The sequence below is a fragment of the Catellatospora bangladeshensis genome (assembly GCF_016862575.1).
Classification (GTDB): Bacteria; Actinomycetota; Actinomycetes; order Mycobacteriales; family Micromonosporaceae; genus Catellatospora; species Catellatospora bangladeshensis.
This window is the reverse complement of record NZ_BONF01000002.1, coordinates 57,672-114,466: the sequence shown is the minus strand read 5'-3', so window position 1 is coordinate 114,466 and position 56,795 is coordinate 57,672. Positions and strand designations below refer to the sequence as shown.

Annotated in this window: 52 protein-coding genes and 1 tRNA gene (1 of these 53 only partly in view); 27 read left to right on the top strand and 26 right to left on the bottom strand. The window is 72.6% G+C overall.

All coding sequences use genetic code 11. From position 1 onward, the window contains the following. From Cba03nite_RS01175 to Cba03nite_RS01150, 6 genes are all read right to left on the bottom strand, one after another. Positions 1-827, bottom strand: the 5' portion of a protein-coding gene (locus tag Cba03nite_RS01175) for a bifunctional [glutamine synthetase] adenylyltransferase/[glutamine synthetase]-adenylyl-L-tyrosine phosphorylase (protein WP_203740646.1). Its footprint begins 2,149 nt before the window's first position; only the first 827 of its 2,976 coding nucleotides appear in the window; its start codon is at positions 825-827; its stop codon lies off the left edge, out of view. Positions 828-950: 123 nt separating this feature from the next. Continuing rightward, on the bottom strand, positions 951-1,631 hold the full coding sequence (locus Cba03nite_RS01170) for a DUF4166 domain-containing protein (protein WP_203740644.1): 681 nt from the start codon (positions 1,629-1,631) through the stop codon (positions 951-953). Then, complete coding sequence (locus tag Cba03nite_RS01165; protein ID WP_203740642.1) at positions 1,628-2,356, bottom strand: hypothetical protein; 729 nt, start codon at positions 2,354-2,356, stop codon at positions 1,628-1,630. The genes Cba03nite_RS01170 and Cba03nite_RS01165 overlap by 4 nt, the downstream gene beginning before the upstream one ends. Positions 2,357-2,500: 144 nt before the next feature. Then, positions 2,501-3,262: a type 1 glutamine amidotransferase gene (locus Cba03nite_RS01160; RefSeq protein WP_203740640.1), complete on the bottom strand. Its 762-nt coding sequence runs from the start codon at positions 3,260-3,262 to the stop codon at positions 2,501-2,503. A 48-nt stretch (positions 3,263-3,310) separates the two neighbouring features. Next, positions 3,311-3,946: a TetR/AcrR family transcriptional regulator gene (locus Cba03nite_RS01155; protein ID WP_203740638.1), complete on the bottom strand. Its 636-nt coding sequence runs from the start codon at positions 3,944-3,946 to the stop codon at positions 3,311-3,313. Positions 3,947-4,232: 286 nt separating this feature from the next. Continuing rightward, complete coding sequence (locus tag Cba03nite_RS01150) at positions 4,233-5,189, bottom strand: endonuclease/exonuclease/phosphatase family protein (RefSeq protein ID WP_203740636.1); 957 nt, start codon at positions 5,187-5,189, stop codon at positions 4,233-4,235. 86 nt (positions 5,190-5,275) lie between these two features. Between Cba03nite_RS01150 and Cba03nite_RS01145 the strand changes: the two genes are divergently transcribed. Beyond that, positions 5,276-6,202, top strand: a complete 927-nt coding sequence (locus Cba03nite_RS01145; RefSeq protein WP_203740634.1) for a S66 peptidase family protein — start codon at positions 5,276-5,278, stop codon at positions 6,200-6,202. A gap of 98 nt (positions 6,203-6,300) precedes the next feature. On the opposite strand, the gene Cba03nite_RS01140 is transcribed toward Cba03nite_RS01145, so the two are convergent. The 3 genes from Cba03nite_RS01140 to cimA form a co-directional block, all read right to left on the bottom strand. Further along, a complete protein-coding gene (locus Cba03nite_RS01140; protein WP_203740632.1) occupies positions 6,301-6,861 on the bottom strand; it encodes a hypothetical protein in 561 nt (186 codons plus the stop codon). Between the two features lie 155 nt (positions 6,862-7,016). Then, positions 7,017-7,769 (bottom strand): D-Ala-D-Ala carboxypeptidase family metallohydrolase, encoded by a 753-nt coding sequence (locus Cba03nite_RS01135; protein WP_203740630.1) that lies wholly within the window; start codon positions 7,767-7,769, stop codon positions 7,017-7,019. Between the two features lie 154 nt (positions 7,770-7,923). Further along, a complete protein-coding gene (gene cimA / locus Cba03nite_RS01130; RefSeq protein ID WP_203740628.1) occupies positions 7,924-9,519 on the bottom strand; it encodes a citramalate synthase in 1,596 nt (531 codons plus the stop codon). Between the two features lie 366 nt (positions 9,520-9,885). On the opposite strand from cimA, the gene Cba03nite_RS01125 reads away from it, so the two are divergent. From Cba03nite_RS01125 to Cba03nite_RS01095, 7 genes are all read left to right on the top strand, one after another. Continuing rightward, positions 9,886-10,440: a peroxiredoxin gene (locus tag Cba03nite_RS01125; protein ID WP_203740626.1), complete on the top strand. Its 555-nt coding sequence runs from the start codon at positions 9,886-9,888 to the stop codon at positions 10,438-10,440. Continuing rightward, positions 10,440-10,973, top strand: a complete 534-nt coding sequence (gene ahpD, locus Cba03nite_RS01120) for an alkylhydroperoxidase, AhpD family (RefSeq protein WP_203740624.1) — start codon at positions 10,440-10,442, stop codon at positions 10,971-10,973. The genes Cba03nite_RS01125 and ahpD overlap by 1 nt, the downstream gene beginning before the upstream one ends. 249 nt (positions 10,974-11,222) lie before the next feature. Continuing rightward, on the top strand, positions 11,223-12,008 hold the full coding sequence (locus Cba03nite_RS01115) for a dioxygenase family protein (protein WP_239125367.1): 786 nt from the start codon (positions 11,223-11,225) through the stop codon (positions 12,006-12,008). A gap of 64 nt (positions 12,009-12,072) precedes the next feature. Further along, a complete protein-coding gene (locus Cba03nite_RS01110) occupies positions 12,073-12,825 on the top strand; it encodes a tyrosine-protein phosphatase (protein ID WP_239125366.1) in 753 nt (250 codons plus the stop codon). Between the two features lie 17 nt (positions 12,826-12,842). Continuing rightward, positions 12,843-13,598 (top strand): tyrosine-protein phosphatase, encoded by a 756-nt coding sequence (locus Cba03nite_RS01105; protein WP_203740622.1) that lies wholly within the window; start codon positions 12,843-12,845, stop codon positions 13,596-13,598. A 61-nt stretch (positions 13,599-13,659) separates the two neighbouring features. Beyond that, positions 13,660-14,382, top strand: coding sequence for a hypothetical protein (locus Cba03nite_RS01100; RefSeq protein ID WP_203740620.1), 723 nt, complete (start codon positions 13,660-13,662; stop codon positions 14,380-14,382). A 99-nt stretch (positions 14,383-14,481) separates the two neighbouring features. Beyond that, positions 14,482-15,822, top strand: coding sequence for a C39 family peptidase (locus tag Cba03nite_RS01095; RefSeq protein ID WP_203740618.1), 1,341 nt, complete (start codon positions 14,482-14,484; stop codon positions 15,820-15,822). A gap of 49 nt (positions 15,823-15,871) precedes the next feature. On the opposite strand, the gene Cba03nite_RS01090 is transcribed toward Cba03nite_RS01095, so the two are convergent. Continuing rightward, entirely contained in the window at positions 15,872-16,630 is a 759-nt protein-coding gene (locus tag Cba03nite_RS01090) for a VOC family protein (RefSeq protein ID WP_203740616.1), read from the bottom strand. A gap of 139 nt (positions 16,631-16,769) precedes the next feature. Here Cba03nite_RS01090 and Cba03nite_RS01085 point away from each other — a divergent pair, with 139 nt between their 5' ends. After that, on the top strand, positions 16,770-17,408 hold the full coding sequence (locus Cba03nite_RS01085) for a hypothetical protein (protein ID WP_203740614.1): 639 nt from the start codon (positions 16,770-16,772) through the stop codon (positions 17,406-17,408). Positions 17,409-17,454: 46 nt separating this feature from the next. On the opposite strand, the gene Cba03nite_RS01080 is transcribed toward Cba03nite_RS01085, so the two are convergent. From Cba03nite_RS01080 to Cba03nite_RS01070, 3 genes are all read right to left on the bottom strand, one after another. Next, positions 17,455-18,333, bottom strand: a complete 879-nt coding sequence (locus Cba03nite_RS01080; protein ID WP_203740612.1) for an oxygenase MpaB family protein — start codon at positions 18,331-18,333, stop codon at positions 17,455-17,457. A gap of 152 nt (positions 18,334-18,485) precedes the next feature. Next, complete coding sequence (locus Cba03nite_RS01075) at positions 18,486-19,928, bottom strand: alpha-amylase (RefSeq protein ID WP_203740610.1); 1,443 nt, start codon at positions 19,926-19,928, stop codon at positions 18,486-18,488. Between the two features lie 166 nt (positions 19,929-20,094). Next, positions 20,095-21,030 carry an aminoglycoside phosphotransferase family protein gene (locus Cba03nite_RS01070; protein WP_203740608.1) on the bottom strand — a complete coding sequence of 312 codons (936 nt, stop codon included), beginning with the start codon at positions 21,028-21,030 and terminating at the stop codon, positions 20,095-20,097. 182 nt (positions 21,031-21,212) lie between these two features. On the opposite strand from Cba03nite_RS01070, the gene Cba03nite_RS01065 reads away from it, so the two are divergent. After that, complete coding sequence (locus Cba03nite_RS01065; RefSeq protein ID WP_203740606.1) at positions 21,213-21,968, top strand: FkbM family methyltransferase; 756 nt, start codon at positions 21,213-21,215, stop codon at positions 21,966-21,968. Here the strand turns inward: Cba03nite_RS01065 and Cba03nite_RS01060 are convergent. After that, on the bottom strand, positions 21,944-22,714 hold the full coding sequence (locus tag Cba03nite_RS01060; RefSeq protein ID WP_203740604.1) for a CDP-alcohol phosphatidyltransferase family protein: 771 nt from the start codon (positions 22,712-22,714) through the stop codon (positions 21,944-21,946). The genes Cba03nite_RS01065 and Cba03nite_RS01060 overlap by 25 nt on opposite strands. A 44-nt stretch (positions 22,715-22,758) precedes the next feature. On the opposite strand from Cba03nite_RS01060, the gene Cba03nite_RS01055 reads away from it, so the two are divergent. The 11 genes from Cba03nite_RS01055 to Cba03nite_RS01005 all read left to right on the top strand — a co-directional run bounded on the left by Cba03nite_RS01055 (position 22,759) and on the right by Cba03nite_RS01005 (position 31,584). Further along, positions 22,759-23,739: a zinc-dependent alcohol dehydrogenase gene (locus Cba03nite_RS01055; RefSeq protein ID WP_203740602.1), complete on the top strand. Its 981-nt coding sequence runs from the start codon at positions 22,759-22,761 to the stop codon at positions 23,737-23,739. 3 nt (positions 23,740-23,742) lie between these two features. Then, positions 23,743-24,141, top strand: coding sequence for a 6-pyruvoyl trahydropterin synthase family protein (locus tag Cba03nite_RS01050; RefSeq protein ID WP_203740600.1), 399 nt, complete (start codon positions 23,743-23,745; stop codon positions 24,139-24,141). Beyond that, positions 24,138-25,235 (top strand): glycosyltransferase family 4 protein, encoded by a 1,098-nt coding sequence (locus Cba03nite_RS01045; protein WP_203740598.1) that lies wholly within the window; start codon positions 24,138-24,140, stop codon positions 25,233-25,235. Before Cba03nite_RS01050 ends, Cba03nite_RS01045 begins: the two co-directional genes overlap by 4 nt. A gap of 82 nt (positions 25,236-25,317) precedes the next feature. Beyond that, positions 25,318-26,313 carry a lysylphosphatidylglycerol synthase transmembrane domain-containing protein gene (locus tag Cba03nite_RS01040; protein ID WP_373315711.1) on the top strand — a complete coding sequence of 332 codons (996 nt, stop codon included), beginning with the start codon at positions 25,318-25,320 and terminating at the stop codon, positions 26,311-26,313. Beyond that, positions 26,306-27,013, top strand: a complete 708-nt coding sequence (locus Cba03nite_RS01035) for a RibD family protein (protein ID WP_203740595.1) — start codon at positions 26,306-26,308, stop codon at positions 27,011-27,013. Before Cba03nite_RS01040 ends, Cba03nite_RS01035 begins: the two co-directional genes overlap by 8 nt. A gap of 5 nt (positions 27,014-27,018) precedes the next feature. Beyond that, the gene (locus Cba03nite_RS01030; protein ID WP_203740745.1) at positions 27,019-27,630 is read left to right on the top strand and encodes a GTP cyclohydrolase II; all 612 of its coding nucleotides are present in this window, start codon (positions 27,019-27,021) and stop codon (positions 27,628-27,630) included. Further along, positions 27,631-29,232, top strand: coding sequence for a sulfatase-like hydrolase/transferase (locus tag Cba03nite_RS01025; RefSeq protein ID WP_203740593.1), 1,602 nt, complete (start codon positions 27,631-27,633; stop codon positions 29,230-29,232). A gap of 77 nt (positions 29,233-29,309) precedes the next feature. Continuing rightward, entirely contained in the window at positions 29,310-29,909 is a 600-nt protein-coding gene (locus Cba03nite_RS01020; protein ID WP_203740591.1) for a hypothetical protein, read from the top strand. Between the two features lie 111 nt (positions 29,910-30,020). Beyond that, positions 30,021-30,902 carry a hypothetical protein gene (locus tag Cba03nite_RS01015; protein WP_203740589.1) on the top strand — a complete coding sequence of 294 codons (882 nt, stop codon included), beginning with the start codon at positions 30,021-30,023 and terminating at the stop codon, positions 30,900-30,902. Positions 30,903-30,964: 62 nt separating this feature from the next. After that, positions 30,965-31,183, top strand: a complete 219-nt coding sequence (locus Cba03nite_RS01010; protein WP_203740587.1) for a type II toxin-antitoxin system VapB family antitoxin — start codon at positions 30,965-30,967, stop codon at positions 31,181-31,183. Further along, positions 31,180-31,584, top strand: coding sequence for a PIN domain-containing protein (locus Cba03nite_RS01005; RefSeq protein WP_203740585.1), 405 nt, complete (start codon positions 31,180-31,182; stop codon positions 31,582-31,584). The genes Cba03nite_RS01010 and Cba03nite_RS01005 overlap by 4 nt, the downstream gene beginning before the upstream one ends. Before the next feature lie 106 nt (positions 31,585-31,690). Here Cba03nite_RS01005 and Cba03nite_RS01000 read toward each other — a convergent pair. The 4 genes from Cba03nite_RS01000 to Cba03nite_RS00985 form a co-directional block, all read right to left on the bottom strand. After that, positions 31,691-31,762, bottom strand: a tRNA-Val gene (locus Cba03nite_RS01000). Positions 31,763-31,957: 195 nt separating this feature from the next. Continuing rightward, positions 31,958-32,416 (bottom strand): peroxiredoxin, encoded by a 459-nt coding sequence (locus Cba03nite_RS00995; protein WP_203740583.1) that lies wholly within the window; start codon positions 32,414-32,416, stop codon positions 31,958-31,960. Between the two features lie 104 nt (positions 32,417-32,520). Continuing rightward, complete coding sequence (locus Cba03nite_RS00990) at positions 32,521-32,961, bottom strand: DUF3052 domain-containing protein (protein WP_203740581.1); 441 nt, start codon at positions 32,959-32,961, stop codon at positions 32,521-32,523. A gap of 154 nt (positions 32,962-33,115) precedes the next feature. Further along, positions 33,116-35,428, bottom strand: coding sequence for a thiamine pyrophosphate-dependent enzyme (locus tag Cba03nite_RS00985; protein WP_203740743.1), 2,313 nt, complete (start codon positions 35,426-35,428; stop codon positions 33,116-33,118). A gap of 101 nt (positions 35,429-35,529) precedes the next feature. On the opposite strand from Cba03nite_RS00985, the gene Cba03nite_RS00980 reads away from it, so the two are divergent. After that, complete coding sequence (locus Cba03nite_RS00980; protein WP_203740579.1) at positions 35,530-36,453, top strand: metallophosphoesterase family protein; 924 nt, start codon at positions 35,530-35,532, stop codon at positions 36,451-36,453. Here the strand turns inward: Cba03nite_RS00980 and Cba03nite_RS00975 are convergent. The 5 genes from Cba03nite_RS00975 to Cba03nite_RS00955 all read right to left on the bottom strand — a co-directional run bounded on the left by Cba03nite_RS00975 (position 36,437) and on the right by Cba03nite_RS00955 (position 43,935). After that, positions 36,437-38,332, bottom strand: a complete 1,896-nt coding sequence (locus Cba03nite_RS00975; protein ID WP_203740577.1) for a hypothetical protein — start codon at positions 38,330-38,332, stop codon at positions 36,437-36,439. The genes Cba03nite_RS00980 and Cba03nite_RS00975 overlap by 17 nt on opposite strands. A 114-nt stretch (positions 38,333-38,446) precedes the next feature. Next, entirely contained in the window at positions 38,447-39,997 is a 1,551-nt protein-coding gene (locus tag Cba03nite_RS00970) for a DUF4139 domain-containing protein (RefSeq protein ID WP_203740575.1), read from the bottom strand. 112 nt (positions 39,998-40,109) lie between these two features. Beyond that, the gene (locus Cba03nite_RS00965; protein ID WP_239125375.1) at positions 40,110-42,659 is read right to left on the bottom strand and encodes a glycoside hydrolase family 9 protein; all 2,550 of its coding nucleotides are present in this window, start codon (positions 42,657-42,659) and stop codon (positions 40,110-40,112) included. A gap of 287 nt (positions 42,660-42,946) precedes the next feature. Next, positions 42,947-43,351, bottom strand: a complete 405-nt coding sequence (locus Cba03nite_RS00960) for a secondary thiamine-phosphate synthase enzyme YjbQ (RefSeq protein WP_203740571.1) — start codon at positions 43,349-43,351, stop codon at positions 42,947-42,949. Positions 43,352-43,392: 41 nt separating this feature from the next. Then, positions 43,393-43,935, bottom strand: a complete 543-nt coding sequence (locus Cba03nite_RS00955) for a hypothetical protein (RefSeq protein WP_203740569.1) — start codon at positions 43,933-43,935, stop codon at positions 43,393-43,395. Between the two features lie 204 nt (positions 43,936-44,139). Between Cba03nite_RS00955 and aceE the strand changes: the two genes are divergently transcribed. Then, entirely contained in the window at positions 44,140-46,875 is a 2,736-nt protein-coding gene (gene aceE, locus Cba03nite_RS00950) for a pyruvate dehydrogenase (acetyl-transferring), homodimeric type (RefSeq protein ID WP_203740567.1), read from the top strand. Between the two features lie 175 nt (positions 46,876-47,050). Continuing rightward, complete coding sequence (locus Cba03nite_RS00945; protein WP_203740565.1) at positions 47,051-48,340, top strand: M48 family metallopeptidase; 1,290 nt, start codon at positions 47,051-47,053, stop codon at positions 48,338-48,340. A gap of 22 nt (positions 48,341-48,362) precedes the next feature. On the opposite strand, the gene Cba03nite_RS00940 is transcribed toward Cba03nite_RS00945, so the two are convergent. Further along, positions 48,363-49,019, bottom strand: coding sequence for a ThuA domain-containing protein (locus Cba03nite_RS00940; RefSeq protein ID WP_203740563.1), 657 nt, complete (start codon positions 49,017-49,019; stop codon positions 48,363-48,365). A 234-nt stretch (positions 49,020-49,253) separates the two neighbouring features. Between Cba03nite_RS00940 and Cba03nite_RS00935 the strand changes: the two genes are divergently transcribed. After that, on the top strand, positions 49,254-51,095 hold the full coding sequence (locus Cba03nite_RS00935; RefSeq protein WP_203740561.1) for an ABC transporter ATP-binding protein: 1,842 nt from the start codon (positions 49,254-49,256) through the stop codon (positions 51,093-51,095). 185 nt (positions 51,096-51,280) lie between these two features. Here Cba03nite_RS00935 and Cba03nite_RS00930 read toward each other — a convergent pair whose 3' ends face one another. Continuing rightward, complete coding sequence (locus Cba03nite_RS00930; protein ID WP_203740559.1) at positions 51,281-52,945, bottom strand: stealth family protein; 1,665 nt, start codon at positions 52,943-52,945, stop codon at positions 51,281-51,283. 98 nt (positions 52,946-53,043) lie between these two features. Here Cba03nite_RS00930 and Cba03nite_RS00925 point away from each other — a divergent pair, with 98 nt between their 5' ends. Both Cba03nite_RS00925 and gltX read left to right on the top strand, forming a co-directional pair. Further along, positions 53,044-54,594: a glycosyltransferase family 39 protein gene (locus Cba03nite_RS00925; protein ID WP_203740558.1), complete on the top strand. Its 1,551-nt coding sequence runs from the start codon at positions 53,044-53,046 to the stop codon at positions 54,592-54,594. Between the two features lie 108 nt (positions 54,595-54,702). Then, the gene (gene gltX, locus Cba03nite_RS00920; RefSeq protein ID WP_275411522.1) at positions 54,703-56,139 is read left to right on the top strand and encodes a glutamate--tRNA ligase; all 1,437 of its coding nucleotides are present in this window, start codon (positions 54,703-54,705) and stop codon (positions 56,137-56,139) included. Here gltX and Cba03nite_RS00915 read toward each other — a convergent pair. Next, positions 56,114-56,716, bottom strand: coding sequence for a copper resistance CopC family protein (locus Cba03nite_RS00915; protein ID WP_203740556.1), 603 nt, complete (start codon positions 56,714-56,716; stop codon positions 56,114-56,116). The genes gltX and Cba03nite_RS00915 overlap by 26 nt on opposite strands. Positions 56,717-56,795: the final 79 nt, after the last annotated feature.

Genomic DNA, 56,795 nt, shown 5'->3' with positions numbered 1-56,795 from the left:
TCCCAGGTCCGGGCCCAGCGCTTGTAGTAGACGAGGTGGCTGGCCAGCGTACGCACCAGGGGGCCGCGCCCGCCCTCGGGCCGCAGCGCGGCGTCCACCGGCCAGGCCACCTGCCCGCAGATCTCCATCAGCGCGGCGGCGACGGTGGTGCCCGCGGCCAGGTCCTCGTCCTCGGCAGCGACGAAGATGACGTCCACGTCGGACACGTAGTTCAGCTCGTCCCCGCCGCACTTGCCCATCGCGATCACGGCCAGCTTCGGCCGCTCCGGCCCGACCCGGCCCAGCGCGATCCGGTACGCCGCCCGCAGCGTCGCGTCGGCGAGTGCGGTGACCTCGGCCATCGTCGCCTCGACGTCGGCCCCGTCGGCCAGGTCCGCCGCCGCGATCCGCAGCAGCCCGCGCTGGTAGCCGGCCCGCAGCGACGGCACGTCGGCCAGCCCGCTGTGCACCTCGTAGCGCGGCGGCACGGTCCGGGTCAGCACCTGCCACTGCCCCGCCTGCGCGGCGAGCTGGTCGCCCAGCGCCGACGAGGCGCCGAGCACCGTGAGCAGCCGGATCCGCAGGTCCTCGTCGGCGCCCAGCCGCTCGACGACCCCCTTGCCGCCGCCCGCCTCCCGCTCGGCGATGCGGTGCAGCTGGCGCAGCGCGAGGTCGGGGTCGGCGGCCCGGCCGAGCTGCTCCAGGATGAGCGCGCTCTCCTCGTCGACCGGCCGCTGCGCGACCGCGTCCCACAGGTGCAGCCCGCTCGCGCCCAGCAGCACCGCCGGGTCGGGGCCCGTCGACGACAACGTGAAGCCGTACCGTGCCAGCCGCCCGATTCCCGCCACCCGCTCAGGTTATCGGCGCGCCACCCCCAAGACACCACGCACCACCCGACGAAAGGAAGGGCACCTTCTAATCGCTTTCCGTAGATGAAGGTGCCCTTCTTAACGTCTGGGCCGCCACGCAGGTCAATCGCGGCTCGTCTCGCGGACCGGGCGGACGGAGGCCGGGGCCTGGGCCTCCTCGGCGGTCAGGTACGCGGCCGTGAAGCTGCCCCGGTAGCCGAAGAGCGGGCCGAAGCGGCCGTTGGCCACGGTCACCTGGATCCGGAAGCACTGCGCCTGATCGTCGTACCACTCGTGCACGTCCGCGGTGCCGGACAGCGCCAGCGGCAGCCGGGCGCCGATCAGCCCCTCGTAGAAGCGCTGGCTGCCGGTGCGGATGTGCAGGCCGCCGGAGCCGTCCACGCTCAGGTCCAGGTCGACGGCGACGTGCTGGTGGGTGCCGAGGTAGTCGATGACCCGGCCGCGCAGCGGGCTGTAGATCATCGTCGCGTCGAAGCGGCGGCGCACCCCGGGCAGCTCGAACGTACGCACGAAGGTGACCGTCTCCCGGCCGTACCCGTCCTGGTAGGCGTAGTTCTCGATGGTGAACGGCACGTCCCGCCCGCGCTCCGGGAACAGGATGTTCCGGGTCGCGCCCAGGTGCAGGAACGGCACCGTGAACGCGCGCCCGCGCCAGATCTCGTCCATCACCCCGGTGCCGATGCAGGCGGTCCGGTCGGCGCTGGCGAAGCCGAAGCGGCGCCGCAGCTCGGGGTGCAGCCGGTCGAACTCGGCACCGAGCGCTTGCTGGAAGATCGAGGTCATGGCGTCTCCAGGAGGGTGAGGGTGGCGGGCGCGGTGGCGGCCACACGGTCAGGGGGCCGGCGCAGGCAGCGGCGCGCGGCGGGGGTGCCGGGAAGCGGCGGGACGAGCGCGAGCAGGCACGCGGTGAGCACCGCCGCGAACGCCGCGGTTCCCGCGGGCGCGCCGATCGCAGCGGCGACGGCTGCCGCGGTCAGGCTCCCGGCCACTCGTGCGGCGGTCTCGCCGAGCGCGTGCCACAGTGCCCGGCGGGGCGTGATGCCGCGCTCCAGCCAGAGCCGCAGCCGGTCGAAGGACCAGGCGGTGAGCCAGCCGAAGAGCGGGCGGAAGGCCAGGTCGGCGAGCGGGCCGAGCCGTCCCCAGCCCGGGGTGTAGTCGTATCCGGTCAGGAAGCGCACGCCGGACGGGGAGGGCACGTAACGCCACCAGCCCGCGCCGTCTCGGATCAGGGTCAGCGGGTGGCCGGAGGCGAAGCGCAGCGCGCTGGTGCGGGTGCCGTCGGGGCGGCGGCGCTCCCCCGCGAACACGCCGGTCCCGCTGATCACCAGACCGGGCAGCACCCGGGTGGCGTACCGGAAGCGCCGGGGCGTGCCCGGGATCTCCGGCAGGTAGCGGATCTCGCTGAAGCGGGCGTCCCAGCGCTCGTGCCGCGCCGGGTCCTGCGACGCCGTCCACACCGTGTCGAGGTCGGCGCGGATCGTCGTCTCGATGTACAGCAAGCGGCCCACCACGGCCTCCTCCACCTTTTGAGCGTTCGCTCAAGACAGAGGCTAGCAGATTTGAGCGATTGCTCAAGTGCTTGTGTCCGGGCAGCAAGAAGCCCCCCCACCCGGCAAACCGGTCTGGACGGGGCCTGCGCCCGCGTTACCGGGTCAGCTCAGCAGCGGCAGCTCGCGGCGGCCGGCCTCGGGCAGGGTGCCCAGGGCCAGCTCGGCGAAGCGGCGGGCGAACGGCTCCCAGACCTCGGCGACGTCGTCCAGGGTGGCCTCGACCCCGGCGATCAGCCCGTCCGCGTCCCAGCCCTGCTCCTCCATCCAGGACCGGTTCCCCTCCACCCAGTCCGCGAACATGTCGAGATCGCACTCGATGTGGAACTGGGTGCCCCAGGCCCGGTCGCCGACCCGGAACGCCTGGTGCGGGTAGCGCGGCGAGGCGGCCAGCAGGGTCGCCCCGAGCGGCAGCTCGGTGATCTCGTCGAAGTGGTACTGCACCACGTCCGGCGCGAACGGCACCGCCCACCACAGCGGGTCGGACTCGGCGACGTCCCGCCGGGCGACCAGGCGGGCGCCGATCTCCGGGCCGCTGGTGGAGCGCTCGACCGTGCCGCCGTGGGCCTGCGCGAGCAGCTGGCCGCCCAGGCAGACGCCCAGCGTCGGCACCCGGTGCTTCACCGCCTTGCGCAGCAGCGACTCCAGCTTCGGGAACCAGGGCGCGCCGGGCGCGCCACCGGTGGGGAACGCGTCCTGCTCGCCGCCGAGCACCACGAACGCCGCGTACCCGGTCAGGTCGTCGGGCAGCGGGTCGCCCGCGTGCGGGCGGAGCACGGCCAGCTCCAGCCCGGCCCCGGTCAGCCAGCCGCCGAGCCGGCGCAGGTCGTCGGTCGGGTCGTTCTCGATCACCAGTGCGGTCGCCACGCTGCGAGACTAGCCCGGGGCCTGCTCAGGTCCCACAGGCGGCCCGGCTCAGGGGCGGCGCGCGGCCGCCTTGTTGATCTTGCTCCGCAGCGCGCGGCGGGCCACCGGGCCCAGCTCCTCCACGATCTCCAGCAGCAGGCCGAGCTGCTCCAGCGCGTCCATGGCCCGCCGGGCGCCGTCGCGGTCGACCCCCTCGTACAGCTCCAGCCCGACGAACGAGACGGAGACCGCACGGGCCAGCCCCGGCACGTCGGCCATCTCGGCGAACGGGGAGCCGGCCAGCACCCGGCGCAGCACCGTCTCGATCTCGCCGGTCCACTGGGCGAGCGCGTCCGCGGTGACCCGGGCCAGCTTCTCGTCGTGCTGCGCACCGGCCAGCATCTGCGCGAGCACCGCGACGTTGCCCAGCTCGCGCTCCTCCTCGTGCAGGGCCCGGCCCACGTCGAGCAGCTCGCGCAGCGAACCCACCGCGGCGAAGCGCTGCCGGTACGCGTCCACGCGGTCCGCGGTGGCCGCCATGCACGCCCTCACCAGCAGGTCGTCGACGCTGCCGTAGTGATAGAAGATCAGCGCCTGGTTGACCCCGGCGGCGGCCGCGATGTTGCGCGCGGACACCCCGGCGATGCCCTGCCTGCGCAGGGTGTCCATGGCACCGTCGAGCAGGCGCTGCTTGGTGTCGGACATGGCACTCCCTCGAAGACGCGGCCCGGCGCGCGGCATGGCGCGCGAAGCGGGCGGTGCCGGTCACCCCCCGTTACTTGTGACCGGCACCGCCCGATGTCTGTCGCGTCCCCGACTGCGGGACGCGCAGACTGTCTCGCACCGGTCTGACAAAACAGGCCGAGGCGGCGGCGGTGTCGGGTCAGGACGGTCCCACCAGGAAACACGTCCCGCGCCACACATTTGAGCGGTCGATCAAGACTGAGCCTAGCAAGTATTGAGCGTCCGCTCAAACAGCGCGCTCCACCGCTCAGGGCAGGACGAGTTCCGCGTACACCGGCCGGTGGTCGCTGCCCGGCAGCACCAGCACCTGGAAGTCGCGTACGCCGACGCGCCGGTCGGCCAGCACCCGGTCCAGCGTCACCGGCGGGATCATGTCCCCGTCGTACGGCCCCCACGTCCCGTGCAGCCCCCGGCCCAGCACCTCCGCCGCGTCCCGGTAACCGGAGCTGATCAGCTCGCGCAGCAGGTGGTGGTCGAGGGTGGCGTTGAAGTCCCCGAGCAGCACCCGCACCGGCCCGTGCGGGGTGGCCCGCGGCTGGTCGTCGTACCCCCGCGCCCACAGCGGCGTCGCGAAGTCCGCCCACGGGGCCAGCGGGTGCGCCGACTCGACCAGCACCGTGCCGCCGCCCGGCACCGCGACCTCGGCATGCGCCTGGCGGAACCCGCCCGGGTTCACCCGCACCCCGCCCTCGCGCAGCGGCAGCCGCGACAGCAGCGCCGACCCCTCCACCCCCGGGACCGAGTAGTCCACCCGGTACGGCAGCTCGTCGCGCATGCCCGCGGCGTCGGCGGCGGCCAGATACTCCGGCGACACCTCCTGCAGGGCGAGCACGTCGACCCGGTGCGTGCGCACGAGCGTCACCAGGTCGGCCGGGCCCGCCGAGCCGACCAGCACGTTCGCGCTCATCACCCGCAGCGCCTGCCCACGCGCCCCGGCCAGGGCGTCACCGTCGGCGAAGTAGCGCGGCAGCACCACCGCGACCAGCGCCAGCGCGGTCACCCCGGCCAGCGCGGCGGCCGCCCAGCGCCGCCACAGCAGCAGGATCGCCAGCGGGAGCAGCGAACCCGCGGCGACGTACGGCGTGAACGCCATCAGCTGCGCCGCCGGATACCAGGAGTCCCAGCCCGCCAGCCGGAAGACCGCCCACACCGCCGCGGGCAGCGCCAGCACCCACGGCAGCGTGCGACCGAGAAACCGTCTCATGCGCCGGATGCTATACATCGCGCGACCGGCGGGGGTGCGGTTCCTGTGAAGGTTCTGTGCCGGGCCCTGGGCTAGGCTCTGCGCCCATGACCGCGACCCTGCACCCCGCGCGACTCCGGCCCGGCGACACCGTGGCCCTCGTGTCCCCCTCCGGCCCGGTGCCCCCGGAACGGGTCGAGGCGGCGGTCGCCGTGCTCACCGGCTGGGGCCTCGCCCCGCGCGTCTACCCGCACGTGCTGGCCCGGCACGGCTACTTCGGCGGCACCGACGAGCAGCGCCTCGACGACCTCAACGGAGCGCTCGGCGACCCCGGGGTGCGGGCCGTGCTGTGCACCCGCGGCGGCTACGGCGCGCAGCGCATCACCGACCGGATCGACCTCGACGCGGTGCGCCGCGATCCGAAGCTGGTCATGGGCTTCTCCGACATCACCGCGCTGCACCTGGCGCTGTGGCAGGGCGCCCGGCTGGCCACCGTGCACGGCCCGGTCGCGGCGCAGTTCGACAAGGGCGCCGACTCCCCCACCGCGCTGGGCGCGCGGCACGCCCTGATGAGCGGCGAGCCGGTGACGGTCTCCGCCGACCCGGCCGAGGAGACCCATGGGGTACGCACCACCGGCCGCGCCGAGGGCGTGCTGCTCGGCGGCAACCTGTCCCTGCTCGCGAGCACCCTGGGCACCCCGCACCAGCCCGACCTGACCGGCGTGATCCTGCTCGTCGAGGACGTCGGCGAGCAGCCGTACCGCGTCGACCGGATGCTCACCCACCTGCGCCGCAGCGGCGCGCTCGACGGAGTCGCCGGGATCGCCGTGGGCCAGTTCACCGACTGCGCCGACGCCTGGCCGGTGAGCATCGCCGACGTGCTCGCCGACCGCCTGCTCGACCTGGGCCTGCCGGTGCTCGGCGGACTGCCCGTCGGCCACGGCACCCAGCACACCGCCGTCCCGCTGGGCACGCACGCCGTGCTCGACGCCGACGCGGGCACCCTCACCATCGCGCCCGCCACCGATCGCTGACGCCGGGCCGTACCTTCCACCGGATGGCGACTTCAGGGTGCCCTCGCATCACCTGGGTCGCCATCCGGCGAGACGACACCACCGGGATCGCCCGGCGGTCAGTACGAGTTGCCCGCCTCGGCCAGCATGACGCAGATGACGATGCCGGCGACCAGGCTGGCGGGCACGCCCAGGGCCCAGCCGATCATGATGCCCGCGCCGACGCCGCCGTCCCGGCGGACGATGCGCCGGATGCCGGTGACCAGGACGGCCACCAAGAGCACGAACTGTGCGGCGACCCCGCCCAGCACGAAGAACGAGATCGAGTCGCTGTTCACCGACGGCCCGCTGCCGGAGCGCATGCCGAAGGCCAGCGTCGCGAGCAGCGGCAGCAGCATCGTCAGCGCGTGCCCGGCCAGCGCGATGCCGACCCCGCGCCAGACCAGCCGGGCGGCCACGATGCGCCCCGGCGACGGCGCCGCCACCCCGGCGGCACCGGCCGTGGCTGTGGCGGTGGGCTCGGTCCCCACCGTGGCGCTGGGCTCACCCGTGAGCGGTGCGGCCGCACCGGAGCCGTGCCCGACCACGCCGGTCGCGGCGGGCTCGGCCGGGGCCGTGGTGACGGCGGCCGGGGTGTCGCGCGGGGGCGGGGTGGGCGCCGCGTAGGGGTTGCGGGTCACGGGATGCCTCCAGGTCGGGCGCGGCACGAACGGCCGCAACGAGGTGCGTGCCGCGCAGCCTATCGCTGCGCGGCACGCGTTCCGCTCGTCCGATCCGGTATCGGCACCGGCGGGGGCGCCGGGGGGAGGACGCCGTCACCGGGCCGGGCGGCCGATCAGAAGCAGGACGACGCCGACCAGAACTTGCTCGGGCGGAAGTCGGTGTGCGTGTGGTCGCTGTGCCCGGGGTAGCCGGGGCCGAGGATCCCGTTGAAGCCGTGGTAGCGGGCCTGCTTGGCCAGCGTGCACAGCGAGTGCGGGCCCGAGCCGAGATCGGCCGCGTCCCCGTAGAGGTGCCTGCTGTCGGAGGCGCCGCCGACAGCGTTGTTGCAGGCCACACTGCGGAAGCCGGAGGTGACCCGGATGGCCTGGTCACCGAGGGCATGCCGCAGCGCCTCCAGGCGCCACATCGCCCGCAGCGCGTTGGCCTTGGCCGTGGCCGCCGAGACGGCGCCGCCGGACCAGGTGCTGTTGCAGGTGTTCAGCTCGGCGTAGCTGAAGTGGATGGGGGTGCAGTCGTCGTCCTGCAGGGCGTAGATCTTGTTGTACGTCTGCGGGCCGGCGATGCCGTCGGCGCCCAGGCCGTACGCCTGCTGGAACCGGATGACCGCGTCGCGGGTCTCCGCGCCGAAGACGCCGTCGATGACGATGGTGTTGTTGTAGCCCGGCCAGCCGGCGACGCGGATCTGCAGCTGGCGGACGTCCTCGCCGGACGTGCCGGAGGACAGGTTGCGGCCCCAGGTGTAGCACCCGTCGGCGTGCGCGGGGGACGCGCCGACGAGGATGGCGACCACCGATCCGATGGCCGCCATCACCAGGGCGGTGAACGCCCGGATGAGGGCGTTCTTGCGGGGGGTGCGAAGCGACATGGATGGCACCATGCCAACCACGCACATCGATGTCAAGAGTTTACATTTCTTGCGATTACTGCGTAGTATCCTTTCGCAAGCGGGCGGTCATGGCACCTGTTCAGGGGTTCGGGACCAGCTAAAACAGGGCCATGCCGCCCGATGCAAGCGCCCGTCAGCCGCGTGAGCGCACCCGCCGGTCGCCGCCCGCCGCCGTCACGCCGTAGGCGAGCGCGTCGACCAGCGCCCGCCAGCTGGCCTCGACCACGTTCTCGTGCACGCCGACCGTGGTCCAGTCCCGGCCGTCGGTGTCCACCGTCTCGACGAGCACCCGCGTCACCGCGTCGGTGCCGTGCGAGCCGGCCAGGATGCGGACCTTGTAGTCGGCCAGCTCCAGACCGGCAAGCTGCGGGAAGTGCCGCTCCAGTGCCTGGCGCAGGGCCTGGTCCAGGGCGTTCACCGGGCCGTTGCCCTCCGCGGTGGCGATCACCCGCTCACCACGTACCCGCAGCTTGACGGTCGCCTCGCTGACCACCGCGCCGTCCTCGCGGTGCTCGACGATCACCCGGTACGACTCCAGTGAGAACGGGGTCGTCTGCTCGCCCAGGGACTGGCGCACCAGCAGCTCGAAGGACGCGTCGGCGGCCTCGAAGGACCAGCCGGCCGCCTCCAGCTCCTTCACCCGGTGCGTCACCTTGGACAGCGTGTCGGGATGACCGGCCAGGTCCAGGCCGAGCTCGCGGCTCTTGAGCTCGATACTGGCCCGGCCGGCCATCTCGGTGACGAGGATCGTCATGTCGTTGCCGACGACGGCCGGGTCCACATGGTTGTAGAGGGCCGGGTCGACTTTGATCGCGCTCGCGTGCAGCCCCGCCTTGTGAGCGAAGGCGGCCGACCCGACGTAGGCCTGGTGGGTGTCGGGTGCGATGTTCGCGATCTCGGCGATGGCGTGCGAGACGTGCGCCATCTGTTCCAGGCAGCCCTCCGGTAGGACGGTCATGCCCAGCTTGAGTTGCAGGTTCGCCACCACCGCGAAGATGTCGGCGTTGCCGGGGCGCTCCCCGTAGCCGTTCGCGGTGCCCTGCACGTGGCGTACGCCCGCCTCCACCGCGGCGATGGTGTTGGCGACGGCGCACGCGGTGTCGTTCTGCGCGTGCATGCCGAGCACGGCCGGGTCGACGCCCAGCCGCTCGGCCAGCTCCCCGATCGCCGCGCTGACCTGCGACGGCAGCATGCCGCCGTTGGTGTCGCAGAGGACCACCCGCTCGGCGCCGGCGTCCAGCGCGACGCGCACCACGGACGCGGTGTACTCGGGGTCGAAACGGAAGCCGTCGAAGAAGTGCTCGCAGTCGACGAAGACGCGGCGGCCGTGCGCGCGCAGGTGGGTCACACTGTCGGCGACCATCGCGAGGTTCTCCTCGGGCGTGGTGCGCAGCGCGCGCTCGACGTGGCGCAGGTCGGACTTGGCGACGAGGCAGACCACCGGCGTCTGCGCAGCGAGCAGGCCCGCGATCTGCGCGTCGTCCGCGACGGGCGTGCCCGCCTTGCGGGTGGAGCCGAAGGCCACCAGCACCGCGTTCTTCAGGTCGAGTTCGGTTCTGGCCCGTTCGAAGAACTCGGTGTCCTTGGGCACCGCCCCGGGCCAGCCGCCCTCGATGAAACCGACGCCGAACTGATCGAGCAGCCGCGCCACCGCGAGTTTGTCGGCCACGGAGTAGGTGATGCCCTCGCGCTGGGCGCCGTCGCGCAGCGTGGTGTCGAAGATCTGCATGTCGTCTGACCTCCAGTGATGAAGCTTGCTGCAAAACAAAAGACCCCCCGCGGTCGCGGGAGGTCTGCGCGTCGGCAAGGGGCCTGGTTTCCCAGGGGCGGCCGGCGCGCTAGGTGCGAATAATCAGAGCGAGGTGGATCACGTTGGGTAGCGTCCCATTTTTGCGGGCCGTGGGCCAGCAACCTCCCGGAATTCGGGACACCGTGTCGCATGCCGTGGACACGCGCACAGGCTGACCTGCGTCGCGAGCGCGGGCAGCCGCCCTGTGCCCGCCGCCACAATGTCATGATCTGGTAACCCGTGTGCCCCAGCCAGGTGCCTAATCTTGAACCGCTCAAGTAAAGCCCCGCACATGGAGGTACCAGCGTGCTCACCGTCGGCGACCACTTCCCCGCCTACGAACTGACCGCCTGCGTTTCGCTCGACGCCGACAAGGCCTTCGAGACGGTCGACCACAAGTCCCACGAGGGCAAGTGGCGTGTCCTGTTCTCCTGGCCCAAGGACTTCACCTTCGTCTGTCCTACCGAGATCGCGGAGTTCGGACGGCTCAACGGTGACTTCGCGGACCGGGACGCGCAGGTGCTGGGCTGGTCGGTCGACAACGAGTTCGTGCACCACGCGTGGCGCAAGAACCACCCCGACCTGCGGGAGCTGCCGTTCCCGATGCTGGCCGACGTCAAGCGCGAGCTGACCGAGGCGGCCGGCGTGCTGGGCGAGGACGGCGTGCCGCAGCGCGCGACCTTCATCGTGGACCCGAACAACGTCATCCAGTTCGTGATGGTCACCGCCGGCTCGGTGGGCCGCAACGTCGCCGAGGTGCTGCGGGTGCTGGACGCACTGCAGACCGACGAGCTGTGCCCGTGCAACTGGAACAAGGGCGGCGAGACCCTCGACGCCGGCAAGCTGCTGGCCGCCGTCTGATGGGCCTCGACGCGATCAAGGCGGCGCTGCCGGCGTACGCCCGCGACACCAAGCTCAACCTCGGCGCGGTGCTGGGCACCTCCCCGCTGACCGGGCAGCAGCTCTGGGGCACCGCCCTGGCCTGCGCCTTCGCCGCGCGCAACGCGTTCGTGCTGCGCGAGATCGCGGCCGAGGCGGCCGACCACCTCAAGCCGGAGGCGATCGAGGCGGCCAAGGGCGCCGCCTCGATCATGGCGATGAACAACGTCTACTACCGGTCCAAGCACCTGATCGGCGACGACGCCTACCAGACGCTCCCGGCCCGGCTGCGGATGCAGATCATCGGCAACCCCGGCGTCGACAAGGCCGACTTCGAGCTGTGGAGCCTCGCCGTGTCGGCGATCACCGGCTGCGGCGTCTGCCTGGAGTCGCACGAGAAGACCCTGATCGGCACCGGCGTCGGCCGCGAGGCCGTACACGAGGCACTGCGCATCGCAGCCGTCGTGCACGCCGCGGCCGTCACCCTCGACGCCGAGGCGGCCCTGGCCGCCTGACGGCGCACCGGCCCGCCGCCGTGCCAGGCGGCGGACCGAAGCCCGGCGGGAGACGTCCCGCCGGGCTTTCCCCACCCCACCCCCACCGCCCTCCCACCGCGCCGATCTTGCGTGAACTGCGGGTACGACACGCACTCATCGGGCAAATCCCTAACACTTCGCGCAAGATCGACGTGATCTTGACGGGGCCCGGGGTGGGTGAGCGGGGACACTCGACGGGTAGTTGAACAGTCAAGTAATCTGGTGGGCATGAGCAGGATGCCGACTATCTACCTCAGCCATGGGGCGCCGCCGCTGGCCGACGACGCGCTGTGGACGCGGCAGCTCGCGGACTGGTCGCGTGAGCTGCCCCGGCCGACCGCGATCCTGGTGGTCTCCGCGCACTGGGAGAACGCGCCGCTGGCGATCGGCGCGACCAGCACGGTCCCGCTCTACTACGACTTCGGCGGGTTCGCGCAGCGCTACTACGAGGTGCAGTACCCGGCTCCGGGCGCGCCGGAGCTGGCCGCCAAGGTGCGCGATCTGCTGCGCGGCCCGGGGCGGCCGCTGGCCGACGTGCCCGACCGGGGACTGGACCACGGGGCGTACGTGCCGCTGGTGGAGATGTACCCCGAGGCGGACATCCCGGTGCTGCAGATCTCCATGCCCACGCTGGACCCGCGGGAGCTGATGGCGATCGGCCGCCGGCTCGCGCCGCTGCGTGACGAGGGAGTGCTGATCATCGGCTCCGGGTTCTTCACCCACAACCTGCGCGCCGCTATGCCGTACATGCAGCTCGGCGCGGACGCTCCGGTGCAGGGCTGGTCGGCGGAGTTCGACGACTGGGGCCGGGCCGCGCTGGACTCCGGCGACGTGGACAGCCTGCTGGACTTCCTGGCCAAGGCGCCGTCCGGGCGGATGGCGCACCCGCGCACCGAGCACTTCGCCCCGCTGTTCGTGACCCTGGGCGCGGGCGAGTCCGACCTGGCCGAACAGCGTACGGTGATCGACGGCTTCTGGCTGGGCCTGGCCAAACGTTCGGTTCAGCTGGGGTGACCTGGTAGCCGATGTGACGCGGTCCCGGCTACTGCCGGGCGGTGACGCTGATTACGGTAACGGGGTGACCATCACGCCCGCCGCCGAGCGCAGCATCGCCTTCGCCGCGCTGTTCAACTTCCGCGACCTGGGTGGACTCACCACCAAGGACGGCCGCCCGGTGCGCCGGCGCACGGTGTTCCGGTCCGACACGCTCAGCCGGCTGGGCGCCGAGGACCGCGTCGCGTTCACCGCGCTCGGCATCCGCACCGTGATCGACCTGCGCCGGCCCGCCGAGGTCGCGTCGATGGGCCGCGTGCCGGAGTGGACCCAGGTGGTGTGGCGGCACAACCACCTGGACCACCCGCTGTGGGACCACTCGACGTACACCGCCGAGATCGGGGTGGCGCGCTGGCTGTCCGAGCGCTACCTGGAGCTGGCCCACCACGGCCGGACCGACATCGCCCGGGTGATCGGCATGCTGGCCGACGACCGCAACGGCCCCACGGTGGTGCACTGCGTGGCGGGCAAGGACCGCACCGGCCTGATCGCCGCGCTGGCCCTGGACCTGCTCGGCGTGCCGGAGGACCAGATCGCCGCGGACTACGCGCTGACCGAGCGCAGCGCCCCGGCGTTCAGCAACTGGGTGCGCACGGCGTTCCCGAACGAGGACCACACCAACCCGCCGCCGTTCTACACGCACACCCCCGCCGAGGCCATGATGATCACGCTGCACGGCCTGCGCGCGCGGCACGGCTCCGTCGCGGAGTACCTGGTGGCGGCGGGCCTGCACCGCGAGCGGCTGGACCGGCTGCGGACGCGGCTGCTCGACGCGTGAGCCGGAGAGAAGGACACGTGACGCCAGGGGACGCGACGCGGCTGGTGGACTTCACCAGCCCGCTGTTCAACTTCCGCGACGTCGGCGGGCTGGCCGCCGCGGACGGGGCTACGGTGCGCCACGGCGTGCTGTTCCGCTCGGACACGCTGACCGCGCTGCGCGAGGACGACCGGGAGCGCTTCGCCGCGCTCGGCGTGCACACCGTCATCGACCTGCGGCACGCGCGGGAGCTGGCGAGCTTCGGCCGCGCCCCGGAGTGGTGCTGCACGGCCTGGCACAGCGTGCCGCTGACGAACCCCGCCTGGCGGGGCGAGGACTACTCGCCGGAGGCGGGCGTGGCCGCCTTCCTGACCGCGCGTTACCTGGAGACCGCCGAGCTGGCCGCCGCCGACATCGTGCGCGCGCTGGAGCTGATCGCCACCGGCTCCGGCCCGACGGTGGTGCACTGCCTCGGCGGGCGCGACCGTACCGGGATAGTGGTCGCGCTGACCCTGGAGCTTGCCGGGGTGTCCGATGAGGACATCGCCGCCGACTACGCGCTGACCGAGCACGGCACCGCCCGATACCTGGCCTGGCAGCGGGTCAACCGCCCGGAACGCCCCCCGCTGGAGCCGTACCTGGCGAGCACTCCGGCCGAGGCGATGCGGGCGTTCCTGGACGCGCTGCGGGAGCGGCACGGCTCGGTCGAGGGCTATCTGACCGGCGCCGGAATGGCCGCGGAAAGCGTCGCCGCGCTGCGTGTTCGGCTGCGTGAGGAGCGTCCGTTGAGGTGACCCCGGCGTGATGTCCGGGTGGCATGATGTGACGGGATTTCAGCGGGGAGGAGCCGTCACCATGCACATCGGAACACGCGTGCTGCTGGGCGTGGTCACCGCGGCCGCCGCCGTGGCCGTGCTCGCGGGCTGCGGGCAGCAGCCCGACAGCGCGGCCGTCCCGGGGACCGTCCCGGGCAGCAGCACCGGGCAGTTCGCGCAGATCGACGCGGCCACCCGCGAGCTGGTGAAGCAGCGCGTCGACTGGCAGGCGCCCGCGTCGCTGGACGTCGAGCAGACCGCGCGCATCGGCCTGTCCGTCGGCTCCGGCGCGGAGCTGAAGAGCAAGGTCGAGGCGCTGGTGCCGAACGCGGTGACCACCCCCGCCGGTGAGATGAAGGTCGGCCCGACGGTGCGGGCCAGCCTGCGTGGCAACCCCGAGGACGTCGAGATCACCCCGGCCGAGGCGGTGAACGCCTCGACCGGCAGCGACGTGCAGATGCTGTGGACCTGGCTGATCAAGCCGAAGCATCCGACCGACGCCCTGGACCTGACCGCGCACCTGGAGGTGCCGCTGAGCAACGGGCACGTCATCACGCACGAGGTGCCGCTGCGCATCGAGGTGCACCGCACCATGCCGTACACGGTGTGGCAGGTGCTGACCAACTGGGGCACCTGGTCCGCGGTGGTCACCAGCCTCATCGGCGTGGTGGGCTGGCTGATCCGCCGCCGTCGTAAGCAGGGTGCCGCGGGCGAGGAGAAGCCCGAGTCGTCGGTGGCCGCGCCCGCGGAGGCGACCGCCTGAGGCACTGAAGAAATCTTCCACCCGAGTGGGTATGGCGAAACTAAGCTTCAACCGCGATAGTGGCGGGTGAATGTCCCATCCCATCCCCGCGGAGACTCCATGGCCAGATCACGTTTGCGGGCGGCCGCCGTCGCCGGCCTCACCGCGCTCAGCCTCGCCGCACTGACCGCCGCCACCGGGGCGCCCGCCGCGGCCGCGCCGGTCACGCACGACGAGCAGATCACCTTCCAGGAGTGGTCCAGCTACCCTGCCTGGCGCCAGGGCACCCACCAGGGCACCTTCGCCATCCCCGGGGTGCGCACCGGGATCACGATGCTCCGCCCGGCGGGCACCACCGACTACACCGACCCCTACACCGGCACCACGAAGACCTGGGCGTACTCGACCTGGACCTCGCCGGTGACCGAGGTCGGGTTCGACGCCACGGAGCTGGTCGCCTCGTGGAACGCCGAGACGCCCGCGGGCACCTGGATCCAGGTCGAGCTGCAGGGCACCTACAACATCGGCGGCCAGACGCCGTGGTACGTCATGGGCCGCTGGGCCTCCGGTGACGGCGACATCAAGCGCACCACGGTCAACCGCCAGGGCGACCCGTGGTCGACGATCTGGACCGACACGTTCTCCATCGACGACGCCGACAACGGGGTGCTGCTGCACGCGTACCAGCTGCGGCTGACCCTCTACCGGGCGCCGGACCAGTGGCAGGCGCCGCGGGTCTGGATGCTGGGCGCGATGAGCTCGTTCGTGCCGGACCGGTTCGAGGTCGCGCCGAGCGCGGGCGGCATCGCCTGGGGCACCGAGCTGAACGTGCCCCGCCGCTCCCAGAACATCCACATCGGGGAGTACCCGGAGTACGACGGCGGCGGCCAGGCCTGGTGCTCGCCGACGTCCACCACGATGGTGCTGGAGTACTACCACCGCGGGCCGTCCGCGCAGGACCTGGCCTGGGTGGACCCGGCCTTCGAGGACCCGCAGGTCGACCACGCGGCCCGGATGGTCTACGACTACGCGTACGAGGGCGCGGGCAACTGGCCCTTCAACACCGCGTACGCCGCGTCCTACCCCGGCATCGACGCCAAGGTGACCCGCCTGCACTCGCTGGACGAGATCGAGCGGTTCATCAAGGCCGGCATGCCGGTGATCACCAGCCAGTCGTTCCTGTCCGAGGAGCTGGACGGGGCCAACTACGGCACGTCGGGGCACATCTTCGTCATCGTCGGCTTCACCGCCGAGGGCGACGTGATCGTCAACGACCCGGCGTCGTCGAGCAACGACGCGGTGCGCAACGTGTACAAGCGCGCGCAGTTCGAGAAGATCTGGCAGCGCACCAAGCGCTACCGGGCGAACGGCACCGTGGCCTCGGGTCCCGGCGGCATCGTGTACCTGATCAAGCCGTGGTGGAAGCCGTGGCCGGTCGTCCCGGGCTCGACCAACTGGTGAGCCGCTCGGGAGGGTGTGCCCCCGCCGTGGGGCGCACCCTCCGCCGTCTCTACAGCCGCGTCGCCAGGATCGCGTCGGACAGCGCGATCACCCCGAAGCTGCCGCCCTGCGGATCGGTCAGCAGCGCGTAGTCGCCCACCGGCAGCTCCAGCGGGCCGATCTGCACCATGCCGCCCAGCTCCGTGCAGCGGGCCACGGTCGCCGCGCAGTCCGCCACCTCGAACGTGATGCGCCAGTGCGCGGGCGTGCCGGCCGGGTAGCGTTCGTCCATCACGGACATCCCGCCGACCACGCGGCTGTCGATGAACCACTCGATGTGGTCCACGCCCTCGGCGATCTCGCTCTTGCGCTCCGACCAGCGGAACGCCTTGCCGTAGAAGTCCACGGCCGTGTCCTCGCGCCAGGTCACCACCTCGGTCCAGCACATGGTCGCGGGCTCGTTGGCCGCCTCGGCGCCGCCCAGGCTGCCCCGCTGCCACAACCCGAACACGGCGCCCTCGGCGTCGGTCACCAGCGCGGCCCGGCCCATGCCGCCCCGGTCGTGCGGCGGCGCCAGCACCGAGCCGCCCGCCTCCACGACCGTGGCCACCATGTCGTCGGCGCTCGGCGCCGAGACGTACCCGAGCCAGGCCCCGGGACGGCCGGGCTGGCCCGGCACCATGCCCGCGACGGCACGGCCGTCGAGCGTGAACACCTCGCCCGGCGCCCATCCGAACAACCCGCTGTAGAACGCCGCCGCGACGCCGGTGTCGGCGGCGGCGTACTCGGCCCAGCACGGCGTGGCGGGCGCGTATCCCCTCACTCGCATGCCCGACACCTTAGAGGCATCCCATGTTTACGTGAAGATCCGCACGTGCCGTCCGATTCGCTCCGTTCGGCTGACCGGTCGGCCGATCCGTGGCGTACGGGTCATGCGCGCGGACCGCCTCACGCGCGATGATGGCGCCATGGCCCAGGATCGATCCCCGCTCGATCGGTGCAACACGGCGCTCAACGAGTCCGATGTGGTCGGCCTGCGCGTCAACTGGCCGGGCCGCACCGTGCGGCTGCTGCTGCACGTGCTGGCGCTGCCCGCGTACGGGCCGGTGGACCCGGACACCCGCCGCGCCCTCGTGTTCACCGGGGTGTCCCTGGTGCGGGTGCTGCTGCGCGCGGACCGGACGTTCAGCCGGGACTACGGCAACGCCATCGACCTGGCCGACGCCGACGCCGCCGACGTGTTCCTGGCCTCGGTGGGCTGGTCGAACCCGATGTACGGCTGGAGCTTCCTGAACGACCCCCAGCTCACCGAGGACTGGCCGGAGCGGCTGAGCCTGGTCCTGGACTCCGGCGGCCCGCCCGCCGCGCACACCCTCTACTGGTTCTGCGAGTGCGGCCGTGAGGAGCCCGGCGGCGACGGCGCGTACTGCATCGAGGGCGACATCCGCTTCGACCGCCTCGAAGTCGAACGCGCCGACGGCACCGTCATCCCGCTGACCTCCTTCGCCGCCGACGGCGAGCGCTGGTGGGAGGCCTTCCGCACCGGCGACCCCCGCGTCTCCGGCGAGGCCCAGCAGTCCCAGCCCCCCTCCCCCGCCTGGACCTGAAGGAAGGGCACCTTCTTATCGTTTTACGTAGAGGAAGGGCACCTTCTTAACTCTCAGCGGAACGGGCGGCCACCCGGGCCATCGCGTCGCGGTAGATGGGGCCGTGCTGGAAGCGCTCCGGCAGCAGCCGCGTGGCCAGGCGCAGGCCGCGCACCGACACCGAGGCGGACAGGTCCGTGGTGGGCAGGCCGAGCGTGCCGTACACCCGCCGCGCCCAGCCCGGTTGCAGCGCGAACGCGGTCGCGGCCAGCCCGGTGTACACCAGCCGGGCCGGGGTCAGCCCCAGGTGCCACGGCAGCGGCGGCGCCATCAGGAAGAACAGCGTGTCCAGCGCCTCCCGGGTGAGCGCGAGCTGCGGCCGTAGCCGCCGGTAGTACGCGGCGACCTCCGCGCGGGTCCCGGGCACCGTCGACGGGTCCAGCCCGACCAGCTCGGCCGCGCGCCGCTGCTCGGTGTAGTAGCCGTCCACGTCCGCGTCGGTCAGCTCCAGCCCGGCCCGCCGGGCGGTGCTCACGAACGACTCGACCTCGGTGACGTGCACCCAGCGCAGCAGCTCCGGCTCGTCGATGCGGAACGTCTCCCCGCTGCGCGGGTCCACCCCGCGCATCCGGGCGTGGATGCCGCGGATCCGGCGGCCCGCCGCGGCGGCCTGCTGGGTGGTGCCGAAGATGACGGTCCCGACGTAGTCCGCGGTGCGCAGCAGCCGCGACCACGGCTCGACCTTGTAGCTGGAGTTCTGCACCACGCCCGCGATCGCCCTCGGGTGCAGCGCCTGCAGGAACAGCGACCGGACGCCCGCCACCCACAGCACCGGCTCGGAGTGCACGCGCCAGGTGACCGAGCCGGGCCCGAACAGCCCGAGATCCCCGGTCCCGGTCAGTTCAGGCGCCGCTGGCGGGACGGCGGCCGTGGTCCGCTCGCTCATGGGTTCCAGGGTGCCACGCGGACGCGCCCATCGGACCCTTCTCGCGGGTCGGGGCGGCCTCGGCTGCCGCTCCGGGCGGCGGCCCCGGCCGTGGCCGAAGCTCCCTCCGTGCCGCCGAACAGCACGAAGGGAGCTTCGTCTCCGAAACCGGGCTAACTGATCTTCGCGTTGACGTGGATGGCGATCGCGTCGTGCGCGGCCACGTTCGCCGCGAACCAGCCGCTCGCGTCGACCGTGATCACCGGGCCGGTGCAGGTGGTGCCGCTCTTCTCGCCGTGGATGACGTCGCAGTAGCGGCCCGCGGGCAGGTTCGTCTGGTACGAGCGCCCGTTGACCGCGCCGTCCTCGTCGTTGATCGTGAGGTAGCCCTTGCCGTTGCGGCCGAACGCGATGTGGTTGTTGCCGTTGTCGTACCAGTTCACCATCGTGGTGCCCTTGACCGCGTTGTGGAAGCCGACCATGTTCGCGATGACCTGCCAGCGGTGCTCGCAGCGCCAGCCGCCGCTGAAGCAGGTCGCGTTGTTGGTCTTGCCGTTGGCGTCCGACGGCGGCCCCTGGTCCTTGTTGGTGAACTCGTAGCTGCTCATCACGGTCGGCGAGCCGTACGGCCAGGCCAGCATGAACGCGTTGGCCAGGGCATAGATGCCGTTGTCCTTGTACGTCAGGATGTCGCCGCCCTCACGCTGGGTGTCGTGGTTGTCGACGAACACGGCCGCCTTGCCCGTGGCGATGTGTCCCCACGGCTCGCCGAAGTTCTTCAGGTACGCCAGCCGCTCGTGGCGGAACACCCGGCCCAGGTCCTTGCCGTAGCGGAACTCGTGCACGTCGCCGTTGCCGGTGTACTCGGTCGGCTGCACCGGCTCGCCCGCGCCGTAGATGACCTCCTGCACGTGGTACACCGAGCGCGACAGCTTGCCCTTGATCGCGGCGATGTCGGCCGCCGGCATGTGCTTGCTGGCGTCCCAGCGGAACCCGTCCACGCCGAGGCTGAGCAGGTCGTTGAGGTAGTTCGCCAGCTTGGTGCGGACGTAGTCGCTCTCGGTCTTGAGGTCGGCGAGGTTGACCAGCTCGCAGTTCTGCACCTCGTACCGGTCGCCGTAGTTCACGATGTCGTCGTTGCCGTTGCGGCCGCAGTGGTGGAAGTCCTGCGTCTGGTAGATGCCCGGGTAGTTGTACGACGTGTAGGTGGACCCGGCCCAGCCGGTGCCCGAGCCGACGCCGGTGGTGTGATTGACCACCGCGTCGACGATGACCTTCACGCCCGCGTTGTGGCAGGTGGTGACCATCGACTGGAACTGCGCCCGGGTGCCCTTGCGGGACTCGACCCGGTAGCTGACCGGCTGGTACGCGACCCACCACTGCTGCCCGCGCACGTGCTCCTGGGGCGGGGAGACCTGCACGTAGCCGTAGCCGCGCGGGCCGAGGTAGTTGGTGCACTCGGTGGCGACCGAGGGCCAGTTCCACTCGAAGAGCTGGACGATGACGTCCTTGGTGCCCGAGGGGGCGGCTGCCGCCGGGGCGGACAGGGGTAGGGGCAGCATCGCGGCGAGCACCGCGGTCAGCGCCAGGGGAAGCAGTCTGCGTCGTCGCAGCATGGGAACACTCCGGACGGTACGAGGGGACGAGTCGTCGCGGTGCACCGGCTCGCACGGGATTGAAACCGCGCTGAAACCTTGCGGCAATGTTCACAAGAACTTTCAACGAAGTCAACGAGTCCGAAGCAGATCGGCACGCCGACGCCCCGCAAGATCTTGCTGCGACTCAGCCCAGCAGGCGCTCCGCCGAGGCCAGGTAAGCCCGGCCGCTCTCCGGCTGCCCGTGGCGGATCATGTAGAGCCCCGACGAGACCCGCTCGATGAAGCCCCACTCCCAGATCACCTGCGGGTCCACCCCGGTCGCCGTGGCCAGCCGGGCGCACCAGCCGCGCAGCAGCGCCACCGGATCGGCCGCCGCCAGCAGCTCGGACTCCCAGCCCCGCACCGCGACCCCGAGGTCGTAGCCGGGGTCGCAGAGGAAGCCGTCCGGGTCGACGAAGACGTACCCGGACTCGGCGCCCGCTCGCGGGGTGAGCACCGCCAGGGCGTTGTCCGGGTGCGCGTCGCCGTGGCAGACCACGCTGCCGGTCACGTCGAAGGCGTCGGCGCGGCGGCGGGCGTAGTCCAGCGCCCGGCCGAGCACCGCCGGGGAGCACGGCTCGCCGGTCTCCGGATACAGCTGCACGATCAGCTCGTGCAGGGTGCCGGCCTTGTCCTCGCCGGGCGGCACGGTCGCGCCGGGCGGGTGCGGCACCCGCCACGCCTCGCGCAGCGTCGCGGCCAGCACGTCGAGGACCTCCTCCGGGGGCAGCCCGGCCGCGGGCAGGGCCGGGCCCAGCGGTTCCAGCAGGGCCGCGTCGCGGCCTTCGTCGTACGCGTACAGCCGCACGTAACCGTGGCCGTTCGCCGCTTCGAGCGTGCGCACCTGGCCCGCGAAGCCGTCGCCGGGCGGGGCGAGGCGCAGCACCGCGTCGGTGCCGTCGGCTGCCTGGACTCGCAGCACCAGCGCGGCCGACCCGCCGGTCAGCGCCTCACCGGGGGTCAGCGCCCAGTCGGCGCACACGTCGGCGACCCGCTCCGGCAGGGACGCGAGCCAGTCGTGGGCGCCCCGGCTCACGGCGGTGCGGCGCATCAGGTCGGGCAGCTCGATCACGCAGCTCACGATGCCACCCGCGCGCCGCGTACCCAACCGGTTTGCACCGGCGCGCGATGCGCGGCGAAGCAGATCTAGAAGCTTTGTGGTCACCCGGGCAACAACAGCTCATCTAGATCCAGGACCCACGCGGCGAGCCGCCACGAGATCGAGGGCGCTGTCGTGGGGTGCCGGGCGGGTTAGGCTCGGCCATGCTCGCTCGCGCCTGGGGGATCACCCGGTCTCTCGCGATGTATCACGGCATCCCCGGCCGGCACCGGCGGATGCGCCGCTTCTACGGGCAGTTCCTCGGCCCCGGTGACGTCGCCTTCGACATCGGCGCGCACGTGGGCAGCCGGGTGCGGCCGTGGCGGCGGCTGGGCGCCCGGGTGGTCGCGGTCGAGCCGCAGCCGGACTGCCTGCGCGTGCTGCGGCTGTTCTTCGGGCGCGACCCGCAGGTGGCGATCCTGCCCATCGCGGTGGGCGCGCGGCCGGGCACGGCCAGCCTGGCCCTGTCCTCGGCCACCCCGACCGTGTCCAGTATGTCGCACGAGTGGATCGAGACGGTGACCAGCACCGACGACCGCTTCGCCGCCGTACGCTGGGACCGCGCGGTCGAGGTCGAGGTGGTCACGCTCGACGACCTGATCGCCGCGCACGGTGAACCGGCCTTCTGCAAGATCGATGTGGAGGGTTTCGAGACGGACGTGCTGCGCGGCCTGTCCCGCCCGCTGCGCGCCCTGTCCTTCGAGTACCTGCCGCCCGCCCACGACGCCGCCCTGACCTCACTGGAGCTGGTCGAGCAGCTCGGCGCGGGCCGCTACGAGTACAACTACGCCCCCGTCGAGACCATGCGCTTCGCGAGCGGCCACTGGCTCACCGCCGCCGAACTGGCTCACCTGCTCGACCAGCGCTTCCGCCCGCTCGGCCGCTCCGGCGACGTCTACGCCCGCACCCGCTCGCTCTGATCCCCCACTCTGCCGCCGGCCTCCGGCGCGGCGGCGACGGGGGCGAGCGCCCGGGTGGTGGCGCGGTGGCGGAAGAGGTAGACGACGTCGCGGCCGAAGGACTCGGTGAGCAGGGCGAGCGCGGCCCCGAGGGCGATCACGACCAGGGAGCGGGGCAGCAGGTCAGCGGAGGCGGCGCAGAGCACGATGCCCTGGACGGCGGCCACCACCTTGCGCCAGTAGCGCGGGAACAGCCGCCCGTTCAGCCACGGCAGCACCCAGGTCGCCACCACGTACACGTAGCGCATCGCGCCGATGGCGAGCACCCAGAGCCCGAACCGGGGCGCGGCGTACACGCTCAGCACCAGGATCAGGAACGCGTCGACCTCCATGTCGAAGCGCGCGCCGAACGCCGAGTCGGTGCCGGTCCCCCGGGCCACCCGGCCGTCGACCGCGTCGAGCACCAGCGCCACCACGGTGACCCCGACCAGCACCGGCACTGCGATCTCGCGGGCGAAGGAGTCGACGACCAGCGCGGTGACGCAGCCGACGAGCAGCGCCCGGCTCAGCGTGACCCGGTCGGCGGGGCCGAACCCGTTCCGGCGCGCGGTCCGCAGCGCCCGGTCGACCAGCAGGCACAGTGCGATGCCGTACCCGATGCCGGCCAGCCAGCCCACGCTGCCCAGCCCCGTCGTCGAGGCGAGCACCACCAGCAGGGCGAACTGGACGATCAGGCCGATCACCGGGCCCGGTCGCAGCGACGGCACGGCGCCTCCGTTAGGTTCGGTGGAGATCGGCTGAGGAGATATCGATGGCATCCTACGCGCGGGCCTTCTGGATCGCCTCGCCACGCGCGGGCGAGATCCGGCCGGTGCCGGTGCCCACGCCCGGCCCGGACGAGGTGCTGGTGCGCACCGTCCACACCGGCATCAGCCGGGGCACCGAGACGCTGGTGTTCCGCGGTGAGGTGCCCGAGAGCCAGTACGCGGTCATGCGCGCGCCGTTCCAGGAGGGCGACTTCCCCGGCCCGGTGAAGTACGGCTACCTCAACGTCGGCGTCGTCGAGCAGGGGCCGGCTGACCTGCTCGGCCGCACCGTGTTCTGCCTCTACCCGCACCAGACCCGCTACGTCGTGCCCGCGAGCGCGGTGGTGCCGGTGCCCGACGGGGTGCCCGCCCGCCGGGCGGTGCTCGCGGGCACCGTGGAGACCGCGGTCAACGCGCTCTGGGACGCCGGGCCGCTGGTCGGCGACCGGATCGCCGTGGTCGGCGCGGGCATGGTCGGCGCCTGCGCCGCGATCCTGCTGTCCCGCCTGCCCGGCGTACGGCTGCAGCTGGTCGACGCCGATCCGGGCCGGGCCGCGCTCGCCGGCGCCCTCGGCATCCCGTTCCGCCTTCCGCAGGACGCCGACGGCGGCTGTGACCTGGTGTTCCACGCGAGCGCGTCGGCCGCGGGCCTGCAGCGCGGCCTGGAGCTGCTCGCCCCCGACAGCACCGTGATCGAGCTGAGCTGGTACGGCGACCGCGAGGTCGGCCTGCGGCTGGGCGGGGAGTTCCACTCCGGGCGGCTGAGCATCCGCGCCAGCCAGGTGGGCACGGTGTCCCCGGCCCGCGCGGCGCGCCGCTCGCACGCCGACCGGCTCGCGCTGGCCCTGGACCTGCTGCGCGACCCGGTGTTCGACGCGCTGCTGTCCGGCGAGTCGGGCTTCGAGCAGCTGCCGGAGGTGCTGGCCAGGCTGGCCGACGGCACCCTGGCGGCCCTGTGCCACGTCATCACCTACGGCAAGGAGTGACCGGTGTTCAGCGTGACCGTCCGCGACCACATGATGATCGCCCACAGTTTCCGCGGTGAGGTCTTCGGGCCCGCGCAGCGCCTGCACGGCGCCACGTTCGTGGTGGACGCGACGTTCCGCCGCGCGGACGTGGACGCCGACGGCATCGTCGTCGACATCGCCGCCGCCGCCCGCGAGCTGAACGCCGTGGTGGGCGAGTTCAATCTGCGCAACCTCGACGAGGTCCCCGCGCTCGGGGGCTTGAACACCACCACCGAGGTGCTGGCGAAGGTGATCGCGGACCGGCTCGCCGAGCAGGCCCATGCGGGCGCGCTCGGCGACGGCGCGCGTGAGCTCGCCGGCATCACGGTCACCCTGCACGAGTCCCACATCGCCTGGGCGAGCTACGAGCGCACCCTGTGACCTCGGGCCCGGACGCCGGCGGGCCGTCCGCGACCGTCGACCCGGTGGTGCACGTCGTGCTCCCCGGCGACATCGACGATCCGGCCGCGCCGAGCGGCGGCAACCACTACGACCGCAGGCTGTGCGACGGCCTGTCCGCCCTCGGGTGGGCGGTGCGCGAGCATGCCCTGCCGGGCGGGTGGCCGCGTCCGCCGGGAACGGTGCTCGCCGCGCTGGCGCAGCGGCTGGACGCCCTGCCCGGGGACGCGGTCGTGCTGGTGGACGGGCTCGTCGCCGCCGGGGCCGGGGCCGTGCTGGCGGCCCGCGCGGACCGGCTGCGGCTGGTCGTGCTCGCGCACATGGTGTTCGGCGACGAAGCCGCCGACCTGGACATCGAGGAGGGCCGCGCCCTGCGGGCGGCGGCCGCCGTGCTCACCGTCAGCCGGTGGTGCCGCACCCGCCTGATCGAGCGGTACGCGCTGCCGCCCGCCCTGGTCCACGTCGCCGTCCCCGGCGTCGACGCCGCCCCCGCCGCGCCCGGGTCGGTGGCCGGATCGCGGCTGCTCTGCGTGGCCGCACTCGCCCCGCACAAAGGACAGGACGTGCTGGCCGACGCCCTGTCCCGGCTGGACGATCTGCCCTGGACCTGCGTCTTCGCCGGTTCCCTCGACCGTGATCCGGCCTTCGTGGCGGCGCTGCGCGCGCACCCGGCCGCGCGCCGGATCGCCCTGCTGGGGCCGCTGACGGGTCCGACGCTCGACGCGGCGTACACGAACGCTGATCTGCTCGTCCTGCCCTCGCGGGGGGAGAGCTACGGCATGGTCGTCACCGAGGCGCTGGCCCGGGGTATCCCGGTGCTGGCCTGCGATGTCGCCGGGCTGCCCGAGGCTGTCGGCCGCGCCCCGGACGGCAGCCCGCCCGCGCTGCTGGTGCCACCGGGCGATGCGGCCGCACTGGCCGCCGCGCTGCGAAGCTGGCTGACCGATGCGGCGCTGCGGCACCGGTTGCGCCGGGCGGCCCTCGGCCGCCGTGACACGCTCATCGGATGGGGTGACACCGCCCGGCGGGCCGCTGCCGTCCTCTCAGGGGTGGCGGTGACGCGCGAGGCCACCTGATGATGGGCGCTCTGTGTATAAATCCACAGACACCCGGGGCCGTTACCCCTAGGAAGATGAAGTGCTTGGACGGGAGATCGTGTTGCGCGGCGCCTTGACGGGGAACCCCACCCGGCCACCGGGTACGGCGGCGCGACAGGTCTGGCGGTGGGCCCGCCTGCTCGGCGGCCTGGCCATCCTGGCGCTGCTGCTGTGGCAGGTGGGCACCGGCCCGTTCCTCGACGGGGTACGCCGGATCGACCGGGCCGCGCTGACCGCCGCGTTCGCCGTCAGCGTGCTGACCACGGTCTGCTGCGCCTGGCGCTGGCGCCTGGTAGCGGGCGGGCTCGGCGTGCGGCTGCCGCTGGGCCGGGCCGTCGCGGCGTACTACCACGCGATCTTCCTCAACACCACGCTGCCCGGCGGGGTGGCCGGCGACGTGCACCGGGCGCTGCGGCACGGGCTCGACATCAGCGACGTGCGCCTGGCCGTGCGCGCCGTGGTCGCCGAGCGCGTGATCGGCCTGGCCGTGCAGCTGGCCGCCACGACGGTGCTGCTGCTGGTGCTGCCCTCGCCGGTGCGGCCGTACATGCCGCTGGTGCTGGTGGTGGCCGCGCTGCTCGGCGCGGCAGGCTGGCTGGCCGGGCAGGCGCTGACCCGTGCCGGGTCCACCCGGCCCCCCGCCCGCTGGCGGGACGGGCTGCGCCGCAATATCGCCGAGCTGCGCACCGCGCTGTCCGCCCCCCGCGTGCTGGTGGGCGTCGTCGCCGTGTCGGCGCTCGGCGTGGCCGGGCACCTGGTGCTGTTCCTGCTCGCCGCGCGCACCGCCGGGGCGACCGCGCCGCTGCCGCTGCTGGTGCCGCTGACCCAGCTCGCCCTGCTGGCGATGGCGCTGCCGGTCAGCTTCGCGGGCTGGGGCCCGCGCGAGGGCGTCGCGGCGTGGGCGTTCGGCGCCGCCGGGATGACCGCCACGCAGGGCGTCGCCACCGCCGTGACGTACGGCGTACTGGTCCTGGTCGCCGCGCTGCCGGGGGCGGCCGTGCTGCTGGCCCGCATGATTGCGCCGGGCACCGCGCGGGTAGGTGGAAGCGATGTCTGACCGCCCGTACGTCCTGCTCAGCTGCAGCATGTCGATCGACGGTTATCTCGACGCCGCGAGCGACGAGCGGCTGCTGCTGTCGAACGACGCCGACTTCGACCGGGTCGACGAGGTGCGCGCGAGCTGCGACGCGATCCTGGTCGGCGCGCGTACGGTGCGCCGGGACAACCCGCGCCTGATGGTGCGCGACCAGGCCCGCCGCGACGCGCGGGTGGCCCGCGGCCTGCCGCCCTCCCCCATGAAGATCACCGTCACCGCCCAGGCCATGCTCGACCCGGCCGCGGCGTTCTTCGCCACGGGCGACGTGGAGAAGCTGGTGTACTGCGCCAGCCGCCGCGTCGAGCACGCCCGGCGCAGGCTCGGCGAGGTCGCCACCGTGGTGGACGGCGGCGAGCCCGTCGACCTGAACTGGGTCACCAAGGACCTGCACACCCGCGGCGTGAGCAGGCTGATGGTGGAGGGCGGCGGCACCATCCACACCCAGTTCCTCACCGCCGACCTCGCCGACGAGCTGCACCTGGTGGTGGCCCCGTTCTTCGTCGGCGACTCGCGGGCCAGCCGCTTCGTCGGCGACGGCCACTTCCCGTTCCGGCCGGGCCGCCGGGCGGAACTCGCCGAGGTCCGGCAGATCGGCGACGTCGTGCTGCTGCGCTACGCGCTGTCGCCGCGCTTCGGCAGCGCAGACCAGGGAGACCGATGACCACGATGCCGCCCGCCGCGACCGTCCGTACGCAGGTGCCGGTGCCGCTGCGCTTCCACGACGGCTACACCGTCACCGCGCGCGTGATCACGTTCGCCGGGCTGGTCGACGGCCGCGAACACCTGGCGCTGGCGCTCGGCGCGGCGGACCGGCCGGTCCCGCTGGTGCGCCCGCACAGCGAGTGCCTGACCGGGGACGTGTTCGGCAGCGAGCGCTGCGACTGCGGCCCGCAGCTGCGCGAGGCGGCCGAGCGCATCGCCACCGCCGGGGGCTACCTGCTCTACCTGCGCCAGGAGGGCCGCGGCATCGGCCTGTACGCCAAGCTCGACGCGTACGCGCTGCAGGACACCGGCCTGGACACCTACGAGGCGAACCTCGCGCTCGGGCACGACGCCGACGCCCGCGACTACACGGTGGCCGCGCAGATGCTCGGCGCGCTCGGCGTGGACCGGGTCGCCCTGCTCAGCAACAACCCCGACAAGGCCGACCAGCTCACCCGGCTCGGCGTGACGGTGGCCGAGCGGATCCCCACGGGCGTGCACCTGTCCCCCGCGAACGCCGGCTACCTGGCCACCAAGGCCCGCCGCGCCGCGCACACCCTGCACCTGGCCCGCTGAATGGGGCGGCTGCGGCAGATCCTGGCCCGGACCGGGCTGGTGCTGGCCTTCGTGTTCGTGTTCGTGCTGCTGGTGGCGCCGAGCGAGCTGGGGCGGCTGAGCCCGGCCGCGTTCGTGCGCATCCCGCTCGACGGGCTGGTCGCGCTGGCCGTCGTGCTGGTGCTGCCGCCCCGGGGCAGGCGGATCGCGGTGGTAACGCTGGGCGTCGTGCTGGGCCTGCTCAGCATCGTCAAGGGGATCAGCCTCGGCTTCTCCGCCGTGCTCGACCGGCCCTTCGAACCCGTGCTGGACTGGCCGTTCCTGGTCGCGGGCGCGGACTACGTCGGGCAGTCGTACGGCAGCGCCCTCATGTGGGCCGCCGTCGCCGCCGCGGTCCTGCTCGCCGTGGGCGTGCTCGCCCTGGTCACCGTCGCGTTCGGGCGGGTGGCCCGGCTCGCCGTGGCGCACCGGCGACCCGCCGCGAGCGCCGTCACGGCGCTGGCCGCCGCGTGGCTGGCGCTGGCCCTGGCCGGGGCGCAGCTCGTGCCCGGCGTGCCGGTCGCCGCGCACGACGCCTACGACCAGGCGCACCAGCTGCAACGGGGCGCGGGCGACCGGCAGACGTTCGCCGAGCAGCTGTCCACCGACGCGTACCGCGGCACCCCCGCCGGGGAGGCGCTCACCGCGCTGCGCGGCAAGGACGTGGTCGTCGCGTTCATCGAGAGCTACGGCAAGGTGGCGCTGGCCGACCCCGAGCTGTCCCCGCAGGTCGGCGCGGTGCTCGACGACGGGTACGCGCGGCTGCGGGCGGCCGGGTACGCCGCGCGCAGCGCCTGGCTCACCTCGCCGACGACCGGCGGCGGGAGCTGGCTGGCGCAGTCGACGCTGCTGTCCGGGCTGTGGGTGACCAACCAGCAGCGCTACAAGACCCTGCTGGCCAGTGACCGGCTCACCCTGCCCAGGCTGTTCGCGCAGGACGGCTGGCGCACCGTCGCCGTCATGCCGGCCACCACCACCCCGTGGCCCGAGGGCGCGGTGTACGGCTACGACCAGGTCTACACCGCCCCCGACCTCGGCTACGCCGGGCCGCGCTACAGCTTCGCGACCATGCCCGACCAGTACACGCTGCACACCTTCCAGCAGCGGGAACGGCAGCCGGGACACCTGCCGGTGATGGCCGTGATCCCGCTGATCTCCAGCCACTCGCCCTGGGAGCCGGTGCCGCGCATGCTCGACTGGGACGCGGTCGGCGACGGCTCCGTCTACGCCGCGGCGTCCGGCTCCGACGACCCCGCCGAGATCGTCGAGCAGCGCGACCGCACGCGCGTGCGGTCCGCGTACCGCAACGCGATCGCGTACTCCCTGAACGCCCTGATCTCCTATGTCGAGACCTACGGCGGCGACGACCTGGTGCTGGTCTTCCTGGGCGACCACCAGCCCTCGCCGTCGGTGACCGGCCAGCGGGCCAGCCGCGACGCCCCCGTCACCATCGTCGCCAGGGATCCCGCCCTGCTCGATCGCGTCGCGGCGTGGTCCTGGCAGGACGGCCTCCGGCCCGGCCCCGGCGCCCCCGTCTGGCGCATGGACGCCTTCCGCGACCGCTTCCTCACCGCCTTCGGCTGAGAGCTGTTGCGGAGAACTCACCGTGCGAGTCGGCTCGGTGACAGTGCGGCGCGGGCCGATCCGCTCCACTACTCACCATGCTTCGTCGCGCACTCCTCCCCCTCCTCGCCGTGGCCATGCTCGCCGGCTGCGGTGACGACCCGAAACCGCCGTCCACCGCGCCCAGCGCGGTCACCAGCCTCCCCGCCGAGGCCACCCCGAGCACCGAGGCGAGCCCGGCGGCCTCGCCATCCCCTGCGGTCCACCTCACCGTGGACGGCGCCGGGCCGTACGCCCTCGGCGCCAAGCTCGCCGACCTGCAGGCCGACGGCCTGCTCGCCGACGTCGCGACCGGCGGGGAGACCTGCCCGGTCAACAGCACCGCCACCGGCACGGGGGTATGGCAGGAGGTCCGGCTCCAGTTCCGCCCCGACGGCGAGCTCTACCTCGTGATCAACCGCGCGAAGACCATCCCGACCCCGTCCGGCGCCTGGATCGGCATGTCCCTGGCCTCGCTCAGCTCGATCTACGGCAACCTCGGCCAGGAGCTGAACGGCGGCGCCGCGTACCTGGTCACCACCAGCAACGGCCGGGGCATCCTGTTCGACCTCGACGCCAAGAAGAAGGTCATGGCGATGATCGCGGGCGACGCCGCGTACCTGAAGTCCAGCTACGAAGGCGGCACCGACTTCTGCTGACCCGGCACGGCCGCCCCGTCACCTGAACGGGTGCCGGGGCGGCGCCGGAGGTATCCAGAACCGCCGCGCGGCCTCACTCTCATCGTCATACCGGCGAGGTGAGGAGGCGCGATGCCCACCGCGGCACAGCTGCAGGCCGAGTCCTTCTGGCAGCGCGAACAGGTCACCCCCGAGCTGGCCGAGTGCTGCGACACGATCGCGGCCGGACTCGGCATCCCCCGGGGCGACGTCGGCAACAAGGGCGACGAGAACCACCTCAAGGGCCACCACCGCTCCCAGGAGTGGCTGCTCAACAGCAGGTTCTGCACCAACCGGACGTACACCGTGCAGGCCGGGCTCACCGCCGCGCAGGCCCGCCACATCGCCGCCGTCGACATCGTCCCCGGCGACTGGGGCACCACCGAGAACCGGCGCCGCACCGCCGTCATCACCGCCCGCGTCGTCACCGCCATGAAAGCCGGCGAGCTGAACGAGGTCCTCGAGGCGTACGGCGCCGCGGCCGATCTGGCGACCGTCACCGGCTGGAACAACCGGGAGGACCGGCCCGCGAGCGCGAACGACTCGCACCTGGACCACGTGCACCTGGGCATCGACCGCCGCAAGCTCCGCGACCGCGCGTTCCTGCAGCGGCTCGCCTCGATCGTGATGGGAGACGACATGTCCGCGAAGGCCGAGAGCGAAGTCCACGCGCTGTGGCAGGGGACGTACTTCGGCGGCAACTCGTGCGGCCGCAAGGTGCCGTTCCAGGGGACCAGCAGCAACGCGCTGGTCGCGAAGGCGGACTACACGGTGCAGCTGCTGGAGACGATCCTGACCGCGGTCAAGGGCGAGGCCGACACGGCGGCGATCCTGGCCCGGATCGACCAGCGGGCGGCCGAGCTGCGGGCGGGGCTGGTCGCCGACATCCTCGCCGCGCTGCCCCCGGACCGGCGGGCGAGCCCGGCCGAGCTGGAGGCGGCCCTCGAACGGGCCCTGACCGGCGGAGCGGCATAGCCGGTCAGTATGCCGACTGTGATATCTTCACATCGTCGCGTATATCAACGGTGGGAGTCCCGATGGCCCGAACGGTTATCGATCTTGACGACTCGATGTTGGCGTTTGCGCAGCAGCAACTCGGCACGAAGACCAAGCGGGAGACGATCAACCGCGCACTGGCGATCGCGGCCGGCACCAGCGCGGACGATCGCGCCCGCGGCCTCGCCTGGCTACGTGAACACGCCGGCGAGATCCTGGACTTCGAAGTCCTGGAGGACGAGGAGCGTTCCGGCCGGTGACCTACCTGGCTGACACCTCGGCAGTCTGGCGGCTGCTGCGCGGGCAGGTCGGAGAGCCGTGGACGACATACGTGGCCCAGGGACTGGTCGCGATCACTTCACCGGTCGAGTCGGAGCTCATGGTGTCGGTCCGCGCCGATCGCGACTACGAGCCGTTCTTCGCGGTGCTCCGGCAGACGTTCGGCCGGTGTCCGCCGATCGACGATCCGTGGCGTCAGGTGCTCGCCGTGCAGCGTGACCTCATCCGGATCGGCCACCACCGCGGCCCGTCTCCGATGGACATCGTCATCGCGCTCACGGCGGCCGAGCAGCGGCTGACCTTGCTACACGCTGACGAGGACTTCGCCTCGGTGGCCAAGGTCCGGCCAGGCATCGCCATGATCCGTATTGATCAGTCCTGAGTTCACGCACCGAACTCCGATACTGCCGCCTGTGCAGTCAACGGCGGCGAGCCCGAAGATCACGTGAAACACAGCGGGAGCAGGTGAGACACCTGCTCCCGGACCGTGGGCGTGGACAGGTTCGAACTGCCGACCCTCCGCTTGTAAGGCGGATGCTCTCCCACTGAGCTACACGCCCGCGCGGCTCACGCCGACACGAACCGGCACATCCTACCTGACTGCCGACCCCACTTTCGCGGGACTTACACACCCGCCATGATCGCGGCCGCGTGGCCCGCTAGGAAGATCGCCGTCTCGTGTCAAAAAGTGCGGCCCAGCCTTACAATCGGACACGAGATAGCGATCTTCCCACGCGCCGCCAACCCCACCCCGCTCAGAGCGCGGACAGTGCCTTGCGCCAGGCGTCCTGGTCGCGGGCCTCGCCGGGCAGGTTCATCTCGGCGTACCGGACGACGCCGTCCCGGTCGATGACGAAGGTGCCCCGGTTGGCGAAGCCGCGCTCGTCGTTGAAGACGCCGTACGCCTGCGCCACCGCCCCGTGCGGCCAGAAGTCGGCGAGCAGCGGGAACTCGTACCCCTGCTCGTTGGCCCACACCTTGTGCGCGTACACCGAGTCGACGCTGATCGACAGCACCTGGGTGCCCTCGTTGGCGAAGTCGTTGAGGTTGTCCCGGATCGCGCACAGCTCACCCTGGCAGGTGCCGGTGAACGCGAGCGGGTAGAAGACCAGCAGCACGTTCTTGCTGCCCCGGAAGTCGGACAGCCGCACTTCCTGGTTGTTCTGGTCCTTGAGGAGGAAGTCGGGCGCCTGCGCGCCCACCTCGATCGGCATGGCGGTTCTGCCTCCGGAGTCGGTGAACGTTCACCTGTCATGATCGCAGAACTACCTGGCGGCCTGCCGTCTGGGGCAGGCCGCTGCTCGATCCGCGGCAGGGCTCAGCGCTTCGCGCGGGCCGCCTTCGGTGCCACCAGCCGCGCCGCGCTCCAGTCCTTGCCGGCGCTGAGGGTGGAAGTCTGGGAAAGGCCGGCGGTGGGTGCCACCTCGGCGATCTCACTGGGCTCGACGTGCCCGGTCCGACCCGACTTCGGGGTCAGCAGCCACACCACGCCGCTCTCGGCGAGCGGGGCGATGGCGTCGGTAAGCAGTTCGAACAGGTCACCATCGTCCTCGCGGTACCACACCAGCACCGCGTCGACGACCTCGTCGGTGTCCTCGTCCACCAGGTCAGATCCGCATGCGTCGGCCAGGGCGTCACGAAGCTCGTGGTCGACGTCGTCGTCGTACCCCATCTCCATGACCACCATGTCCGGCTCGATGCCGAACCGGTCCGCCAGGCTGCGTACGCCCTCGGCGGCCTGACCAGCGGTCGCGCTCACTGTCTTGTGCCTCCTCTTCGTTTTCCGGACACCCGCCGTTCGGTGCGGGGTCACTCGCCCATTGTCGTCGGCGTCACAGCCGACTGCGGGTAGTCCACACAGTTCTAGCGTCCAGCGCAAGTGGCGGCACCGGCGGGTCGCCAAAAACGCGGGCTCAGGCGTCCAGCAGAGCCCGCGCGGCGCGCTCGACGGCGTCCTCGCCGACGAGCACGTGGTCGGTGGCGGGGCCGAGCGGCAGGAACGTGTCGACGGCGGCGACGCGCCTGGCCAGGCCGACGTACCCGGCGTCGACCAGGGCGGCGAGCACGCCCTCGCCGACCCCGCCGGAGCGGCGGGTCTCGTCGACGACCAGCACCCGGCCGGTGGCCCCGGCCTCGCGCACGATGTCGGCCAGCGGCAGCGGGGCGAGCCAGCGCAGGTCGAGCACGCGGACGCCGTCCCCGGCCTCGGCCAGGCGGTGCGCGACGCGCAGCGACATGCGCACCCCGTTGCCGAAGGTGAGGATGGTGAGCCGGTCCCCGGCGCCGAAGCTGTGGCTGCGGGCCCGGCCGACGGGCACGTGGGTGTCGCCCCACCGGTCGGGCGCGGCGTACGGGCTCAGCCAGCCCCCGTCGCCCTCCTGATGCAGGTCACGGGTGTGGTAGAGCGCGATGGGCTCCAGGAACACGCTCACCGTGCCGTCCACCTCGGCGGCGGCGACGCAGCTGCGCAGCATGGCCGCCGCGTCGTCGGCGCGCGACGGCACGGCGAGCACCAGGCCGGGGATGTCGCGCAGCACGGCGACGGAGTGGTCGTTGTGGAAGTGCCCGCCGAAGCCCTTCTGGTAGGCCAGCCCGGCGACGCGCACCACCATCGGGTTGCGGTAGGCGCCCTGGGAGAAGAACCGCATGCTGGCGGCCTCGCCGCGCAGCTGGTCCTCGGCGTTGTGCAGGTACGCCAGGTACTGGATCTCGGGGATGGGCAGCAGCCCGCCCAGCCCGGCGCCCAGTCCGAGCCCGAGGATGGACGTCTCGTCGAGCAGCGTGTCGAAGACCCGGGCCGGGCCGAAGCGGTCGCGCAGGCCCTTGGTGACCCCGTAGACGCCGCCCTTGCGGGCCACGTCCTCGCCGAAGACCAGCGACTGCGGGTGGGCGAGCATCAGGTCGGTGAGCGCGGCGTTGATCGACTGCGCGAGGGTGAGCGGGCCGGCGCGCTCGGGCAGCCTGCCGCCGAAGACGCGGTCGCGCTCGGCGAGCATGGCCCCGGCGGCGCGCTCCCCCGCCCGCGCGATCAGCTTAGCGACCCGCAGCGGGCGGCGCGGGGCGAGCGGGGCGACGACCTCGGCCGCGGAGGCGAGCTTGGGCTCGTCGCGTACGGCGGCGGCGGTCTGCTGCACCCGCCAGCCGATCTCGTCGTAGCGGCTGAGCAGCTCCAGCGGGGCGGCGTGGCCGGAGTCGACGAGCAGGTGCGCGGTGCGCAGCAGCGGGTCCAGCGCGAGGTCGTGCTCGATCTCGGCGTTGCTGCGGTAGGCCAGCTCGGCGTCGGCGCCCGCGTGCCCCATGAGCCGGACCGTGCGCAGGTGCAGCACGGCCGGGCGGCGGTGGCGGCGCACCCAGGACACCGCGGAGCGGGCCACGGCGTACGTGTCGGCCAGGTCGCAGCCGTCGGCGTGGAAGTAGCGCAGGCCGGGGCGGGCCTTGAGGGTGGTGCCCACCCAGCCCGCGGGCGAGCGCACGCTGATGCCCAGCCCGTTGTCCTCGCAGACGAACAGCAGCGGCAGCCGCAGGCCGGTGAAGTCGGCCCAGCCCGCGGTGTTGAACGCGGCGGTCGCGCTGGCGTGGTTGACCGAGGCGTCGCCGAACGAGCAGACCACGACCGCGTCGCGCGGCCAGGTGGGCGGCACGACGGCGGGCTGGCCCGTGTCGGCGGCGTGGCGCCCGGCGGAGATGCCCTGGCGGGAGCGCTCGACGGCGAAGGCGAGGCCGACGGCGCGCGGCAGGTGCGAGGCGATGGTGGAGGTGGTCGGGATGACGTTCAGGTCGGTGCTGCCGAAGACCTTGTGCCGGCCGCCCGCGATGGGCTCGGCGGCGCTGGCCACGATGCCGCGCAGCACGTCGCGGATCGGGTCGACCTTGCCCTCGGCGAGCTGCTGGGCGCGCGCGGCGTAGAACGCGCCGGAACGGTAGTGCAGCAGCGCCGGGTCGGTGGGGCGCAGCGCCGCGGCGACGCCCGCGTTGCCCTCGTGCCCGGCCGAGCCGATGGTGTAGAAGCCCGCGCCCTCGGCCCGCAGCCGCCGGGCGGCCAGGTCGAGGTGCCGGCTGGTCACCTGGGCGTCGAAGAGCTCCCTGGCCAGGGCGCCGGTGAGGCCGCTGTCGGAGCGAACCGTCGCATGTGGATCGGCGTTCGGGTGGGCATTCGCCGGCCACGCCGTGAGGGCGTTCCGGAACCGCTCGTCGAGATCATGAGAGGTGCTCACGCTGCACAGCATGCCCCGGACCGGCAAGGGGCGACCACCCGGATCGGTGATCGGACACGCCACGCGACCCCACAAGTTGGACCATTTGTCCCAATTTCTCAATAATCGGCGGCATGCTGAACCGGTCCCCCCGACTGCGGCGTGTCCTGCTGACCGCCGCCTCGCTCGGCGTGCTCGCGCTACTCGCACCGCAGCCCGGCGCCGCCGCGCCCGTCCCGCGCGACGAACCCGCCACCGCACCGGCCGTGCTGGTCGGCGCGGGCGACATCGGCAGCTGCCAGAGCGACGGCGACGAGGCCACCGCCAAGCTGCTCGACCGGATCCCCGGCACCGTGTTCACGCTCGGCGACAACGCGTACGTGGCGGGCACCGCCGACCAGTTCCAGCGCTGCTACGAGCCCTACTGGGGGCGGCACAAGGACCGCACCAGGCCGGTCATCGGCAACCACGACATGCGCACCGACGAGGGCGGCCCCTACTACGACTACTTCGGCGACTCGGCCGGCAAGAAGGGCAAGGGCTGGTACTCCTACGAGCTGGGCGGCTGGCAGGTGGTCGTGCTCAACTCCACCTGCGACCTGGTCGACTGCGAGCAGGACTCCGAGCAGGCCGAGTGGCTGCGCGAGACGCTCGACGCGTCGGACGCGAAGTGCACCGTCGCGATGTGGCACCACCCGCTGTTCTCCTCGGGCTGGAAGCACGACGCCGACCCGCGCGTGAAGCCGTTCTTCGAGATCCTCTACGAGCACGGCGTGGAGGTCGTGCTCAACGGGCACAACCACAACTACGAGCGCTTCGCCCCGCAGACACCCGACGGCGAGTTCGACCGCGAGCGCGGCGTACGCCAGTTCATCGTGGGCACCGGCGGCGGCGGGCTCAACGGGTTCGGCAAGGACGTCGACCCGAACTCACGCGCCCGCAACGCCGACACCTTCGGCGTGCTCAAGCTGACCCTGTACCCGGACTTCTACGTCTGGAAGTTCGTCGGCCAGCCCGGCAGCAGCTTCACCGACACCGGGCTCACCGCCTGCCACTGACCGTCTCGAACCGCGCGCAGCGCGCCACGCAGGTCGTCACGGCCCCGTCCAGCACCAGGACGGGGCCGTCGTCGTCCGCGGCGACCATCATCCGGGGAAGATCCAGCGGGCCGGCCTCCGCCCAGGTGAACGCGGCCGTGCCGGTCTGGCAGTGGGCATCGAGGCAGCGCAGCACTGAAAGGACATACGGGTCCGGGTTCGGCGGGAGCCCTACGCACCACTCCATGCAGCTCTCCCGGCCGGGCCGGGACACCACGACGACGAGGCGGCCCTGCGTGTCGAGGCCCATGGCCTGCAGGTTCGGCACACCCGGCAGGTCGCGCCACACCGGGGGCAGCGATTCGACCGCGAGCCGGTCGCACAGCGGCGTCACGCAGGCCGCCCGGAACACCTCGTCCGGCTCGCCGCCCCAGCCGCGATCGTCGGTCCAGAAGAGCACCGGGCCACCCTGCTCGTCGTACCCGACCTGGAAGTCCGACGGCGCGGCCGGCCACGACGCGCCCGCCGGGCGCTCGACCGGGATCTCGGCGCACGTCGTGCGGCACCACCAGGCGACCACCGGGTCGTTGTCCCGGTCGGTGGAGGACGAGCGCCAGTAGACCTCCCCGACCACGAGCACGGCGTCCTCCGGCAGGGCGGCCACGGCGATCTCGTGCAGGCTGCCGCCGTAGGTCTCGAGGCCGAGGGTGCGCTCCGTGCACCGGTCGGCGGCGTCGCAGGCGGTGAGCACCGGCTCGCCCGTCTCCTGGTAGCCCAGCTCCGGCACGTACAGCATGAGGACGCGGCCGTCCGGGGTGACCGTGGCCGCGTCGAGCCGGCGCTGGACGATCTTCGTCCTGGTCCGGCTCGTGCAGGCCCTGTCGTGGCAGCGCGTGACCGCCTCGTTGTCGACGAGCACCGGCAGACCCGCCCCGGTGAGCCCCATCGCATACGGCCAGATCTGGTCCTGCTTGGTGTCCACCGCGGACAGCACCGGGCGGGCCAGCGGGTCGGCGAGCGCGGCCCCGGCCAGCAGGAGCACCGGCAGGGTGTACGCGAGCAGCCAGGCGCGCCGCAGCGGCCGCGGCCCCGGGCCCGCGAGCCGGGTCAGGCTCTCGTCCGCCCAGCCGAGGTTCGCGGCCGCGCCCGGATCGTCGGCCTCGCGGGGCGCCAGGTAACGCCCCACCACCTCGCGTGCCTGCCCCGCGACGATCAGGGAGACGAGCAGCAGCTGCACGGCCGAGGTGAGGCCCACCGCGACCGGCGCGTACGCCACCGGCAGCGCGCCCGCCGCCGCACGGCCGGCCAGATCGACCACCAGCGCGACGGGCAGGGGCAGGACCAGCAGCAGCGGCAGCGGCCCGTTCGGCACCAGGCGCCCGGCCCGCAGCGCGACCGCCTGGGCCGACGCCTTGCGCCCGGCGTTCTCCAGCAGCCGCAGCGGCAGCGCGGGCAGCCGGACCACCAGCCGGTACGCCTGCCAGGCGAGCAGCGGCGTCACGATCATGAACAGCGGCCCCACGCCGAAGATGGTCAGGTTGCTCCCGGCGAGCAGCCACCACACGCCGTAGCCCGCCGCTGCGGTGACCAGATAGGGCAGTGCCCAGAGCAGCACGTCCTCGGCACGGCGTGCTGTCTCCCGCAGCGCCGCTCCGGCGCGGATCGGGATCGAGCGTGCCCGCCCCGCGGCCACCAGCTCGGCCGCCGCCATCGCGAACGCCCACAGCGGCACCCAGATCAGCAGTCGCGGGCCGAGGCCGGTGCCGGGCGTGAACGCGCCGCCGGCGACGACCTCCGCCCGCGTCACGGCCAGACCGTGGTCGATCAGCCACGCCAGGGCGAGCGGCGCACCGGCGGCGAGCAGCAGGGCGCCCCGGTCGGGGCGGGTGGGGAGGGCCATGTACCGACGCTACGGATGCGTCCGGTCACCCATCGCCCCGCCACGGCCACGGTTCGGTATCGGCCCCGGCCGCTGATCGGCCGGGGCGACACCGTCCACCCGCGGGTCACGACCTCAGTCGCGCCAGCCGGAGATCTCCACGCCCTTGGCCGCCTCGACCCGCAGCGCGAACTGGATCTCCTGGCTGGTGTTCGGGGCGAGCACCAGCTTCCAGGTGTAGACGCCCAGCTCGGACCGCTCGGCGGGCTCCGGCTTGACGGCCAGCTCCTTCACCGTGATCTGCGGGTCGCGCGACACCGGGAGCTGGTCGAGCACCGTGACGCTGACCTGCCGCGGGGTGTGGTTCGCGACCGTGATCTTGTATTCGGCGTCGGTGCGGCGGCTCGACCCCAGCGTGGCCTTGCTCGCCGCGCGGCGCACCAGCTCGCGCTCCACCCGGACCCGGTCGTCCACGCCCAGTGCCAGCTCCCGCTCCTCCTGCGGGGCCCACGGCTCCAGCCTGGTCGAGCCGACGAAGTCGCCCTCGTGGAACAGCGCCGCCGACCCGGCGGGCAGGGCGTGCGCGGAGGTGTTCAGCACCGTGGCGCGCAGCACCGCCTCCTCGGCGCGTACCGGCGCGGTGATGTGGTCCAGGCGGGCGGCCAGGTCGAAGCGCGCGATCAGGGTGCGGTGCGCGGTCCCGTCGGCGGGCACCGCCACCGGCTTGAGCGGGGTGTACGTGGCCGCGACCGGCCCCTCCTCCACCGCCGCCGTGGTCTCCCGCACCGCCGCGCGCGCCCGCGGCATGGCCTGCGGGGCCCCGCCCGGCGCGGGCGGCGGGGGCGCGGACATGGCCATCATCGGCGCGGCGGCGTACGCCACGATCGGCCGCTCGACGTCGACGTACCACGGGTCCAGCTCGGGCACCTCCAGCGCGCCCGCCGGGCGGGCGGTGGAAAGTTTCAGCGCGCACTCGGGCCAGTCCTCGCCGGTGCGCTGGCTGATCATGCCGTGCCAGGTCAGGGTGAGCGTGTCCCCCGCCAGCCGCAGGTCGTAGCCGCTGCTCCAGCTCGCGCCGGGCGTGACGTAGGACAGCTCCAGCTCGACCTCGCCGTCCTCGTCGACCTCCAGCAGCACCTCGGCGAACAGCCGGTCCGGCCCGGTCTTGCCGCGCAGGTCCATGAGGCGCCGCTCGGCCGCGTCGCGTCGGCGGTGCAGGTCCAGCCGCTCCCGCTCGCGCCGCCGGCGGCCCTCGTGCAGAGCGGTCAGCTGCTCGTCCAGCCCGTCGGCGAAGCGCACCGCCGCGGTCGGCTCACCCGTGGCCAGCGCACCCGCGCCGCGCATCGCCAGCCGCGCCAGGAACCGCTCGCGTGCCGTGGCCACGGCGTCGGCGTCGGTCAGCGCCGCGATCGCGGCCTCGATCTCGCGCAGCTCCGCCTCCAGCGCGGTGACCGTCGCGTCGGAGGTCACCGGCTCGCGGCGGGTCACCACGTTCACCCCGGCCACCGCGGCCTGGCCGTGGCCGGACACCCGCACCGAGTCGCGCAGCAGGTTCAGCGGCAGCGGTCCCACCGGGACGCGGTGCTCGCCCGCGGGCAGCGTGACGGTGCCGCGCCGGGTCACCCGGGCCCGGTCCGGGAACACGGTGACGGCGACGATCGGGGCATCGAGGGTGTCATCGGTCATGAGAGCGAGGCTAGCCGAAGGCCGCTCCCCCGGCCGGGGCAAATGGAGCGGGGCGGGCCCGGGACGCCTTGTGGGCACCGGGACCGCCCCGCTCATCGGGGAGGAGGTGAGGTCAGGAGCAGGCCCGCCCGTTCAGGGTGAACAGGGCCGGGTCGGGGTTGGGGCCGGTCGCCACGTCGCCGTTGAACCCGAAGGTCACGGACTGGCCGGGCTTGATCACCTTGTTCCAGGACAGGTTGGCGGCGCTCACCGTCGCCCCGCTCTGGCTGAACGCGGCGCTCCACGAGCTCTCGACCGACTGAGCGCCGAGGAACGACCACCGCAGCGTCCACCCGTTGATCGCGGTGGAGCCGGTGTTCTTGACGGTGACCTGCGTGGTGAAGCCGTCCGGCCACTGGGCGTGCTTGGTGTAGGTCACCTTGCAGTTCGGCGCGGGCGCGGCGGTGCCGTCACCCTGGCCGGCCAGGAAGGCGGCGACCCATGCCAGCGGCGCGTTCCAGTTGATGGTCAGCTCGTTGGTGGACCACGACTCGATGTGGTCGATGTAGCAGAACTGGCCCACGCAGCCGGTCAGCTTCTGCTGCGCGACCGGGTCCTGGATGGACGAGTTCGGGCCGCCGGCCAGGGTGCCCTTCGGCGGGTTCGGCAGGTCCGGGTTGAGCTGGTGCGAGTACCACCGGCTGTGCTGGTTGTGCGCGTTGGCCTCGCCGTAGCCGGTCACGTACGACATGTTCAGCGCGTTGCGGCCCAGCAGGTAGTCCATGCCCTGCACCGCCGCGTCGGCGAACCGGTCCTCGCCGGTGATGTCGTACGCCGCGGCCAGCACCACCAGGTTGTTGGCCACCTGGCTGCTGGAGCCCCAGTCGTAGGAGTTGTTCGCGGGCTGGTACGGCACGCCGTACGGGTGCGCCGTGATCGCGGCCAGGTACTCCTCCGCGCCCGACACGACCGAGGCGCGCACGGCGGCCCGGCCCGGCAGGGCGCTGGGCACGGTGGCCAGGTCGAGGCGGCCCAGCGCGGCCAGGCTCTGCCAGCCGAAGCCGTTGCTGCTCCACACGTCGGCGGTGTGCAGCGCCGAGGAGGTGACGTCGGTCAGGTAGGCGCTCTCCCCCGTGGTCAGGTAGAGCTCGGCCGCCGCCCAGTAGAACTCGTCGGTCACGTTGACGTCGTCGTACGTGCCGCCGCCGGTGCCGTCGGACGGGCTGGCGTAGATCGCCGGGTGCGCCTTGGCCGCCGCGTACGCGGTCTTGGCCGCGGCCAGGTTGCGGGCCGCGAAGGCGGCGTCGTACGGCGCGTACACCCGCGCCGCCTGCGCCGCCGCGGCGGCCAGGTTCAGCGTCGCCGCGGTCGACGGCGGGTGCAGCTCGCGCAGCTTGTCGTCGCTGTGCGGCAGCAGCGGCAGGCCGGTCCACTCGCTGTCGTGGATCTTGTGGTGGGCCATGCCGGCCAGCGGCTTACCGGCCGGGACCTGCATCTTCAGCAGGAACTCCAGCTGCCAGCGCGCCTCGTCCAGGATGTCCGGCACGCCGTTGCCGCTCTCCGGCAGGTTCAGCTGGCCGTCCGGGAACGGCTGGGCGCTGGCCGCCCACTTGCCCCGCTCGAACTCGTTGACGAGCTGGAACACCGAGATGCCGCCGTTGACCACGTACTTGCCGTGGTCGCCCGCGTCGTACCAGCCGCCGGACACGTCCAGCGAGTAGTCGCAGACGCCGGGCTGGCACGGCACCGAGGTGTCGCCCTTGTTCGGCGCCACGCCGACGTGACCCGCCGGGCGACCGTAGCCGGGCCGCAGCGCGTCCAGGATCTCGACGCCGCTGCGCTGGGTGTAGAAGAACTTCAGCGCGTCGTCGCGCAGGCCCGCGTAGAGGTTGCCGGCCAGGTCGAACGGGCGGCTGGTCTCACCGTCGGCGACCAGCGTGAAGCCGGTGCCCGCGACCGCGTACGAGCTGAAGTCGATCGAGTGCACGTTCTGGCCGGAGCTGGCGTCCACGCCGCGCGGGGTGGTGTCGCCGCTGGCCACGACCGTGCCGCCGGCGTTCTTCAGCTGCCAGGGCAGGGCAGCCGTCGCCTCGGTGACCACGGTGGCGTTCTTCGGGCCCTTGGTCAGGTAGCCGACCTGGTTGACCCGGACGCGCGGGCCGGTGTCCGGCTGGTATACCTCCGGCTCGGCACCGCCCTTCAGCGAGATGTCGTCCAGGCAGAGCCGCCAGGGGGAGGCACTGCCACCGATCTGAAACGCCACCTGCGCGTTCGGTAGGGAGACGGGCGCGGTGAAGGTGTACGAGAAGACGGTGGCAGTGCCGGTCATCAGCGGGTTCGCGGCGAGGTACTGCGTCCACGGGTCGACCGGGAGCTGGATGAGCGCCTTGCCGACGCGGTCGGGCGCCGCGGTGGCCTTGAAGCTGTAGGCGTACGTCTCACCGGCGACGAGCGGGATGTTGTCCTGGCCGATGATCACGTCCCAGGGGTTGGTGGTGCCGCCCGGGATGTCCGCGCACAGCTCGCCGCTGCTGGAGTCGAGCGTGATGTTGCCGGTGCCCCACCACGGGGCGTGGCCGGAGGTGAAGGTGCCGTTGACGATCTGCTCGGGCGGGTCGGCCGAGGCGGCGGCCGCGGTCAGGCTCGTCGACACGAGCCCCGCCACGGCGGCCAGCGCGATCAGAACGGGTCTACGCACAGCGGATCCTTTCCAGGAAAGCGATCGGGTGGTGCATCAGAAACCGGCAAGCACAGCCGCAAGCTGGGAAAAGTCTGGGAGCGCTCCCATCTGCGCCCATGAATTATTGCCGCCACATTTCCAAGGTGTCAATCCACCCCCCAGCCCGTGCCGGGCGGGGCGCGCAAGATCGCGTCGATCTTGCGCGAAGTGTTGCCCTTATGGGCGATATGCCCGTGTCACACCCACAGTTCACGCAAGATCGGCGCGGGAGAGAGGGGCGCGGGGCGGGGTCAGCCGGGGAGGAAGGAGAGGCGGACCTGGCGGGTGGGGTTGTCGCCGTTGGTGTCGACGAGGCAGATGGACTGCCAGGTGCCCAGGGCTATGCGGCCGGCCAGGACGGGGAGTGTCGCGTAGGGGGCGATGAAGGCGGGGAGGACGTGGTCGCGGCCGTGGCCGGGGCTGCCGTGGCGGTGGCGCCAGCGGTTGTCGGCGGGGAGGACGTGCTCCAGGGCGGTGATCAGGTCCTCGTCGCTGCCGGCGCCGGTCTCGAGAATGGCGATTCCCGCCGTGGCGTGGGGGACGAAGACGTGGAGGAGGCCGTCGCCCTTGTCCGCGACGAACTGGGCGGCCTCGTCGGTCAGGTCGACCACGGTGGCGCGGGAGCCGGTGCGAACGGTGAGCACGGTGCTGTCCATGGGGACACCGTAGGACAGCACCGCGGGGTGGCGGGTGCGGGTCAGTCGCCGCCGCCGCCTCCGTCGCCACCGCCGCTGTCGCCGCCCGAGTCGCCCCAGCCGCCGCCGTCGTCGCTGTCGCCGTAGTCGTCATCGTCGTGGTCGTGGTCGCCGTGGTGGCCGTGCGAACGGCCCCGGCGGCGGCGCTTGCGCGGCGCGAACAGGAGCACCAGCCCGAAGATCACGACCAGCGGGGCGGCGAAGCCGGCGACGCGCTCCAGGCCGGTGGGCGGGAGGAAGGCGTAGCCGTCCATACCCTCGATGATCGCGGCTTCGACCTCCGTGCCGGACAGCGTCTTCTCCGCCACGTCCGCGCCGACGAGGCGGCCGTTGACGCGCTGCGCGCCCTCCAGCCAGGAGGCGTCGCAGTTGCTGTAGATGCCCGCGAGCGGCGGGGCGAGCAGCCGCGCGCTGCAGATGGTGCTGTCACCGGACGGCCCCGCGGTCACCCGTTCCCCGCTCAGGTCGGCGACCAGAGGGAACGTCGTGTTGACGGCGAGCAGGAAACCGTATGCGATGAAGAGGAGACCGAGAAGGCGTCGCATGGCGGCACCCTAATCGGCGTCCGCCACTGCGTACTCGCCATGGTCGTCAAGCCGACCCAAAAGTTACTGGTCAGTATGCGTGTCGCGTGTCGCATCGGATGGCGGTACGCGTGACGAACGCCCCATCGGAGGGGCAGGATGGGGCCGAACAGACAAACTCTGTTCGTCTAGACCGATCATCACTACAACTACGAGGGAACGCCTGTGGCCACCGAACGCAAGCGCCCGGTGATCAGCGACGGCCTGCCGAGCCAGCTCCCGGACATCGACCCCGAGGAGACGGCCGAGTGGGTGGAGTCGCTCGACGGAGTGATCGACGAGCGAGGGGCTAAGCGCGCGCGCTACGTGATGCTGCGCCTGCTGGAGCGGGCCCGCGAGCGCCAGGTCGGCGTGCCCCCGCTGACCACCACGGACTACATCAACACCATCCCGAGCGAGCGCGAGCCGTGGTTCCCCGGTGACGAGCACATCGAGCGCCGGCTGCGTGCCTACATCCGGTGGAACGCCGCGATGACGGTGCACCGGGCGCAGCGCCCGGGCGTCGGCGTGGGCGGCCACATCTCGACCTACGCGTCGTCGGCGTCGCTCTACGAGGTCGGCTTCAACCACTTCTTCCGGGGCAAGAACCACCCGGGTGGCGGCGACCACATCTTCTACCAGGGCCACGCCTCGCCCGGTATGTACGCGCGCGCGTACCTGGAGGGCCGCCTGACCGAGCACCAGCTCGACGGGTTCCGCCAGGAGCTGTCGCACCCGGGCGGCGGCCTGCCGTCGTACCCGCACCCGCGCCTGATGCCGGACTTCTGGGAGTTCCCGACGGTGTCCATGGGCCTGGGCGGCCTGAACGCCATCTACCAGGCGCGGTTCAACCGCTACCTGCACCACCGGGGCATCAAGGACACCTCGCAGCAGCGGGTGTGGTCGTTCCTCGGCGACGGCGAGATGGACGAGCCGGAGACCCTCGGCGCGATCGGCCTGGCCGCCCGCGAGGAGCTGGACAACCTCACCTTCGTCATCAACTGCAACCTGCAGCGCCTCGACGGCCCGGTGCGCGGCAACGGCAAGGTCATCCAGGAGCTGGAGGCCTTCTTCCGCGGCGCGGGCTGGAACGTCATCAAGGTCGTGTGGGGCCGCGAGTGGGACCCGCTGCTCGCCGGTGACACCGACGGCGCGCTGGTCAACCTGATGAACACCACGCCCGACGGCGACTACCAGACCTACAAGGCGGAGTCCGGGGCGTACGTACGCGAGCACTTCTTCGGCCGCGACGCGCGCACCCGCAAGATGGTCGAGCAGATGTCCGACGACGAGATCTGGGGTCTCAAGCGCGGCGGCCACGACTACCGCAAGCTCTACGCCGCGTACAAGGCGGCGACGGAGCACACCGGTCAGCCGACGGTCATCCTCGCCAAGACCATCAAGGGCTGGACGCTGGGCTCGCACTTCGAGGGCCGCAACGCCACGCACCAGATGAAGAAGCTGACGCTGGACGATCTGAAGGGCTTCCGCGACCGCCTCTTCCTGGACATCCCGGACTCGGCGCTGGAGGCCAACCCGTACGAGCCGCCGTACTTCCACCCGGGTGCCAAGAGCGACGAGATCGCGTACCTGATGGAGCGGCGGGCGGCGCTGGGCGGCTCGCTGCCCTCGCGCAACACGAAGAAGAACCCGCTGCCGCTGCCCGAGACCAAGGTCTACGCCGACCTGAAGAAGGGCTCCGGCAAGCAGAAGATCGCCACCACGATGGCCTTCGTCCGCCTGTTCAAGGACCTGATGAAGGACAAGGGCATCGGCCACCGCTGGGTGCCGATCATCCCGGACGAGGCGCGCACCTTCGGCATGGACTCGCTGTTCCCGACGGCGAAGATCTACTCGCCGCACGGCCAGCAGTACACCTCGGTGGACCGGGAGCTGTTCCTGTCCTACAAGGAGTCCACCGCCGGGCAGATCCTGCACGAGGGCATCAACGAGGCCGGCTCGATCGCCTCGTTCACCGCGGTGGGCAGCGCGTACGCCACGCACGGCGAGCCGATGATCCCGGTGTACATCTTCTACTCGATGTTCGGGTGGCAGCGTACGGCCGACGGCCTGTGGGCGGCGGCGGACCAGATGACGCGCGGCTTCCTGCTGGGCGCCACCGCGGGCCGCACCACGCTCAACGGTGAGGGCCTGCAGCACGAGGACGGGCACTCGCTGCTCATCGCGGCGACGAACCCGGCCGCGGTCAGCTACGACCCGGCGTTCGGCTTCGAGATCTCCTACATCATGGAGGACGGTCTCCGCCGCATGTACGGCGAGCAGCCGGAGGACGTCTTCTACTACCTGACGGTGTACAACGAGCCGTACGTACACCCGGCCGAGCCGGCGAACGTGGACGTGGCGGGCCTGCTCAAGGGCCTGTACCGCTACGCCGAGTCGACCGCGCAGGGCCCGAAGGCGCAGATCCTGGCCTCCGGCGTCGGCGTGAACTGGGCGCTGCGCGCCCAGCAGCTGCTGGCCGAGGACTGGGGCGTGTCGGCCGACGTCTGGTCGGCGACCAGCTGGGGCGAGCTGCGCCGCGACGCGGTCGAGACGGAGCGGCACAACCTGCTGCACCCGGACCAGCCGGCCAAGGTGCCGTACGTGACCCGTGCCCTGGAGAATGCGCCCGGCCCGAAGGTCGCCGTGTCCGACTGGATGCGGGCCGTGCCGGACCTGATCTCGCGCTGGGTGCCGGGCAGCTACACCTCGCTGGGCACCGACGGCTTCGGCATGTCGGACACCCGCTCGGCGCTGCGCCGCCACTTCAACATCGACGCCGAGTCGATCGTGGTGGCCGTGCTGTCCCAGCTGGCCCGCGACGGCGAGGTCCCGGCCACGGCCCCGGCCGAGGCCGCCCGCAAGTACGCCATCGACGACGTCCTCGCGGCCCCCGCCGGCGAAACCGGCGGCGACTCCTAAGAAGGAAGGGCACCTTCTTAACGCTATGCGTAGAGGAAGGGCACCTTCTTAACGCTGAGGCCCCGTGACCGAGCAGGTCACGGGGCCTTCGCGTCGGGCCGTCCGCGGCCTGGTGCGACGGCCGAGGGCCGGACCGGCCGTTGACCAGTGCGGGGTGAACTGGCACGATGCCGCGGTGTCGATCATCCAGGCGCCCGGAGCCGCGCTGTGCCCGTCCTGCCACCACCGGCTGAGCACCGAGGGCGACGAGGTCCCCTGGTGTGAGCGGTGCGAGTGGAACCTCGGCCACCATGCCCCGCAACTCGGCGACGGGCGCCTGACCGGCCTGCTGCGCCGATGGTCGCACCGCATCGGGTACGAACTCGACACCGACCTGTACGCCGAACTGGCCGCCCGTCCGCTGACGCGGCCCGCCACCGGTGTCGTGTCGGCGGCGCTGACCGTGCTCTCCCTGCTGATCGTCGCCGTGCTGCTCGGCCTGGTGGCGGGCGGGGTGTGGCTGCTGGTCGAGGGCTGGTTCCTGCTCAAGGTGGTCGGCGCCGTCATGATCGGCTGTGCCGTGCTGTGCCGGCCGCGGCTGGGCCGGCTGGCGAAGGCGCGCGACGGATACGACGAGGTCGGCCGGGACACGCACCCGGAGCTGTTCGCGCTGATCGACCGGGTCGCGGCGGCCGTCGGCGCGCCCACACCCCACCTGGTGCTGCTCGGCCCGGAGTGGAACGCGTCCACCTGTGTCGCCGGGCTGCGCCGCCGCCGGATCCTGATCCTGGGCCTGCCGCTGTTGACCTCGCTGCGCCCGCAGGAGCGGGTCGCGCTGCTGGCCCACGAGCTGGCGCACTTCGTCAACAACGACAACCGGCGTTCGCTGCGCACCCAGCTCGCGCTGACCTTCTTCGGCAATGTCGCGGACCTGCTCGACCCCATGGCGGTGGCGGACGAGGAGGACGAATCCGAGATCGCCGCGGTGGCCCGGCTGGGCGGGCTGTTCGTCATGCTCCTCTGGCCGCTGTCGAGGGCGGCCTGGTTGCTGCACCTGTTCCTGCACGTCCTCGGGGCGCGCGACGCGCAGCGCGCTGAGTACCACGCTGACGACCTGGCCGCCCGGGCCGCCGGGAGCACGGCGGCGGTCTCGCTGCTGGACACGGCCGCCTGCGTACACCTGCACCGCACGGTCGTGGGCAGCCGGGCCCGGTCGGGCGGCCTCGCGGCGGAGTGGCGCGCGGCGGTCGAGCAGGCCAGGGCGGCCACGGAGCCGCGGCTGGGGCGGCTGCGCCAGCTCACCCGCCGCCGCGACGCCTCGCCGTTCAGCTCGCACCCGCCCGCGGGGCTGCGGCACCGGATGGCCTGCGCGCAGCCGTACCGCACGCCTGCGGTCGGGCTCTCCGAGGCCGCGGTCGAGCGGCTGGACGCCGAACTGGCCGGGTTCGAGGAGCGCTACCGCCGGGTCATCGCCGCGAGCTGGTGAGCGGCCGCCAGGCCCCGGCTGATCAGCGGGCGGCCCAGGTCAGGCCGCGTTCGGTGAGCTGCCGGATCTCGGGGACGTCGAGGTCGGGCAGGTGGTGGCCGATGGTGGAGACGAAGATCCGGCCCGCGCCCCACTGCCGGGTCCACACGGCGGGGTGGGTGACCGGCTCGTGCCACGGCTCGCCGTCCTCGACCGGGAAGGTGATGGTGGCGAGCACGTCGCTGAGCGGGTCGGCGAGCAGCCAGTAGCGCTCGGTGTCCAGCTCCACGGTGCTGATCCCGGCCACGATCGGGTGATCCGCGCGTTCGGGGCGCACGGTCAGCGTGTGCGGGACGAAGTCGCCCGGGTGGCAGACGAACCAGCCGCCGGTCAGCCACTGGTAGCGCCGATCGGTGAAGGCGGCGACGATGCCGCCGTGCCAGCCGGCCAGGCCGGTGCCGGCCCGCACCGCCGCGTCGAGGTTCTCCGCCCGGCGCGGGGTGAGTTCGCCGTTGCCCGCGGTCCAGCAGTTGACCACCAGGTCGGTACGGGCGAGCAGCGCCGCGTCGTCGTACACGGCCAGGTCGTCGGCGATCTCGACGGAGAAGCCCTGGTCCTTGAGGTACGGCAGGAAGCTGTCGGTGGTGCCGACCGGGTCGTGGAAGTCGGCCCCACCCCGGACGATCAACGCGGTACGCATGGCGCACAGGGTAAACGGTTTCCGCGCTCCCACAGAAGTCCCGCACCACTCCTGCGCCCGGCCTCCCCGGCTCATGATCGGCGTCTCGTGTCCAAACCTCAGGCCTGGCCACAGGTTTGGACACGAGACGCCGATCAACCTTCCCGCCCAGCCATCCCCAGCGTTAAGAAGGGCACCTTCTACTACGGAAAACGATAAGAAGGTGCCCTTCCTTTCACCGGCTAGATTCGGGGGATGCCCCCGGAAGAACCCTCCGCGCTGCCCCAGGTCGGGCTGCGCACGCTCTGGCCGTATCTGCGCGCCCATCGTGGCTCGCTGCTCGTCGTCGCCGCGCTGTCGCTGGTGACCACGGCGGGCACTCTCCTGCAGCCGGTGCTGACCCGGGACGTGCTCGACGGGCTGGGCGCGCGGGCGCCGGTCGCGGGCAGCGTCGCGCTGCTGGTGGTGACGCTGGTCGGGGTGGCCGCGCTGGACGGGTTCCGGCACTTCCTGCTGCAGCGTACGGCCGAGGGCCTGGTGCTCACCGCGCGGCGGCGGCTGGCGGGGCACCTGCTGCGCCTGCCGGTCGTCGAGTACGACCTGCGCCGCACCGGTGACCTGCTGTCGCGGGTCGGCGCGGACACCACGCTGCTGCGTGCCGTGGTCACCTCCGGCCTGTTCGACACCGTGTCCGGCGCGATCATGGTGGTCGGCGCGGCGACGGCGATGGTGCTGCTGGACCCGGTGCTGTTCGGCGTGACGCTGGTCGGGCTCGTGATCGGCCTGTCCGGCGGCATCTTCTTCGCGCGCAAGGTGCGCGGCATGTCGCGGGAGGCCCAGGCGCGGATCGGCGAGATGACGGCGGCGGTCGAGCGGTCGATCACGGCTGTGCGCACCATCCGGGCCAGCCGGGCCGAGGCGCGCGAGACGGCGGCGGTGGCCGACAGCGCCGAGCAGGCGTACCGGGCCGGGGTGCGCATCGCCCGGTTGCAGGCGATCGTGCAGCCCGCCATGGTGACCACCATCCAGGGCTCGTTCCTGCTGGTGCTGGGGGTGGGCGGGGCACGCGTCGCGTCCGGCCAGATCACCGTCGGCGACCTGGTGGCGTTCGTGCTGTTCGTGTTCTTCCTGGTGATGCCGCTCGGGCAGGCGCTCAACGCGTACACCCAGTTGCAGGCCGGGCTCGGTGCGCTGCAGCGGATGGAGGAGGTGCTGGTCCTGCCGCTGGAAGGCGCGGGCGGGCCGGTCCCGGCGGAGGGCACAGGCGGGCCGGTCGCGCCGGAGGCGGAGCCGGCGGGGCCCGCCGGGCTTCCCGCGCCGCGCCCGGCTGCGGAGTCCGCCGCGGCGCCGGCCGTCGAGTTCGACCGGGTCGGCTTCGCCTACACCGGTGAGGGTGGGCTCGGCACGCCGGTGCTGCACGAGGTGAGCTTCCGAGCCGCGGTGGGCACCCGGACCGCGCTGGTCGGGCCGTCCGGTGCGGGCAAGTCGACGCTGCTGGCGCTGGTGGAGCGGTTCTACGAGGTGACCTCGGGCAGCCTGCGGGTGGACGGGGTCGACGTGCGCGAGCTGACCCACGACGCGCTGCGCGCCAGGCTGGGGTACGTGGAGCAGGAGTCGCCGGTGCTGGCCGGCACGCTGCGGGACAACCTGCGGTTGGCCACGCCGGACGCGACCGACGAGCAGATGCGGGCGGTGCTCGCCGCGGTGAACCTGGAGGAGCTGGTCGACCGCACCCCGCTGGGCCTTTCCGCGCAGGTCGGTGAGGGCGGGGTGCTGCTGTCGGGCGGGGAGCGGCAGCGGCTGGCGATCGCCCGTACGCTGCTGGCCGCCCCGCCGATCCTGCTGCTGGACGAGCCGACCAGCAACCTCGACGCGCGCAACGAGGCGGCGCTGCGCAACGCGATCGACACCGTGGCGCGCGGCCGCACCCTGCTGATCGTGGCGCACCGGCTGTCCACGGTGGTCGATGCGGATCAGATCGTGGTGCTGGAGGGCGGCCGCGTGGCCGCCACCGGCCGCCACGAGGAGCTGCTGGAGAGCAGTCCGCTCTACCGCGAGCTGGCCGCGCACCAGTTCCTGGTGGAACCGGCGGCCTGACCGGCCGGGCCGGCTTTGTCCGCGTCTCGGGGTGGCTTGGTCCGCGTCCGGGAGGCTTGATCGGCGTTTCGTGTCGAGATCTGCGGTCTGGCCACAGATCTTGACACGAAACGCCGATCATCGACCGACGCGCCACCGGCGCGTGACCGAGTCACCGCCGCGTGACCGTGCCACCGCCGGGACGCTCAGCCCCGGGCCGGGGCCCCGGCCGGTTCGGGCTGGCGGGTGCGCTGGGTGAGGTCCATGCGGCCGGACAGCTCCCACGGCGCGTGGAACGGGAAGTACGACTCCATGAAGTCGCGCACCATGCCGGCCTGCTCGGCGAGGTCGGCGACGGCGGAGTCGGTGTCGTTCAGGCAGAACACGTCGACGTTGCGCTGCCGGACCAGCCGGGCCAGCATCACCGGCGCGATAAGGCGGCCCAGGTCGATGTAGGTGTGGCTGATCGAGCCGGGCACCGAGCGTCCGGTGCTGTGCGCCCAGTAGTGCGCCAGCGACGACGGGATGGACAGGTCGCCCCGGTCGCGGAACTGGTGCGACGCGGTCGCGTGCGACTCCACGTGCAGCTCGGTCTCGATCTCCTCCAGCACGCTGCGCAGCAGCGGGTACGGCACGTGCCGCATCTTCTGGTAGAGCTGCGTGCCGAAGCGCTCCTGCAGCAGCCGCCGGTTGTTCTTGGCGGCGACGTCCACCGGGGCGTCGGCGGGCGCGGGCGGGTTCACGTCCACCAGCGAGCTGGACGGGAAGAACTTAGCCACGCCGTTGGCGAAGAAGAACTGGGTGGGCAGCACGGGGCGGCCCAGGATCATGTCGTCGTTGAAGTACAGGAAGTGCTCGGCCAGGCCGGGCACCCGGTGCAGCCGCGACTCGATGGCGTGCGAGTTGAACGTGGGCAGCCGCCCCACGTCGCCGAAGATCTCCTTGTGCGAGACCAGCGTGACGTACGCCGAGTCCAGGTCCAGCCAGGACGGCGTCTGGTCGTCGGTCACCAGGTAGATGTGGTTGACCCAGGGCGCGAACGCGTGCAGCGAGCGCATCGAGTAGAGCAGCTCGTCGCGTGAGGTGAACCGGGACGCGTTGGTGGCCAGCCCGGCGAACGAGTCGTCGGGGTCCTCGCCGAGCGCCTGGGCCTTGCGGATGCGCCAGGCCGGGTCGTCGCCGTCGACCCAGGTGTAGACGACGTCGATGGGGAAGCGCACGTCGGTGGGGCCGGGCTCGGCGTACACGGCGCGGCTGCGGTAGCGCGGCTCGCCGTCGCGCGGCATGAACGCCGACAGCCGCTCGGCGGGCACGTACTGCACGGGATTGTCCACGCTGAGCACGGTGCCGACCTTGTGCGCGCGCGGTCCCACCTGGCGCGGCGCCTGCCAGCCCTTGTCCTTCACGGTCGCCCAGAACTCGATCTCGCAGGCGTACGCGCCGTCGAGCTGCGGCGCTCCCGCGCGGCCCGTACCTGCGCGGTGGACCTGGACCACCGCGCAGCGCTGCGGGCTGACCCGGCGGCCGGCGGTGTCGAGGGTGCGCACCACCTGCGCGGCGCCCTGGCCGCGCAGCAGGCGCAGCACCGCGGCGCGGTGCTCGGCGGCGACGGCGACGGCGCTGCGCTTGGGATCGGTGTGCGGCACGCAGAAGTAGTCGAGGCCGGCGGCGTCCAGCAGGCCGGTGACGGTCTGCAGGTTGTCGTGCCAGGCACGGGCCGGGGAGGAGGCCGCGGGTGCCACCGGGCCGCGGGTGCGGACCGGTCCGCCGGCGAGCAGTTTGGCGATGCGGACGCGCTGGCGGAGCGGGAGGCGGAAGGCGGCGGCGCGCAGTGCGGGCCTCGGCAGGAGGCGTTTGACAATCTGCTTCACAACGCTCCAACATAGGTGATAAGCCGCATAAGTCTGGGTATTTGGTCAATAAGGATATTCATGTTGACTGCCGTTTTCAGCCGTCAGGGGGTCAACGCTTGACCCGCCCACAACCGCACGCGACCGGCGCCGCCGATTCCGGCTCCCGGCTCGCCCGCAGCCTCCCCGTCGCGCTGCCCGCACTGGTCACCCTGGTCACCGTCTTGATCGGCCACGAGCGCCGCGCGCTCTGGCGGGACGAGTACGCCACCTGGTGGGCCGCCTCACTCGACAACCACCAGCTCCAGCTGCTGTTGTCCAAGGTAGATGCCGTCTTCGCGCCGTTCTACGTGTTCACCCGCGCGTGGGTCGCCCTCTTCGGGGACGGCCTCACCAGCCTGCGCCTGCCCTCGGCGCTGGCCATGGCGGCCGCGGCCGGCCTGGTCGGCGCGCTGGGACGGCGGCTCTTCTCCCCCGGCACCGGCCTCGTCGCCGGCCTGCTGTTCGCGCTGCTGCCGTCCGTTTCGCGGTATGGCGCGGAGGCGCGGCCGTACGCGCTCGCGCTGGCCTGCACGGTGGCCGGTGCGCTGCTGCTGCTGCGCGCGCTGGACCAGCCGGGCTCGTGGCGGCGCTGGGTGCCCTACGCCCTCGCGGTCACCGCTATCGGGTGGTCGCATCTCGTCGCGCTGACCGTGCTCGCGGCGTACGCGGTGCTCGCGGTCAGCATGGCCGGGGCTCGCTCGGCCGCGGTCCGCAACTGGCTGCTGACGACCGCCGCCGGTGGGCTGCCGGTGGCCCCGCTGCTCTGGCTCGGCAAGCGGCAGACCGGCCAGATCGGCTGGATCGGCGACCGCGGCGAGGAGTCGATCCGCGAGTTCCTGACCAGCATCTTCGGCTCGATGTGGGTCGGCCTGCTGGTGATCGCGCTGGCGGTGCTGTCGGTGCGGCTGGCCGAGCCGCGCCGCCGCTTCCTGCTGGCCTGGGCGCTGCTGCCGCCCGCCGCCGTGCTGGCGCTGACCCCCGTGATCAACATGATGCTCTCCCGGTACCTGCTCTTCACGGTCCCGGCCTGGGTGCTGCTGGCCGCCTGCACCCTGCGGCAGCTCTCGACGCGGGCGGCGGCGCTGGTCCCGGTGGCGGGTGCCCGTCCGCCGCGCACGCTGGCGGGGGACGGGCCCGCCTGGGCGGTGGCGCTGGCCGCGCTCGCGGTGCTGGCGCTGATCGGGCTGCCGGGGCAGGTCGAGGCGCGCACGCTGCCCGGGGGCAACCAGGCGGACCTGCGTACCGCCGCCGAGATCATGAAGCCGCGGCTGCTGCCGGGGGACGCGATCGCGTATGGCGGCGACACCTACGGCGGGCCGCGCACGTTCCGGCGCGGGATGACGTTCGAGCTGCGTGACGTGGCGGGCGCCCCGAAGGACGTGTTCGTCGCGGTGCGCGGGCAGGACCGGGGCAGCTTCGAAGCGGTCGAGTGCGACGACCCGGCCGCGTGCGCCGCGGGCGTGAACCGGCTCTGGCTGGTCACCTCCGCGCCGGACAAGGACCTGTTCGCGCACATGCCGGTGGCCCGTGCCGAGCTGCTGCGCGACGAGTTCACCACGGTGTTCGCCCAGCGTACGCAGGGTGTCGCGGTGGCCCTCCTGGTCCGGGAGCAGCCCACCCAGCCCTGAGGGGTTAAGAAGGGCACCTTCTTCTACGCATAGCGTTAAGAAGGTGCCCTTCCTTCGTCGGTAAACCTGGTGGCGGGGTGGGCGGGGGCGGGCCGTACCCTGGAAGCCGTGACGGTACGTGTGCGATTCGCCCCTTCCCCGACCGGTATGTTCCACGTCGGCGGCGCCCGCTCGGCGCTGCAGAACGCGGTCTTCGCCAAGCAGCAGGGCGGCGTGTTCGTGCTGCGGATCGAGGACACCGACGCGGCGCGCAACCGCCCCGAGTGGACCGAGGGCATCCTCTCCGCGCTGGAGTGGATCGGCATCGCCCGCGACACGTACGAGGGGCCCCTGTTCCAGTCGGCGTACCACGCCGAGCACACCAAGGCCGCCCAGCAGCTGGTCGACGCGGGCCGGGCGTACTACTGCGACTGCACCCGCGACGACGTGCAGGCGCGTACCGACAACAAGTACTCCGGCTACGACGGCTTCTGCCGCGACCGGGGCCTGCCCCCGGGCGAGGGCCGCGCGCTGCGCTTCCGCACCCCGGACGAGGGTGTCACCAAGGTCGTCGACCTGATCCGCGGCGAGCCGACCTTCGAGAACAAGCTGATCGAGGACTTCGTCATCGCGCGCGGCGACGGCTCGCCGGTGTTCCTGCTGGCCAACGTCGTGGACGACATGACGATGGGGATCACCCACGTCATCCGGGCCGAGGAGCACCTGCCCAACACCCCCAAGCAGCAGCTGCTGTGGGAGGCGCTGGGCCACACCCCGCCGGTCTGGGCGCACGTGCCGGTCGTGGTGAACGAGAAGCGGCAGAAGCTGTCCAAGCGCCGCGACAAGGTCGCCCTGGAGATGTACCGCGACGAGGGCTACCTCGCCGCCGCCATGCGCAACTACCTGATGCTGCTCGGCTGGGCGCCCAGCGGCGACCGGGAGATCGTGCCGTGGTCGGTGATCGAGGACGAGTTCCGCCTGGAGGAGGTCAACCCCTCCCCCGCCTTCTTCGACGAGAAGAAGCTGCGCGCGTTCAACGGCGAGTACATCCGGGCGCTGAGCGTGGAAGAGTTCACGCAGGCGTGCGCGCCGTGGCTGACCGGGCCGTTCCCGACCGAGGAGGAGCGGGCCGAGCGCGGGTACGGCGTAACGCCGCCGCCGTGGGACGCCGACCGGTACGACCCGGCCGTGTTCGCGCAGGTCGCGGAGCTGGTGCAGACCCGCATCGCGGTGCTGTCCGAGGTGCCGTCCTACGTGGACTTCCTCTTCGTGGATGAGCCGGTGATCGACGAGGCGTCCTGGGCCAAGGCGTCCAAGGACGCGGGCATCCTGCCGGACGTGATCGCCGCGCTGCGCGGGCTGCCGTCCTGGGACACCGAGTCACTGAAGAACACCGTCGTCGCCGTGGGCGAGGCGCACGGCCTCAAGCTGGGCAAGGCGCAGGCCCCGGTCCGCGTCGCCGTCACCGGCCGCTCCGTGGGCCTGCCCCTGTTCGAGTCGCTGGAGGTGCTCGGTCGCGAGCGCACCCTGCAGCGGCTGGTCAGGCTTTCGCCCGACGCTGCCTGACGAAGCTGATCAGACCGCCGACCACCAGTCCCGCCACCACGGCGCCACCGATCCAGGGGCCCCACGGGGTCTCCTCCTCGGTGTCCGCCGCGGGGGCGGCGGCCACGGTGGACGGCGCCGCCGAGGACGGGGCGGCCGGCGACGGCACCGCGGTCGGGCTCGCCGCGGCGCTCTCCGCCGTGTCCAGGGTGAACTTGTAGGACCCCTTGATGAGGTGGCCGTCCTGGGACAGCACCTCGTACGCCACCGTGTAGGCGCCGCCCGCCGTGCCGGTGAACGGTGCGGACACGGCCTTGCCGCTGACCGCCGTGGCGCCCGCCGCCGCGGCCCCGTCCGGACCGGTCACCGTCAGCTTGGTGCCGTCGCTCTTCAGCGTCGCGAGGAAGCGCAGTTTCACCTGCGCGGGAGGTGCGGCCAGCGTGGCGTTCTTCGCGGGTGTGGCCTCGACCAGCGAGTTGTGCGCCCAGGCCGGGCTCGCCCCGAGCAGCAGCGCGCCGAGGGCCGCCGCCAGGGCGATCATCGCCCCGCCGAGCCGGGCCCGCCGCCGCCGTCCCGGCCGCTGGATACTGTCCCCCACGATCGCCTCCGCTTCGTTATGCTCCACCGCATTCCGCAGTTGGTCGACGCTACCGGCCGGTTTGGTTCCCGGCCAGTTG

Bases quoted from the DNA above. Each gene is read 5' to 3' on its own strand.
- Cba03nite_RS01170 (WP_203740644.1), bottom strand. From the start codon at position 1,631: ATGACCTCGATCTTCCAGCAAGCGCTCGGTGCCGAGTTCGACCGGCTG.
- Cba03nite_RS01155 (WP_203740638.1), bottom strand. From the start codon at position 3,946: ATGTCCGACACCAAGCAGCGCCTGCTCGACGGTGCCATGGACACCCTG.
- Cba03nite_RS01150 (WP_203740636.1), bottom strand. From the start codon at position 5,189: ATGAGACGGTTTCTCGGTCGCACGCTGCCGTGGGTGCTGGCGCTGCCC.
- Cba03nite_RS01145 (WP_203740634.1), top strand. From the start codon at position 5,276: ATGACCGCGACCCTGCACCCCGCGCGACTCCGGCCCGGCGACACCGTG.
- Cba03nite_RS01135 (WP_203740630.1), bottom strand. From the start codon at position 7,769: ATGTCGCTTCGCACCCCCCGCAAGAACGCCCTCATCCGGGCGTTCACC.
- cimA (WP_203740628.1), bottom strand. From the start codon at position 9,519: ATGCAGATCTTCGACACCACGCTGCGCGACGGCGCCCAGCGCGAGGGC.
- ahpD (WP_203740624.1), top strand. From the start codon at position 10,440: ATGGGCCTCGACGCGATCAAGGCGGCGCTGCCGGCGTACGCCCGCGAC.
- Cba03nite_RS01115 (WP_239125367.1), top strand. From the start codon at position 11,223: ATGAGCAGGATGCCGACTATCTACCTCAGCCATGGGGCGCCGCCGCTG.
- Cba03nite_RS01100 (WP_203740620.1), top strand. From the start codon at position 13,660: ATGCACATCGGAACACGCGTGCTGCTGGGCGTGGTCACCGCGGCCGCC.
- Cba03nite_RS01095 (WP_203740618.1), top strand. From the start codon at position 14,482: ATGGCCAGATCACGTTTGCGGGCGGCCGCCGTCGCCGGCCTCACCGCG.
- Cba03nite_RS01090 (WP_203740616.1), bottom strand. From the start codon at position 16,630: ATGCGAGTGAGGGGATACGCGCCCGCCACGCCGTGCTGGGCCGAGTAC.
- Cba03nite_RS01085 (WP_203740614.1), top strand. From the start codon at position 16,770: ATGGCCCAGGATCGATCCCCGCTCGATCGGTGCAACACGGCGCTCAAC.
- Cba03nite_RS01080 (WP_203740612.1), bottom strand. From the start codon at position 18,333: ATGAGCGAGCGGACCACGGCCGCCGTCCCGCCAGCGGCGCCTGAACTG.
- Cba03nite_RS01075 (WP_203740610.1), bottom strand. From the start codon at position 19,928: ATGCTGCGACGACGCAGACTGCTTCCCCTGGCGCTGACCGCGGTGCTC.
- Cba03nite_RS01065 (WP_203740606.1), top strand. From the start codon at position 21,213: ATGCTCGCTCGCGCCTGGGGGATCACCCGGTCTCTCGCGATGTATCAC.
- Cba03nite_RS01055 (WP_203740602.1), top strand. From the start codon at position 22,759: ATGGCATCCTACGCGCGGGCCTTCTGGATCGCCTCGCCACGCGCGGGC.
- Cba03nite_RS01035 (WP_203740595.1), top strand. From the start codon at position 26,306: ATGTCTGACCGCCCGTACGTCCTGCTCAGCTGCAGCATGTCGATCGAC.
- Cba03nite_RS01030 (WP_203740745.1), top strand. From the start codon at position 27,019: ATGCCGCCCGCCGCGACCGTCCGTACGCAGGTGCCGGTGCCGCTGCGC.
- Cba03nite_RS01025 (WP_203740593.1), top strand. From the start codon at position 27,631: ATGGGGCGGCTGCGGCAGATCCTGGCCCGGACCGGGCTGGTGCTGGCC.
- Cba03nite_RS01020 (WP_203740591.1), top strand. From the start codon at position 29,310: ATGCTTCGTCGCGCACTCCTCCCCCTCCTCGCCGTGGCCATGCTCGCC.
- Cba03nite_RS01015 (WP_203740589.1), top strand. From the start codon at position 30,021: ATGCCCACCGCGGCACAGCTGCAGGCCGAGTCCTTCTGGCAGCGCGAA.
- Cba03nite_RS01010 (WP_203740587.1), top strand. From the start codon at position 30,965: ATGGCCCGAACGGTTATCGATCTTGACGACTCGATGTTGGCGTTTGCG.
- Cba03nite_RS00995 (WP_203740583.1), bottom strand. From the start codon at position 32,416: ATGCCGATCGAGGTGGGCGCGCAGGCGCCCGACTTCCTCCTCAAGGAC.
- Cba03nite_RS00985 (WP_203740743.1), bottom strand. From the start codon at position 35,428: ATGCTGTGCAGCGTGAGCACCTCTCATGATCTCGACGAGCGGTTCCGG.
- Cba03nite_RS00980 (WP_203740579.1), top strand. From the start codon at position 35,530: ATGCTGAACCGGTCCCCCCGACTGCGGCGTGTCCTGCTGACCGCCGCC.
- Cba03nite_RS00975 (WP_203740577.1), bottom strand. From the start codon at position 38,332: ATGGCCCTCCCCACCCGCCCCGACCGGGGCGCCCTGCTGCTCGCCGCC.
- Cba03nite_RS00970 (WP_203740575.1), bottom strand. From the start codon at position 39,997: ATGACCGATGACACCCTCGATGCCCCGATCGTCGCCGTCACCGTGTTC.
- Cba03nite_RS00960 (WP_203740571.1), bottom strand. From the start codon at position 43,351: ATGGACAGCACCGTGCTCACCGTTCGCACCGGCTCCCGCGCCACCGTG.
- Cba03nite_RS00955 (WP_203740569.1), bottom strand. From the start codon at position 43,935: ATGCGACGCCTTCTCGGTCTCCTCTTCATCGCATACGGTTTCCTGCTC.
- Cba03nite_RS00940 (WP_203740563.1), bottom strand. From the start codon at position 49,019: ATGCGTACCGCGTTGATCGTCCGGGGTGGGGCCGACTTCCACGACCCG.
- Cba03nite_RS00935 (WP_203740561.1), top strand. From the start codon at position 49,254: ATGCCCCCGGAAGAACCCTCCGCGCTGCCCCAGGTCGGGCTGCGCACG.